We start from the raw sequence: 57,671 nt of genomic DNA on the forward strand, positions 1-57,671 counted from the left end.
GCCAAGCAGGCTGTGCAAAAAAATATCGGCTCATTAGTTAATTGGTAATACTGTTTATCACAGAACAATTGGCAAAAGTGCTACACCTTAATCAGCAATAAATAAACCCCCTTTTCAAATAAGAAAAGGGGGCTTTTGACATTAGCTTTAGTTATCTCTATCGCGTTTATCTTCACGGCGCTGCTTGCGTTTTGGACTGGTACGATACGTTAAATACCCACCAACGACCATAACAGCGATGAACGCTATAATGTACAAAAATATTGACGAACCAATAAAGGCAGACGGTTCCATAACCATAATCTCATTAAAAGTTATGAATAATTATGCAAGTGCGGCTGCCGATTGTAAAGTAAACAAGTTTAGCTCAGGTGTAAGTTCAAGTGAACGCAAACGTGCTGCTTGATCATAAACGTTCGCAGTGACAATCAATTCATCTGGCTGATATTGGGCAAGGAACTTAGCCAATTTGGGCTTGACCGTTTCAACAGAGCCAATGAATGAGATCGATAGCGCATTGTCCACCATCATTTTCTCTGCTTGACTCCAGATGCTATCCATATCGTAAGTTGGTTTTGGCATTTGACCCGTTTCACCACGGCGCAATCGTACGAAGCTCTGCTGCGCTGAGGTAAAGTGATAATGGGCAGTCGCATCGTCATCAGCCAATAGCAAGTTCGCTGCTACCATCACATATGGCTTGTCTAAATAGGCTGAAGGCTTGAACTGTTCACGATAAGTAGAGATTGCCTGACTAAGCATTTGCGGTGCAAAGTGGGAAGCGAATACGTAAGGCAGTCCTAAATGTGCCGCCAAGGTCGCCCCAAAAAGTGATGAGCCTAATATCCAAATAGGAATATTTGATTTAGCGCCAGGGAATGCTTGGACAGGACTGTTGTCAGTCGTATTGCCTAAAAAGTACATTAATTCCTGTACATCTTGTGGAAAACGATCAGCATCTTGCATTTGACGGCGTAGTGCCTGAAAAGTTGCACCATCTGTACCAGGAGCACGGCCTAAACCTAAGTCGACACGGTCGCCATAGAGCGCTTGTAACGTTCCGAATTGCTCAGCAATCACCAGTGGGGCATGGTTAGGAAGCATCACGCCGCCTGCGCCAATACGTATTCGCTTGGTTTGACTACCAATATGCGCTAGTAGTACTGAGGTCGCCGCACTCGCAATGCCAGGCATGTTGTGATGTTCTGCCATCCAATAACGGTTTAAGCCGACTTTTTCTGCAAGCTGTGCGGTCTCAACCGTCTGGGCGATACCTTCAGCAATGGTATGACCTTCAGGAACGGGGGCTAAATCTAAAAAGGATAAGGGAATGGTATTACTCATAGATCACCTGTTTTATAAAGTTAAAAGCATTCATGGTCGTTCTGACAGTCTTATATAGGCTGTTTATAGCAACCATTGAACGCTTGTCACTTCATATAATGGGGTAGTTATTATGGATATAAAGGCAGATGTAAATAAGGATAACAAAAAAGGGCATCGCTATTTGATGATAGCGATGCCTTTTCTTCTTTAAGTAAATGTCATTTTAGCTGAGCTTATGGAATTGAATTTACTGTGCTGAGCCTACTAGCTAAACTGCTTTTGGCATAATTCCATAAAAGCGCGCCCGTATTGGCGGATTTCTGCATCGTCCCTTACCGCCATCCAACTGGTAAAGCGCCCGAAATGATCTACTGGAATAGCTGTTAAGTTCTGATAATGACTTGGCTCAAAAGCCATTTCAGCAATAATACCAATCCCTAAACCAAGACCGACATAAGTGCTAATCACATCAGCATCGAGTGCTGCCAAGACAATATCAGGCTCTAAACCTGCCTCTTCAAATGTTTTATCAATCGCACCGCGCCCGGTAAAACCACCGTGATAGGTAACAATTGGATAGCTGGCGAGGGTCGGCAAATCGATAGATTCGTAACTGGCAAGCTCATGATCGCTTGGCACGATAACGCGATGCGTCCAGTCATAATAGCGATAACAGCGCAGATAGTTATTATGGAGCAACGACTCGGTTGCAATACCGATGTCAGCTTGCCCGCGTATCACCATTTGGGCGATGGTCTCAGGATCCGCCTGTTGCAAGATTAGATTCACTTTAGGAAAGCGTTCTTTAAACTCTTTGACCACTTGCGGCAACACGTAACGCGCCTGCGTATGGGTGGTGGCAATGGTTAAGGTACCAACATTGGGGTTATTAAAATCGAGGCTCAAGTTCTCAATCGTACGAATTTCAGCAAAGATGGACTCGATATGCGGCATGAGCGCTGTGCCCATGGTCGTCAGACCGGTCAAGCGCTTGCCTTGACGCACGAACACCTCAGTTTTTAGTTGGTTTTCAAGCGCTGCGATATGCTTGGATAAGCTTGACTGACTGGTGTGCAGTACCGTTGCCGCTTGACTTAAGTTATAGCCATTGATCACCGTATGCCACACCGTCTCCAACTGCTTAAGTTGAATTTGCAAGTGCCGCTGATTGACCACTACGTCGATTGCCATAACTGAATCCTATTGTATAAATATACAAATCCTGTCTGTATATAGAAATAAAAACGAACAAATATGCCGTAAGCGACCAGTGTAAATCAAATCTATTATTCTTGTATATAATAAATAGCTATGAATTAATAATAATTAGGAATATAGAAGTTATAATCTAGTTGCTACAGTCAGTGAAAAGTAATATCAATACATCACGCACTGCTGATATCAATTTTTCTTGCTTGCTGTGCCTGTGCCGACAGAGGCTACAAAAAATTAATATCAGCAGTATCGTAGCGTTTTTGGGATATTTTGACTATGACTAGTTTTGAAATTGCAATAAAAGCGCATTATTCAACAAAAAAACAGCCACCTTTGTAAAAGATAGCTGTTTGTAGAGCTTAAATTTAATTCGTACCGTCAACCCTAATAAATAGCATCAGACTAAGTAAAAAAGGCTAGTCAGCGATATCAAAACGATCGGCATTCATAACCTTATTCCAAGCGCGGACGAAGTCACGAACGAATTTCTCTAAGTTGTCATCCTGTGCATACAGTTCAGCATAAGCACGCAAGATAGAGTTTGAGCCAAAGACTAGATCCACACGGCTGGCTTGCCATTTGATCTTGCCAGTACTGCGTTCGCGTATTTCATAGTTACCGGCAGTATCATCACCTGTTTTTACAGGGTGCCACGTGTGGTTCATGTCTGTTAAGTTGACAAAGAAGTCGTTGGTAAGCACGCCAGCACGGTCAGTAAAGACGCCATGTTGGCTTTGACCATGATTGGTATCGAGAACTCGCATACCACCAACCAATACCACCATTTCAGGCGCGGTCAAGCCCATTAGTTGAGTGCGATCAAGCAGCATCTCTTCAGGCGATACCGCATAGTCTCGCTTGACCCAATTACGATAACCATCGTGTAAAGGCTCCAAATCTGCAAAAGATTCAGCGTCGGTCATGTCACCATCAGCATCACCGCGGCCTGCTTTGAACGGTACAGTAACGTCTACGCCTGCATCGTCTGCTGCTTGTTCGATAGCGGCGTTACCAGCCAACACAATAAGATCAGCCAAACTGACATCTTTGTCAAAACCAGACTGAATGCTGGTCAACGTCTCAAGCACACGTTGTAATTGCTCAGGCTCATTGCCTGTCCAGTCTTTTTGCGGGGCTAAGCGGATACGTGCACCATTTGCACCGCCGCGATAGTCCGAAGCACGGAATGTACGGGCACTGTCCCAAGCGGTAATGATTAACTCGCGACGACTAAGCTCACTATCTAATATTTGCGATTTTAGCATCGCAATATCATCAGCGGTCAATTCCGTATTGCCTGTAGGAATAGGGTCTTGCCATACAAAATCTTCGCTTGGCACGTCTGCACCTAAGTAGCGAGTTTTAGGACCTAAATCACGGTGAGTCAGCTTGAACCATGCTTTGGCAAATACTTCGTCAAAGTACGCAGGCTCTTGATGGAACTTCTCTGAAATCTCACGATAAATAGGGTCTTTGATCAATGCCATATCGGCATCAGTCATGATTGGGTTGCGGCGGACACTTGAGTCATGCGCATCTAATGGACGGTCTTCTTCTTTGATATCAGTTGGTTCCCACTGCCAAGCACCTGCTGGGCTTTTGGTCAACGCCCAGTTTTGGTTTAATAGCAACTCAAAGTAGCCATGATCCCATTGGGTAGGATTGGTCGTCCATGCACCTTCGATACCACTTGAGACGGTATCACCTGCATTGCCACGACCTTTAGGGTTGCGCCAGCCTAGACCTTGTTCTTTGACATCGGCAGCTTCTGGCTCATCCTCTAATATCGTTGCATCACCATTACCATGACATTTACCAACGGTATGTCCGCCAGCCGTCAATGCGACGGTTTCTTCATCATTCATCGACATACGAGCAAAGGTGGTACGCATATCTTGCGCTGTTTTGAGCGGGTCAGGGTTGCCATCGACCCCTTCAGGGTTCACATAGATCAAGCCCATTTGTACTGCTGCTAGTGGGTTTTCGAGTGATGCACGGTCTTCATCGCTGTCATAACGGTTTTCGGTAGCAGCGAGCCATTCACGCTCAGAGCCCCAGTAGATGTCTTTTTCTGGATGCCAGATGTCAGCACGACCACCAGCGAAACCTAGCGTTTTAAAGCCCATAGATTCATAAGCCATATTGCCTGCCAAAATCATCAAGTCAGCCCAAGACAGTTTATTGCCATATTTTTTCTTGATCGGCCATAATAGACGACGGGCTTTATCGAGGTTAACGTTGTCCGGCCAGCTGTTTAAGGGTGCAAAGCGTTGGTTACCTGTGTTAGAGCCGCCGCGACCATCAGCACCGCGATACGTACCAGCTGAATGCCATGCCATACGAATCATCAAGCCACCATAGTGACCCCAATCGGCTGGCCACCATTCTTGTGACTCAGTCATTAGGTTTTTTAAATCAGTTTTGACAGCTTCTAAATCAAGCTGCTTAAAAGCTTCAGCATAATCAAATTCTTCACCCATTGGATCAGTTTTTTTGTCTTGCTGATGCAATATGTCTAGGTTTAGGCTGTTTGGCCACCAATCAGTTGCAGCAGAGGCAGTGGTAGTATGTGCTTGATGCATAACTGGACAGCCGCCCATACTAGGTCGCTGCGGCGCATGCGTATGATCGACGTTTTCACTATGAATCGTCGGTCCCTTATCATCACCTTGATCATAGGTCGTGTTAGTTGGCGCATTATTGTCTCCGTGGTTTACGGGACAACCGGCAGTATCCTGCGCTGTGTTTTTGTCAGTTATGTTATTGGTTGAGTCGGACATGTTATAACTCCTAGGTTGTGATAATAAAAAGAAAAAACAGTTAATCGAGATAATCATTGTTTATACATAGAGCATAACGAAGCTCTATATATTTATAAAACTAATATATAAGGATTATAGATTTTAAATTACCAATCATAAAAAGCTTGATGTTTTGTTTATTTAAATCTTTATTAACGCTTGTGTTTATCATTGCCAGTTAAAGTTAAACCTATAGAGTACGCCCAACCAACCAACCAACCAACCAACCAACCAACCAACCAACCAAGCTTGCGTCAATTTTATTGCTACCTTTATATTACCTATAAATGAAGGCATTGTCAGACATCTTTCACGAGAGGAAATAGTAAGAAAAATAAGGGTTAATTTAACCATAGGGAAATATTATTATAATCTGTGTTACTACCGTGAAATACATGCCACCGTGCAAGCGCCACAATCAATAAGTTAATGCAAAAATATCTAGTCAAGGTAGAGGTTCTCAAGTACCATAACTGGATTTTGTTGTAATGATTATATTGGTACAACGTAGAGCAATTTTTATCGATCCCTTTATCGATAATCGATTCTAAAGATTGATAAAAATTGTGCGCAGTTGTGTTCTTTGTCTTAAGTATTGGTGAGTTATTATGTCTGCCGTCAAATCTGTGCCACCCCATCAAACCGCTGTCAAAAAATCATGGGGTGAAGCTGCAAAAGCCTATCTAGATCCTCGCGTTATCATTATGTTGTTCTTGGGTTTTTCGGCAGGTATTCCCATCTTACTTATCTTCTCAAGTCTGTCATTATGGCTTCGAGAAGCAGGCATCGACCGAAATGTTGTGACTATGTTTAGTTGGGCAGCATTGGGTTATTCGTTCAAGTTTATTTGGGCGCCATTGATTGATGCGCTCCCTGTGCCGTTTTTGACCAAATGGCTTGGGCGTCGCCGCAGTTGGATGGTCGTGTCGCAGCTACTCATTGTGTTGGCAATCATTTTGATGGCAAAAGTTAACCCTGTCAGTGAGGATGTACTGGTCTATATGGCAGGCGCTGCCGTGCTGCTTGGTTTCTCTTCTGCGACACAAGATATCGTGATTGACGCTTATCGTATTGAGCTGGCACCGCCATCTATGCAGTCTATTTTGTCTTCTATCTATGTGTCAGGCTATCGTATCGGTATGATCGTGGCTGGGGCGGGCGCATTGTATTTGGCGGATTATTTTGGCTCGAATGAGACTTTTTATAGTTATGAGGCATGGCGTAATACTTACTACATCATGGCAGGAGTCATGACCTTAGGGGTGCTAACGACGTTTGCCAGCTATGAGCCAACCGCTGAGACGGTACAAACCCAAAAGCAAAAAAGCAATTTAAAAATATTCCTTGTGTACTCTGGTTTACTGCTCGTACCGGGTTTGCTGTTTGGTGTTATTTACCTAATCAATATTTTGATTAATACAGTGTTTGATAGCACGGTGGCGTTGATACCACTAATGCTGATGCCAGCTATTAAGTTTTACTTTTTGGCATTGGTCGCGTGCGCACCGTTGTTGCTACTTTACTTCATTATTAACCAGCCCAAAATCATTAATAAAGCGCCATTGGTCGCTGAAACTCGTGAAGACTACGTCAGATTAGTAGCATTGTTTGTGTTTTCAGTGATTGCGTTTATCGCTGCTTATATAGTAATGGGACAAGTCCTGCCAGAGTTTGAAGGGGCGTTTGTCAGCTTCTTTGTAGAAACCTTGCATCTGCTAGTGAGCTTAGGTGTGGCAATGGCGGCAGGCTATGTGTTGGTACAAGTGGGTCTGGTCAAAAAAGAAGTGGCCATGGCCACTTGGATTGAGCCAATTTTAGATTTCTTTCGACGCTATGGCAAAAAAGCGCTATTATTATTGTTGTTGATTGGTCTATACCGTATCTCAGATATCGTGGCAGGGGTTATCTCAAACGTCTTTTATCAAGATATGGGCTTTAGCAAAACGGATATCGCTAATGCCGTAAAACTGGTCGGTGTGATCATGGCGATTGCAGGTGGTTTCTTAGGCGGGCTATTGGCTCAGCGTTTCCGTATTATGCAAGCCATGATGATTGGCGCTATTTTAGCCTGTGCGACCAACTTACTGTTTGTGCTCCTGACATACAATCCAGGCAGTTTGCCATTCATGTATTTGGCGGTGATTTTTGATAACTTGGCAGCAGGCCTTGCAAGCGCTGTATTTATTGCCTTTTTATCGGCATTGACATCCATTCGTTTTACCGCGGTACAGTATGCTATTTTTTCCTCACTGATGACGCTGATACCCAAAGTGATGGGTGGTTATTCTGGTGCCATCGTTGATAATATGGGCTACCCATTTTTCTTTATCTTTACCTTTGCCATTGGTATTCCAATTTTGGCACTGATTTACTTTGTCGATAAACACATTGTCATTGGTGATAACGATGATATTTATGGCGATGACAACAATGATGGAAGCGGCGGTAATGGTATAGGTGACAAGCTAAGCAAGACCAATCCTAACCTGACCGACACCAAAGAACCACCGCGCGCATCAGAGTAGGCCAAGCAGTATTTTCACCTTTATTCATTCATCGTTTTCTAAGAGCTATCTATGACCGTATTGACCATTCGTCAAATCAAGCAGCACATACAGCAACTGACGAATGGTGATACTGATAATCAGCTACCGTCATTTTGGTTCACTGACTGGTTGCTGTATGTCATAGATAAGCCTGCGATAGCGTTGATGACTGATGAAGATTACCAGTTGTCTGATACTGAGCTTGAGCAATTTGATACTGGTGTGGCTAAAATGAAGCAGGGCACACCTTTGGCTTATTTGACTGGTCATCAGGAATTTTGGTCGCTTAATTTTACTGTTAATGAGCACACGCTGATACCTAGGCCTGATACCGAAGTATTGGTCGAGCAGGTATTAAATTGGATAAATGCGCAGCCAACATGTTTTAGCAATAAACTTTTACTAGATTTGGGGACAGGTTCAGGTTGTATTGCGATCAGTCTCGCTCATGAATTAAAGCATGCTAACTGGCAAATCGTCGCGGTCGATTTATCGTCAGAGGCGCTTAAAGTGGCTCAGCAAAATGCGGTGAGCAATAACGTTGCCAATGTTGAATTTATTCAAAGCAGTTGGTATGACAGTCTGCCTACTGATGACAGTCAGCTATTCGATGTTATTGTGTCCAACCCTCCTTATATTGATGAGGAAGATGAGCATTTAGCCCATCTAAAAGCTGAACCGATCAGCGCCTTGAGTGCGCCCAATCAGGGTTTAGCTGATATCGAGCATATTGTCTCCCATGCCACGACATACCTATGCGCAGGTGGATTATTGGCTATCGAGCATGGCCATGATCAAGGGGATGCGGTTCGGCAGCTGTTTCTAGACAATGGGTTTGAATTAGTACATACCGTAAAAGACTACGGTGGTAATGATCGCGTCACGCTAGGACAAGCTCAGTAGACAGGTTTTTATTAGTAAACTTATTTGATTATAGGCTTTGAATGACTATGGTAGAAGCACTGGTACAGCTATCAGATGACGAGCTGCTCCGTTATGCACGGCAGGTACTATTAAACGGTTGGGATATCGATGCTCAGCTGCGATTAAAATCAGCACGCGTGGTGATGATAGGGGCAGGAGGTCTAGGTTGCCCTGCATCTGAGACTTTGGTACGTGCAGGGGTGGGTCATGTTCATCTAATCGATGATGATGAGATTGAGGCCAGTAATCTACAACGTCAGACGCTGTTTTTGCCTGACGATATCGGTAAGCCCAAAGCATTGACCGCAGCAGCCATGTTAGAGCGCATCAATCCTTTAATAAAGACTCGCGGCACAGTTGCACGGTTAGATGAAGACAATGCCTATGAATTGCTCGATATAGCCTCTGGTAAGCCGGACTTGCTCTTAGACTGTACGGATAATTTTGCCACACGCGATGTTATCAATCGTATCAGCGTGCGCTACCAGATTCCGTTATTATCCGCTTCAGCGATTGCTATGCAAGGTCAGCTCGCACTGTTTGAGCCTCATTTGAACACTGGTTGTTATCACTGCGTGTTTGGTTCAGTGGTGCTTGACGAAGCCGCTGATGAGCGTACTTGCGCCAATTCAGGGGTGCTCGCGAGTACCACTGCTGTTATGGGCAATTTGCAAGCCAATGCTGCCTTGCAGTACTTAGGATTAACCAAAAATCCACTGACAAATAAGCTGTTAATATGGGATGGTAGTCAGATGCAGCAACGGCTCATGGGCTATCGTCAAGATCCACAATGTCCCGTGTGCACCAGTCATTAGCAATGACTCGATATTTAGCTTTTGTAATCATTTATCCCCAAATATTCCTTTTATTACCATAGTTGTTTCTTATGAAAATTCATCGTCCGCATTTATTAAAGCATACTTTTAATGTTGTTAATCGTGTTCGCCAAACGGCTAGCGTGGCAGGTTTATCTGCGCTCAGAGTGGCAAAAGGTGAGAAGCCAGATGCCATGCTGCTAAAAGAAACCTTTGAGCAGTTAGGTACGACTTATATCAAAATTGGCCAGTTTATTGCCAGTACGCCGTCATTGTTTCCACGCGACTATGTCAAGGCGTTCCAAAGTTGTTTGGATCAGACGACGCCATTATCTTTTGCATATATTGAACAGGTGCTCACAGAAGAGCTGGCGATTGATGGCATGACGCTTGATGATAAGTTTGCCCATATCGACTCAAAGCCACTAGCGTCAGCCTCTATTGCCCAAGTCCATGCAGCGCGTTTGCACAATGGTGATGAGGTGGTGCTAAAGGTGCAAAAGCCGGGCGTTGAGACCATCATGCAGACGGATTTGGGCGTATTGCATGGCGTCACTAAGTTAGTTGAGCTACTCATGCCATCGATGAAGTTTGCGAGCATTGCACCTATTATCGATGAGATTCGTTTGCGAATGCTTGCTGAGACGGACTTTATCGCTGAGGCGCAAAACATCCGTGATTTTCAGCAGTTCTTAGCAGTATCAGGTAACACTCGTGTGGTCGCGCCCAAAGTATATGAAGCGCTGACCACCAAGCGCGTACTAACCATGAGCCGCTTATACGGCGTCTCTATGGTCGATGAGTCGCTCATGCGCCAATACTGCGCTGATCCTGCACAAGTCATGGCAGATACGTTAAACACATGGTTTGCCAGCCTCATGCTGTGCAATAGTTTCCATGCTGATCTGCATGCGGGCAATTTAATGCTATTGACCGACGGCCGTATTGGGTTCTTAGATTTTGGTATTGTCGGTAAGCTTAAAGCCGAAAGTTGGCGGGCTTGTATGGGCATGATGCAAGCCATGCAGGACAGTGACTATCAATCAATGGCACGCCATATGATTGATATGGAGATGACGCACGGTGGTAATAAAGTTGATGTGGTGGCATTGGGCAATGATTTGCAGCGTATGATGAAAACCATTATGGCGGAGGACAAAGCCTTTACTAGCGGTGTGCCTTTTAACAGCAAAGAGCAAGCCGATGAGATGAATAAAATGATGCTAGAAATCGTAGAAGTCGGTAAGCGTCATGGTATCCATTTTCCACGTGACTTTGCCTTATTGACCAAGCAGATGCTTTATTTTGACCGTTTTATGCGTACGCTTGCGCCTGATATGGATATGTTTAGTGATCAACGTGTGCAAATGCTGGGGCATACAGAGATAGATGCAACCATGCCACCAGCACTAAATGTATCGTAAGTTTTTATTGTATGTTTCATTATTAACTTGTCACTGCTTTTAAATGCTTTAACACAAAGGATTGTGTGCTAATGGTCGCAAAAATGGCTCTGTCATGATGACGGCTTTTAAAAACCGTATTTTCCCTACGATTACCAACGAAGCTGCCATTGCCTGTATCGGTCTCTACTGTATGGCAGTGGTTATGGGCTATGGACGTTTTCTCTTTACCGCCACCTTACCTGATATTATGGTGCAGTTATCGTTATCGACGACGATTGCAGGCTGGTTGGCTTCAATCAATTATATTGGATACTTTATCGGCGCGCTCATTGCCATGTTCGTACCTCAGCGCGCGACGTGGCAGGTCATGACGCTTTGGGTCATGGTAAGTATCGTCACAACGATGCTGCTGGTTGTGCCATCTATGTCGTTAAATTTATGGTATATCATTCGCTTGCTGGCAGGCATTGCAAGTGGCATAGCGATGATATTAAGCTCATCGTTTGTGATTCAAAACCTTAGTCCTGAGCGTCGCTCTGTACTTTCGGCAGTACATTATGCAGGTATTGGTGTTGGCATTAGCGCCTCCGCCATACTGACGTGGTGGCTGTTAATATTGGGTTATCATTTTGATGTGATTTGGCTAGTAGCAGGTCTCACTAGTCTACCGCTTTTGTGGCTGCTCTATACTATAAAACCAAGACAGTCACAGCATACTGAATCTCAGCACATTCGCGCTAAACAGCACATATCAGTGCATCAAGCCTATTTAAATTTTAAGCATTCCTTATACGAAGCCGTGGCTGGTCACCATAAAGCACTTGCTTTACTTTCTGTAAGCTATGTACTGGCAGGGTTTGGTTATATCAGTTCGGCAACTTTTCTGCCAGTCATGGCAGCACAGCGCTTAACGACGCAGACGTATGCTGGGTTGATGATTTGGTTGGTGGTTGGTATTTTTGCCATGTTGTCGAATCCACTATGGGGTGCGCTTGCCAAACGTATCGGTGAGATAAAAACCTTGATGGGTCTTACGGTACTGCAAGCATTTGGTATGTGCTTGCCTATATGGTTTGATGGTGCGATTGGGCTATATGGTAATGCTGCTATTTTAGGGCTGACATTCGTAGGTATGGTGTCGATGACACTCACTTTGTTCAAAAATATCAATCCTGCCTATTCTAATTTGCTAATCGCATTGGCAACATTGGCCTATGCGCTAGGGCAGTTCTTGGGTCCTTTAGTCACAGTTGCGCTGGCAGGGCAGGACGACAATTTCAATGCAGGGTTGCTCGTTGCTGCTATCGGACTTATTATTGGATTAATATTGCTGATATTGTTCCACCGACAGTCACCCACAAGTGCTTAAACCTTTTACACCACGCTGCGGCTAAATACTTCTCGTAGCTCAAAACTGGTATGCACTTGAGCCACGCCTTCGATACGATTGAGCCGGTGTAATAAAAACTCCTCGTAATGCGCCATATCGCGCACTCTCACTTTAATAAGATAGTCTTCTGTGCGTCCTGTGACGATGCTACAGCTGATAACTTCCTCAAAACTCTGGACCTTGCGCTCAAACTGCTCGAAACGCTCAGCCGTATGACGATCCATACTGACTGCGATAAATACGGCGAGCGGGTAGCCAAGTTTTTGTGCATCTGTTTTGGTATGGTAGCCAGTAATGACGCCGGTATCTTCTAAGCGTTTGATACGGCGGGCACAAGGGGTCGCAGATAAATTGACACGTTCGGCAAGCTCGGTGATACTCATTCGGGCTTCAGTCTGTAATAAACATAATAAACGTCTATCGGTCTCGTCAATATCAGTCAATATGGGACTATCAGAATGACTACTAGGCATGGGATAGTTACTCGCTAGTGAAATAATCTAATTATATCTACAAAAACGCTTTATTTCACTAAATAAACTCTAATTATGGTGTAATAAAGCGGGTTTCTCTCTCATAAACTTTGCTATTATTAGAGTATAAGTTTTAGTTATCTCGTATGCTCAATACTGATCTAATCAGCAGCCTTATTCGCTAAAATATAAATTTCATATTATCTAAGGATTGATTATGTCTGACCAAGCCACACGCACTGTAGCCACGCCGACTGCCAAAAAGACACCAAAAAGCGCCGCTTTTGACTATCAAAAATATCGTCCATTTGCGTTTGCGCCCTCATTGCCAGATCGCACATGGCCAAGCAAAACGATTGAGAAATCACCAATATGGGCAAGTGTCGATCTGCGTGATGGTAATCAGGCTTTGATCGATCCGATGACTATTGAACAAAAAATGCGCTTTTTTGAGACTTTAGTCGATGTGGGTTTTAAAGAAATCGAGATTGGTTTCCCATCAGCGGCGCAAGTTGAGTTTGATTTTGCCCGTAAACTCATTGAAGAAAACCACGTGCCTAATGATGTGACGTTGCAGGTTTTGGTACAGGCACGTGAACATTTAATTGCTCGTACGTTTGAATCATTAAAAGGCGCAAAACGTGCTGTCGTCCATGTCTATAATTCAACCAGCCGTGTCCAACGTGAAAAAGTCTATGGCAAAGACAAAGCTGAGATTAAAGAAATTGCTATCGTAGGTGCCAAGCTATTGAAAGAATATGCGGCAAAATACCCTGAGACAGAATGGGTGTTTCAATACTCGCCTGAAAGCTTTAGCCAGACAGAGACTGAGTATGCTGTAGAAGTCTGCGATGCAGTTTGTGAGGTTTGGCAGCCGCAGAATGGTCAAGAAGTAATTTTTAATTTACCGGCAACCGTTGAAGCGTCTATGCCCAATGTCTTTGCCGATCAAGTTGAGTATTTCTGTCGCCATCTTGCCATGCGCGAGCATGTGATAGTCAGTCTGCATACGCACAACGACCGTGGTTGTGCCGTTGCCGCTGCTGAACTAGGGGTGCTTGCGGGTGCAGATCGTATTGAAGGAACGTTGCTTGGTAATGGCGAGCGTACCGGTAATATGGATATTATGGTCATGGCGATGAACTTATTTAGCCAAGGTATTGATCCTGAGCTTGATTTTAGCAATATGAGTGAAATCGTCCAAGTGGTTAGCGAATGCAATAATTTACCGCTGCATCCCCGTCATCCTTATGTTGGTGAATTGGTCTTTACTGCCTTTAGTGGCTCGCATCAAGATGCCATCAAAAAATCTCTCGATTATAATGAGCAACATACCGACCAAACCGATAACATTTGGGATGTGGCGTATTTACCTATTGATCCGGCACACATCGGTCGCAGTTACCAAGATGTGGTACGTATCAATAGCCAGTCTGGCAAAGGTGGGGTCGCTTATATCTTGCAACGCAATTATGGCTTTAACTTGCCACGTTGGATGCAAATTGACTTTAGCCGCGTGGTTCAGCAACAGGCCGAAACAGTGGCGCGCGAATTACAAAATGATGAAATCTTACAGACCTTTGAAAACACTTACTTGCGTCAAGGTAGCTTTGAGCTACTAGACTACAGCGTGAATAATAAAGGCGGGCAAGTTTATTTTAACGGTCAAGTACAGATGAATGGCGATACCATTACTATTGATGGCACGGGTAATGGTCCATTGTCCTCATTTATCAACGGTCTTGCGCAGCATACTGGCAAGTCGCTGCATATCATTAATTATGCTGAACACGCGATCAATCCGCAGCACAATAGCGGTAATGGCATCGATGATGATAATAATCGTGATAACAAAACCAATGCCAATGCTGCCGCTTACATTCAATTGAATGTTGATGGCGAAGTTTACTCTGGTATTGGCACGTGTAGCAGCACGGTCTCAGCGATGTTAAAAGGAGCATTATCCGCCTTTGCTCAAGCACTAAACACTACGGCTGCTTAATAGCTTAACAGTAGTACATAGCGTGCTAGTAGCGTTAATCCTGCCCACTCATAACGTCATGGTTCTTTACGATTCGTCAGTGAGAACCATGGCGTTATTGTTTGAGTGGTTAAAACAGACACGGGTGATAAAATAATTAATAGGTCATTGGATTCCGTGTGTCATAAATTCATAAACCCAATAGCATAATGTTACTTGTGTTTTTGGTGTCTAAGACTTACGCTAATGTACGTATTGCTCAATTATTATAAATAAAAAGGTTAATTATGGAACCGATATCATTTGCTTCATTTACATTGGCCTCTATTCTGGCTTCCTTGCCAGTGAATGGCGAAGTAGTTAGTAAGCCGACGATTACGACGCATATTAGTCCTGCCATTGCTGGACAATGGGAAATAGACTTAGACAGTAGTATGACCATGACTAAAGAGGCTGAGGCTAGGCAAGCGGCATTGGTAGAAACGCCAGCAAGCAAAGGTGATGAGCCAAAAATAAATGCTGGCACAGACGGTGGGATTCTTACACAAAGCGAAGAGCGTGTTCTCAATATTCAGCCGAACACCCGCAATAATTTGATGGCGTCAGCGTTGGCTTCCAATCAATGCCGCGAGTTATATAACTTTGGTGCCGACAATGAAATGTGGGCTGTCAGTGGTGAAGAATGGACGTACGGTCGCTATCTGGTCACTCATCGCGAAGAAGGCTTACCCGTTATTGCCATTCGAACGGTATATGACAATAATGAAGTAGACTGCTCTGGTAATAAGATTGATCAAACTGATGAAGCGCTGATAGCGTTTTTGAACCATGATGGCAACCAAATGCAGTGGTGCGCTGACCCTGATGGCAAAGAATGCTTTATGAACTTCAACAGAGTATTGCCATAATGTTTGATACATTCTATTGATATTATTGTCTATAAAGAAAATTCAATTTTATGTGAGCCCATTAAAAAACCCGCTATCTTAATAGATAGCGGGTTTTTTTATTCTATTTATCAACGCTAAATGATGATTTTACTCATTATCGTTATATAAAAATAAAGTGGCAAACTAAGACGCTGATTTGGCTTTGTGTGCTGTTAATAATTCTCTTTCTAGATAGTGAATGTTTTGTGCTTCTTGTACAAAACTATCATCCGCTAATATCACGTCACGATGTAAAGGAATATTGGTTTTGATGCCCTCAATCACCAATTCATCAAGCGCGTGTAGTGTCTTAGAGATGGCTTGCTGGCGAGTTTGACCATGACAGATCAGTTTGCCTATCAACGAGTCATAATAGGTTGGTATCTCGTAGCCGGGATAGAGATGAGAGTCAAAACGAACACCAGCACCACTTGGCGCAAACAACTGATTGACGGTACCCGGACAAGGCATAAAGGTCGCTGGATCTTCAGCATTTATACGGCACTCAATCGCGTGACCTTGAATTTCGATCTCGCTTTGACGGTAAGACAAACCATAACCTGCCGCAATCTTTAGCTGCTCAACGACGACATCAATACCCGTAATCATCTCGGTAACTGGATGCTCTACCTGTACCCGAGTGTTCATCTCAATAAAGAAAAACTCGTTATTTTCAAACAAAAACTCAAACGTACCAGCACCGCGATACTTAACAAGCTCGCAAGCTTTGACACACGCTCTTAAGATAGGTTCACGCACATCATCAGGAATATCAGGGGCAGGGGCTTCTTCTAATACTTTTTGGTGACGACGTTGTAATGAACAATCACGGTCATATAGATGGATTGCATTACCATTACCATCGCCCAGTACTTGTACTTCGACGTGGCGCGGATTTTGTAGGTAGCGTTCCATATAGACGGTATCATCACCAAACCATAGTTCAGCTTCTTGCTTTGCCGCCTGTACTTGACCGATAATATCTTCAAAGCGTTCAACCACTCGCATACCACGACCACCACCACCAGAGGCCGCCTTGATCAACAGTGGAAAACCGATATTACGTGCTTGCTCTTCAGCATTATGTAACGTCACTGCTCCAACAGAGCCAGGTACGGTAGGGACGCCTGCTTTTTTCATGGCATTAATAGCAGAGACTTTGTTACCCATCAGGCGAATATGATCCGCATTAGGACCGACGAAGGTTAAGCCTGCCTCTTCAACACGCTCTGCAAATTCAGCGTTCTCAGACAAAAAACCATAGCCGGGATGGATAGCATCAGCACCAGAGATTTCTGCTGCTGTCAAAATAGTATTAATATCAAGATAGCTTTGATTGGCATTGGGTTTGCCGATACAGATGGCTTCATCAACGAAACGCAGGTGCATTAAGTTAGCATCAGCTGTTGAATAAACGCCTACAGTTTCGATTCCTAGCGCTTTACAGGCACGAACAATACGTAGAGCGATTTCACCTCTATTGGCGATGAGCAGTTTTTTTATCATGGGGTCATCCTTGTCGAAGCGGCAGTTAATGATGCAGTCGCTATATCAGTCATCGATGGGCATCATCAAATGCAATGATGGGGTGCGATGACTAATAGCGCAATGTCAATCATAACGATGTAAAGTATGGCGAATATTATTACGCTTTATAGCGAATGATAGGCTGACCAAACTGTACGACTTCAGAGTTATCTACCAAGATTTCGTCAACGACACCACTTTGAGTCGCTTCAAGGGGATTCATGATTTTCATGGCTTCGATAATACCAAGCGTATCGCCCGCTTGCACTTTTTGTCCGACCTTCACAAACGGCGGATCATTCGGGCTAGGGGCTGAATAATAAACACCGACCATTGGCGACGTCTCAACGCTACCAGCTTTTACCGCCGGTTTAGCGTCAGCTGCGATAGGTGCTACTCCAGCAGCAGGCGCAGCCATCATGGTTGGCGCTGGCGTATCGTAGTGCCGCGTTAGGCTAATATGCTCATCATCTGAACTGATTTCTAAATTGACCAGTTCACTTTCTTCCATGAGGGCGATTAGGGTACGTATTTTTTCAATATCCATAATTTTTATAATGCCTTGTACTAAATTCGAGAAATAGTGTAACGAAATATTGTCTAAGTAATTGCTAATGATACCTAGATTCGCGGCAATGAGCAATCAATGTACAGTTGTTAACTGAGAAATTTTACATATTTTGACGTAAGCTTTTCTTGTGAGTAAGAAATGCTAATGATTTATCATAGTCTATGTGACGAGGTAGCGCCAGTACTGGTTACTAGACGCTACTTACTAAAGACTAAAATTAGATAAAAATGATATAGTCAATCCTATATAAGTTGGATATGGTGTCAGCCTTGCTTAGTCTACTAATTGTAGTACTTTCGCTCGGCTTCCTTGTATCTAAATTATATTGAACCGACTATAGCAACTTTAAGCCCAAAGTATCCTGAGGCGCTTTTGTTGATAGCGTAGACGCAGGGTGAGCAGAATCGAAGATAAGAAAAGACCAGTGATTAAGGCCATCCAAAACCCTTGCGCGCCCACATCGGTGAAACGCACCAAATAGATGCCAAGGGGCAAGGCAACCAACCAATAGCAAAATAGCGTGACCCACATCGGTATCGTGGTGTCTTGCATACCGCGCAGTATCCCGGCAATGTTGACCTGCCAGCCATCAAATAGTTGGTAAGCAAGGGCAAAGATGAGAAGGTGCATGGCTTGTGCTCTGACTTCTACATTGTCCGTGAACGCGGCTGCTAATTGTGGGCGGAATAGCCAAATTCCAAGCATACAAACGATGGCAATCAGGACAGTCCAGATAAGTCCGGTCGCTTGTACATGGCGCAGCGCCAGCAGGTTTTTTTCACCAAAGCGATTGGATATCATAATGGTCAGTGCCATGGCAACCGAGATGGGTATCATAAACAGCTGCGATGTCACCGCCAGCGCCACTTGATGCGAGGCAGTTGCCAGCTCACCCAATGGGCTGATGACCAGTGCGCCCAAGCTAAATAGACTGGCCTCAAAGAAGATTGAGATGCCAATCGGGATGCCAAGCTTGAGCAGTTTTTTTATCTGGGTGCGATTGGGTCTGGCAAAACCATAAAAGAAGCGCGTGCTGGCAAATTGCTGACGCTTAGTAAAGCTGGTATAAGCGACGAGCAATAAGACGTTTATCCATAATACTAATGCCGTTGCAACCCCGCAGCCAGCGCCGCCCATTTCTGGCATGCCAAACAGACCATGGATAAAGATATAGTTGAGCGGGATATCTGCGATCAGGCCAATGATACTAATCACTGTCACCGGCTCAGGTCGCCCAAGCGCCTCGCAATAACTGCGTAGGACGGCATAGACCGCCAGTGCAGGAAAACCAAACGACACCCCATGTAAATACTGTGACGCTATCGGTTGGATGTTTTCGGGGACGCCCATGACACCAAGGACATTGGGTGCAAGATTGACAATAATAAACCCAAGAATCCCAATCACACCTGCTGTCCATAAGGATTGCTGAGTGATATGTGGTACTTGGTTGTGTTTATTCTGTCCTATAGCTTCCCCAATGAGAGGGGTGGTGGCGATTAAAATACCCGTGGCTAATAAGAACAGTGGCAGCCAAATACCAGAGCCAACAGCGACCGCTGCCAAGTCGAGGGCAGAAACTTGACCTGCCATGATAGCATCGACGACACCCAGTGCTGCTTGGCAAAACTGAGTAATCAAGATGGGTAAGGCGAGCACGCCCAAACGTAAACTGTAGCTTTTGAAATCGGTAAAGGATATTGGCAAAGCCATAATTAGCAACTTTTCATAATTCGCGGTGGTTAGTGTTGATAGACAAATACTGTCATCGACCACTCAATAGCGAGACAGCAACAGTGGCGTTGTACTGACAATAAATAAGACAAGCAATTCGATAAGTAAAGACACTTAAATAAAAATAACCCGTCAATCCAAGTGATAGATTGACAGGTCATAAGTAGATAAGATGGTAAAGAAGCCAGACTGGGATGTCAACGTTTTAGAAAGGTTTTATGGTGCTTAGTAATATCCATCACGTGGGTTAAACCTAGGGCGTGTCTTCAATTCACTCGATAGTCATCTGAATGGGCTAAAAATGGCTAAATCTTGCCAAACATCGTCAAATAGCTGGTTAATATCCCGATATTATCTGCACTATTTTTCTTGTTTGACGGCAATTTATCTCATTTTTATCACCATTTTTGAAATGAAGATACGCCCTAGGCTTCTACAAGAAAGTCTATTATATGGCCAAAATCTATCGGGATTCTGGCAAATCTTGTACCACTGCTTGATAGCCGATCAAGTTGTTATTAGCATCGAACGCTTGCACTACGATGGCGTAGTTGGTCGAGCTGTTTGGAATCAACGGTGTAAACTGTGTCTCAAGGTTGCTCAACACGAGGTTTTGGACGTAACCATTGGCGCCAGACTCGGCTTTATTAACATCAATTTGACTGACCAATACATGCTGAGTATCGATCGGATTCTGCCAAGTAACGGTTTTTTGGCTACCATTGCCCGTTACATCGAGGTTCATCTTGCCAAGGTCGTAATCGAGCGCGTAAGTGGTAAAGTTAGAGCGATCGCTTAGGGTATAAGTCACCTTGCAGTTGTCTTCACCGCTGGACAGTTTTTGCCCGCCTAAGCCGTCTAGGTATTCAAAACTGCCTTTCCACGGTGAGCCAGCTTGTTTTTCCTCAAAGCTCCCTGCAAAAGTGGTGAGCAAGTTTGGCGTCTCTAACCCTAAGTCACTGACATATTTGACATCCAAAAACTCTAACGTATCGAGGCTACCCGTGACTTTCCCAGCGATATAGTTATCGATTTTGAGCGCTGAGTTTATGCCCAAAGCATTGTTTTCTTGGCAAGCTTGCTGCTGATAACTAAAGCTACCATCGACGCTACCCGCACCTTGATTACTGATGTCGAAGTAGACCGCACCGATATCGATGTCATTACTATCACCGTCGTTTAGCTCGACGAAGTGTCCGACATATAGACCACCGCGTCCGCCTTCTGGAGTGAGCTTGTCTAAGAAGTTGTCAAATGATTCCTCTGGTAAAAATACAGATTCTAAAATCTCTGCCATACTCTTTTCGTCATCGGTCAGCTTATCTTCGGCCTCTTTATACTTTTCTTTGACCTTGTCTTCTATACGATCGTATTCATCTTTAACCTGATCTTCTACACGGTCATACTCTTCTTTGATCTTATCGCTATCACTGCCGCAAGCACTCAGCGTTAGGCCGAGCATACTAACGGTTAATAAAGACAATACTAGTTTGGGTGCGCTCATAAACGAGTCCTGATGATTAAAATATGACGGTTACAAAAAGGTAGAATATTGCTGTTGGGTATATAGTTTTTTATTTGGGCTGATAAATATAGCAAAATTTAAAAGGCAAACGCATGAATAAGTGTTAATTGATGTCATAGAAAACATACGCAATGGTTACAGTGCAAGATTGTTATTGGCGGATATCAAATCAAGCGTTTCTGCCATATCGATGATAGCCTGCCAGTGTTTGGGTTCTAGAGGAATAACGGTTAACTGCTGACAGCCTTTCCTAAGCAGCAATGAGTCCTCAAGTGCGGGCAAAAACTTGAGCTCTAATAATGGTAAGACCTCTATAAATGCCTGCTCAAAGGTGACATCTACCATGTACCATCGTGGCTCATCTTCGGTGGCGATAGGGTCGTAGTGACGATGTTCGGGATGAAACTGGGTGGGGTCGGGATAGCCTGCTTGACTGACGGTCATAATGCCAGCAACGCCAGAGGGTTTGGCGCTAGAGTGATAAAAGAATACCTTGTCACCGACTTGCATGTGATCGCGCATAAAATTACGGGCACGATAGTTGCGCACGCCATCCCAACCTTCTGTGCCTAAACGCTGCAAGTCCTGAATACTAAAAAACTTTGGGTTTGATTTCATAAGCCAATAGGCCATATCTGGTATTCCTTTATTGGTATAGTCAGTTCAGAATAAAATCGATATATTGCCAGTTAGGTGTGACTGGTATAAATTTTCCTTGCTTGCTGCTATTACAGAGGCGACGAAAAATTCATCCCAGTCACACTGTCTCTTTTTTAAAGTGAATCTACTATAGCGGTGGTTTATTAACGACCAATTTCTGTGAGTAATGGCTATATTGCCTGTCAGATGCCAGTATTAACATAGATTTTGTGAGTGGTTTTGTGAGTTATTTTGTTGTCACGATGCTTTTCATTGAGGCCTCTAACCGTTATCCTAGCGATACTTTTTATAGCTATAGTCAATCCTACATACTAAATAAGACTAATGCCTTCGATTTTACCAATAGCGATGCTCATATGACTGATATAAACGTGATGAATATTCCGTTAGCACTCTACATTCACATTCCATGGTGTGTGAAGAAGTGCCCTTATTGCGACTTTAATTCGCATGAGCTGCCAGTAGACAGTCAGCTATCGATGTATGACGAATACGTCGATGCTTTGTTATTGGATGCTCAAATGCAGCAGTCGTTGACTCAAGGGCGTGAAATTGGCTCGATATTTATTGGCGGTGGGACACCATCACTACTGCCGATTGCGCAGTATCAGCGTTTATTTGCGGGCTTGCGTGCGTGTTTTATATTCGCAGATGACATTGAGGTTACGATGGAGGCCAATCCGGGTACGCTTGAACACGCGCCATTTGCTCAATATCTGGATGTCGGTATCAATCGCTTGTCAATTGGTGTGCAAAGCTTCGCTGCGGATAAGCTCAAAACCCTCGGGCGCATACACGATCCCAAGCAAGCATTATCAGCGATTAAGGCGGCACGGAGTGCTGGGTTTGAGCGCGTCAATGTCGACTTGATGCATGGCTTGCCGCAGCAAAGCTTGACTGAAGCACTTAGTGATATTCAAACCGCGCATAATGCTGGCGCGACCCATATCTCTTGGTATCAGCTAACGATTGAGCCTAACACGGTGTTTTATCGCAGTCAGCCCATTTTGCCAGATGAGGATAGCCTCGCTGATATTGAGCAAGCCGGTCAGGCATTGCTACAGCAATTGGGCTATGACAATTATGAAGTGTCGGCATGGTCTGGTGCTTCCGATAAGCCGTGCCGCCACAATGTCAATTACTGGCAGTTTGGTGATTATTTGGCGATTGGCGCGGGTGCTCACGGCAAGGTGACTGTAAAAAAACATGAAGGTCAAGGTAGTGAGTTAGTAGCAAAATCAGGTATTTATCGTTTTAGTAAGTCACGTTTACCCAAGGATTATGTCGACTATCAAGATATAACTGAGACATCTCATGACAGCCAACATTTCCCAAAAATGATTGGTTGGCAACAGATTGCTAGTGACGAATTGGTGAGCGAGTTTATGCTAAATGCACTACGTCTGCACGATGGTGTGTCGTGGGCACTGTTTGAGGATCGAACAGGACTTTGCTATGACAGTGTCGCTGGGCAAGTAGATAAGCTAGTCAAGCAGGGGTTACTCGTAGATGATCGTCAGCAGCTAAAGCCAACAGTATTAGGCAGCAGGTATCTAAACCAAATATTAAGAGCGTTCTTATAACAGGACTTTGCTCGTTTTAAAGATGCTGCAAAATGATTGCTCAACAAGATAAAATATGGAAACAAAAAAAGGCTTACCAAATAAATGGTAAGCCTTTTAAAAACAAGTCTAATGAATTAATAATTAGATTTTGTTTTGAACTTCTTGAGCACTACCAGTTACAGCATCACCGGCGCCAGATACGTCTTGACCTAGACCTTTAAAAGTGTTGCAACCAGTCAATACAAACATAGCCGTCAAAGATGCAATGATTAATTTTTTCATAATAATTCCTCAAAATAAATGGGTAGTTATAAGTAACAGCAGCGACGCTAAGCAAATTGCTTAAGCCTAACTGAAGGATTACAGGATACGATAACAATGTGTATATATTATCTCGCAATCCAGTAGAGCCATCATAAAGAAAGTTAAAATATATGCCCAGTATCAAAATGTAATTTTTGCCAGTAAACTGTAACTTTTAATTACGCTTGATATATATCTTCTATTCAAGATTATTTTCATATGAAGACAACGAGCGAAGCTACTAACAATAGTAGACTAAGCCAGCCTGACACCAAGTTCTATTTATATAAAATTTGCTAGAGAATTAAAATAATGATATTCAGACAATTGATGGAGTGATAATGACTATTCATATCGTGCTGGTAGCACCAAAAATGCCCAGTAATACTGGCAATATCATTCGTTTATGTGCCAATAGTGGGGCGCAGTTACATTTGGTGAAGCCTTTAGGGTTTGAGCTTGACGACAAGAAGCTACGCCGTGCAGGATTGGATTACCATGAGTATGCCCACCTGCAGGTACATGACGATTGGGCAGCTGCTAGGCAAGCGCTCATAGCATCGGACTGTCATGTCATCACAGCATTGACTACCAAGCTGAGCAAGCCATTTTATGGTTATAATTTTAGTGGGCAGGTCACTGGTGATGATGGTGAAAAAAATGCGCTGACATCGCCACCTAACATCGCCCTAGTCTTCGGCTCTGAGACAGCAGGGCTGGCAGATGACATTCGTGAAAGTATTGGTGCCGATCATTGGTTACGCTTGCCCATGCTGGCAGATTCACGCAGTTTGAATCTGTCCAATAGTGTGGCGATATGCTTATATGAGATATGGCGTCAGCAGGGTTTTGTGGGTGATGAAGGTCGCAGTGTTGGTTATGACACTCTGACAGTATACGACCCTAAATAGCGGTTAATATACTTATTGATTCTGATTGGAAGTCATGTTTTAAACCTCCAAATTCGGATAGCAATCAGTGTGACTCTATAAACAGTTAGGCGGTTTGGGCAATCCAGCGAGACGATTGACGTGACGCGCGACCAATCCAGTATTAAATAATTGCTGCAATTTTTGATTGCTTATATCCTGCTCAGGCAGGGTTTTCTGTAACCATTTAATAAGTGGACGCGTGGCAGGTGCGTGATTGAATTTGACAAAAAAGGCGCGCACCTGTTGTAGAATCTCTAGATGTTCAGCAATCAAGTTGATATCCAACGTATTTGCCAGCTGCTGCGCAATCGCAGGCGACCAAATAGTGTGATCACATAAATGACCGTCTTGATCTAAGGCGATATCAGTTGTCGCCATCGTAGTAGGCATAGTCATAATGCAGTGGTCACCACTTTATCAAATTGGCTGTCTTGAGTCAGCTCGACCCATTCTTCATCCGTTAAAATACGGGTCAATTTGCTCTCTAAATTTAGCTTACCAGTGGTGTTTTCCGTTAACTGCGCTATATCATCTGCTAATGCATAAATACCCGCAATGCCATCTATCTCACTGTCATTCAAATAAGCATTGAGCCAGTCAATAAAAGCGACAGTTGTGCCTAGTAGTAGAATACTGTCACCTGTGTGCCAAGTGCGTGATATCTCTTCTGTGCTGCGTCTGAGCTTGTCCATGCTGCTATGTAATTGATATAAAGTTGCCATAAAAGTATCCGATTACGTGCTTTGTTATTTTATAAGTCTAAATTCTGTAGCGATTTAAAAGGCCAGTATCTGATCAAAGTCTTGTGAGTTGATGACCTCTGGCACTAGTGTAAGCTGTGATGCCAAATCAGTCGGCAACATACCAGTGACCCAGCCACTGAATACATCCTCAGGTAGCCAAGCGGCTGGCATGTCATAAAGCTCAAGTGATTGAATCATGCCATGCAGCCGCGAGTCAGATTGCATCAATAAGCCAAAAACAGGGGCATCTAAGTACAGCTGGACGTCGTGTCCAAACGTTGCCAAGGTTAAAGCGAGGGCACAACCTTCATAACTTGCCATTTCTGTTGGTGTACGCAGCTGAATCAATAATTTCATGGTTTATTCCAAAAGTTGTTTGTCACAAGCAGTCGTCGTCAAAGCAGTCGCTGTTAATAATGCGCTGCTAGAATTGTATGAGGCGACAGTTGCTTTGCATCATCATTGCCAGCTCACTGAGTCCCACTAACGTAAACCCTTTCACAAGATTGTCACCGTCAAGCCGATGGCGAGTACCGTTTTCGCTATCACTAATTCCACGACTGAGCGCAGTACTGACGCAGACGGGTAATGGCAATTGATATTGCTTAGCCAGATTTTTCCATTCTTGGGTCAGGTCAATTTGCTCAGCTGACTGCCAGCGCAATCGATTGGCTATATGAGCTGAGTCCCCATAAAAAAAGACATTGAGCAGTGGTTGTTCAGTGGTAGCATTATCGCTGCTGCCTGTACTATTAGTGTCATTGTCTTCAATATCATGACTATTGGCTGCGCTCTTTAGGTAAGCGCGTGCGTAACGTAACGCCAAGTGTGCCAATGGATGACTAGGGTCAGCAGTAATCAGTAATAGTGGGGTAGTGGTCGTCATAAGGCGCAGTATCACATATTATAAATAAGAGTTTAAAAAGTACGGCCAAGTTGCTATAAATGTTTTTTATAAATTAATTTGAATGACATTATTATAGCGTCTGCGTGCAAATTTGCGTGACAGAAAACAGAGTTTATACTGATAATGCGACATACAGCGGATCATACTGTCACATCTAGGGCGTGTCATCATTTAGATTGTGCGGCTTAAAATGAGGAAAATTGCAGCCAAACAAGGAATAAATTGCCGTAAATATGAACATATTGACAAGATTTCTGACGATGTTTGGCTAAATTTAGCCATTTTAAGACCACTAAATGTATCCATGTGCTAATTGATGACATGCCCTAATATCGTTATATCATAAAAGAGAGGTGAGTCGTCTCTATCAAAGATGTTTATGCTAACATAAAGCGCCGCAAACCAAATAGAGTCACTGTTATTTAACGTGGTTTTATCTCAAGTGTAGGCACATTGAGTATTATTATTTGATGCTGTGACTGCCTCGTAAGAAAAAACAATAAACTTATGAGCTAGGTTCACGTAGTCTTACCATTCTATGTAAGGAGTTTTCGTCACTATGTTACCTGCTATGCCCTCACGTGTGAACAATGGTACAGATTATCAGCCTACCGTAGAACAACTGCAAGTCCTGCAGACAGCGAGCGAATTTGCTTATCAGATTTGGGAAAGTCGGACCGTTTCATGTCAGACGTTTTTGCGCAGTTATCCTCTTGATCATACCTTAACACGCCAGCAAATTGATGACCTGATCCAAGATTACACGCTAGATGAAAATTACCAACTTGCTGATGAAGCCAAGGTCATGAGCGGCCTCCGAAACTTACGGATGCTGTTGATGATGCGCTGGATTTGGCAAGATGCTCTAGGCATGATTGCCCTTGAGCAATTAACCGATGAGTTATCTGAGTTTGCGGATGGTTGTATTTCATTTGCCAAGGAATATACCTATCAGCACTTAGTTGCTAAATATGGTGAACCAACCTTTGTCAATGAGCTAGGCAATGTGCAGATCGATGACATGGCAATCATGGCCATGGGTAAGCTTGGTGCTCATGAGTTGAATCTATCGAGCGATATTGACTTAATATTTGTGCATCAAGCGCGCGGTGAGACCAATGGTGACAAAGCGAAGGGCACTCGTAGTATAGACAACAAGCGTTTTATGACTCGGCTTGGTCAAGGGATTATTAAACTGCTGGATAATAAAACGGCAGATGGTTTTGTATTTCGGGTAGATATGCGCTTGCGCCCATGGGGTGATGGAAGTGATTTGGCCATCCATCTCTCAGCCTTACAGAAGTATTTTGCCTTGCATGGACGTGCTTGGGAGCGTTTTGCTTGGCTAAAAGCACGTGTGGTTGGACAGATAGAGCCGCCATTTTATGATGAGATTCAGTCACTGATTAAGCCGTTTGTCTTTCGTTATTATGTTGACTACAGTGCTTTTTCAGCACTCAGAGAAATGAAATCTCTGATTCAAAATCAAGTTGCACAGCGTGAAGACTTAGATAATATTAAGCTTGGCGCGGGCGGTATCAGAGACATTGAGTTTATTGTACAAGCTTTTCAGCTGATTTATGGTGGTCGGCATCCGCAATTACAGATCAAGCCTTGTCTACAAGCAATGCAAGTGTTGTGCGAACTTGGATATCTAGAGCAGTCAACGTACGCGCAGCTGCAAATGGCTTATCGGTTTTTGCGTCGGCTTGAGCATGCTATTCAGGCGATTAACGATCAGCAGACTCAGCGTCTACCACATGACCCTTATTGGCAGCACAACCTAGCAGTCACGTTAGAGTTTGACGACTGGGAAGCCTTACTCACCCAGCTCAATCATCATCGAGACAATGTCAATGTGCCATTTGAACGTATGGTCACTGAGCGCCAAGTACCTGATAATGACGATACCGATTTAGAGCCAGAACATCTAGAAGAGCAGATTGCGCGCTTAGACGAAGTATTAACAAAAGGCAATCGTGAGTTATTACAGAAATTTTGGCAGTCAAAAATGGTCGCTAACTTGAGTGATGAGGCCAGAGAGCGCTTGGATGATGCTTATCCTGTGATTGTCCATGCGTTACTCGCTCATCAAGAACAGCAGCAGCTGGCCAATACTGCTTTGCCACGCTTGATTGCATTGCTAGAGGCCATTTGCCGCCGGTCTATCTACTTGGTGATGATTGCAGAAAACCCCAATGCAACGATCGAGCTGATTCCAATGCTATCAGCCAGCCCGTGGATCGCTAAAGAGCTGGCGCAGTATCCTGTGTTGTTGGATACCTTTTTGCAGCAGCGCTATCGCCATTTGCCAGATAAGCGTGAGTTGCGCGATATCCTGCGCCAACAGTTGCTGCGCGTCGAGCCTAACGATGAAGAAGAGCTACTAAGCGTTTTGCGACTGTTCAAAAAGAACCAAGTATTGGCTGTCGCGGCTAGCGATGTATTGGCTGAACGTCCGATAATGAAAGTGTCGGACTCATTGACATATATTGCTGAAGTAGTACTAGAAGCAGCGTTAGAGCGCGCCTTTGCTGAGATTGTTAACCGTTATGGGTATCCGATTGGCCAAGATGGTGATCCGGTCACTGAAGCGGACTGCGGCTTTGCCATTATCGGTTATGGCAAGCTTGGCGGGTTAGAATTGTCGTATTCTTCAGATTTGGACTTGGTCTTTTTGCATAAGATAAAAGAGCAGGGTATGACCACTGGCGAGAAGTCAGTCAGTGGTATGAAGTTTGCCGCTCGTCTGGTACAAAAGCTAATGAATTATCTCAATACTCAAACCCGTGATGGCCGCGCTTATGAGATTGATATGCGCCTGCGACCTTCGGGGAATGCTGGCATGATGGTGGTATCTTGTCATGCGTTTGAAACCTATCAAATCGATAAAGCGTGGTCATGGGAGCATCAGGCGCTGGTACGTGCTCGCGCGATTTGTGGAGACAGACGAGTCACTGCACGCTTTTGTGATATTCGCCGAGATGTGTTGTCACTGCCACGGACATTGGATCAAGTACGTAATGAAGTCACCAGTATGCGTATCAAAATGCAAAAGCATCTAGGTACCAGTCAATGGCAACAGCAAGCAGGCAAGTTTCATCTCAAGCAGGATGCAGGCGGTATTGTAGATATTGAGTTTTTAGCACAGTTTGCTGTACTGGCTTATTCGCATGAATATTCAAGCTTGACCAAATGGAGTGACAATGTGCGTATTTTTGCAGAAGTTGCTTTGCTTGGCATTTGGCAAGAGCAAGTCTGTCAGGAGTTGACCGATGCCTATCTGAGAATACGCGCTGCCACCCATCAGTTAGCATTATCAGAGCAGTCATTACTCGTTGATGAGTCGCTATGGCAAGAGACGCGAGCGTTAGTACAAGCGCAGTGGCAACACCTTATGGGTGTAGAATCAGCAGAGCAAAAATAATAGTAACTTCTTTACTTATCGTCTGCTCATAATAAGGCAATGTGCTCAAACTCAATATTTTAATATAAACAAGAGCCACCTAAGCACAAACTAAAACCTTGCATTTGCCAGCATGGCCAATGATATAATCGGTCGCACATTATCATAACACTGTCAGTCGTTCGTCATAATAATGCTGTGTTTTAAGCAATAAAAATTGACGCTGTAGTGTTATCATACGATGTTGATCGATACTGTTAGGGTCTGTTGAACATTCAAATATTAGGACTGCTGATCGCTAAAATCGTCCCAAACTAGGCGTAAACCGACGATAATGTCGAGACCTTAGCTAGGTTTACAACAACGTTTGGGGTGATTTTAGCATCAGCCTTTCAGGGCAAGGCTATTTTTTGCCAATACATGGCGAAATTGTCTACCCTAGAATGACTAGGCATCAAAAATTTCACTGCGTATTGTCTAAAAAGTAGCCACTGCCAGTTCCACATTTGAATGTTCAATAGACCCTAAATAAAACCTACCTAAAAAAAGTTAGACGTCAGTGCTAGCATAAGGACAATAAAATGAATATGGCAACACAAGATGGTAAGCTTTGGATGAATGGCACGATGATCGAACAGCCAGATGCTAAAGTTCATGTGCTTACGCATAGCTTGCATTATGGCATGGCGGTGTTTGAAGGCGTACGTGCTTACCAGACAGCTGACAATCGCACGGCTATTTTTCGCCTAAAAGAACATACCGAGCGTCTACTGGGCTCAGCGAAAATCTTTCAAATGGATGTGCCATTTGATGCTGCAACCCTAGAGCAAGCGCACAAAGACGTGGTCAAACAAAACAACTTAGCAGAAGCCTATATTCGTCCCCTCATTTGGGTAGGCGCAGAAAAACTTGGCTTGTCATCACGCGATAACAGCATCAACGCGATGGTTGCTGCATGGCACTGGGGCGCTTATCTGGGCGAAGAAGGTATCAAAAACGGTATCCGTGTAAAAACGTCATCATATACGCATCACATGCCAAACGTGACTATGTGTAAGGCTAAAGCCTCTAGTAACTATCCTGTGTCTATTATGGCAAACCAAGAAGTGACGCGTAATGGCTATGACGAAGCTATTTTGATGGATCCACAAGGATTTGTATGTCAGGGCGCAGGCGAGAACTTATTCTTGGTAAAAAATGGTGAGCTACATACGCCAGACCTATCAGGTGGAGCATTAGACGGTATTACCCGTCGTACTATTTTGCAGTTTGCGGCTGACCTAGGTATCAATGTTATCGAACGCCGTATCACTCGTGATGAGTTTTACTTGGCTGACGAGATATTTATGACAGGTACTGCTGCTGAAGTTACGCCTATTCGTGAATATGATGATCGCATCATCGGTAATGGTGGCCGCGGTGAGTTGACTGAAAAACTACAAACCCTATACTTTGATGTAGTTCATGGTCGTAATGAGAAATATATGGACTGGTTGAGCTTTATTGATTAATAATGACGTTACTTTAAAGATCAAAAAGGCTGAACATAATTGTTCAGTCTTTTTTTTATGCTAATATAGCCATCATATTTATTCATACGATTAAAGTGAGCAGTCAATGCCAATAGATTCTAGTACAGCCGATAATAATAATATCAAACAAATTATTTGTATTAAATGGGGTACAAAGTACGGTGCTGATTACGCCAATAAACTATATGGTATGGTATCTCGTAATATCACCCCGCCGTTTCGTTTTGTGTGTTTTACGGATGATACGACTGATGTACGTCCAGAAATCGAATGTCAAGAACTGCCACCATTAGATGTCACTATGCCAACGAATACGTTAGGAAAGTGGCCTAAATCTCGTTTGTGGGGCGAAAAACTTGGCGATTTAACAGGGACAGTATTATTTGTAGACTTGGATGTGATTATCGTCGATAGCCTCGATCCTTTCTTTGAGTATGGCGAGCCAGATGATGTTATCTTGTCTTACAACCCGAGTAATCCATTAGAGCGCTTAGGACAGACTTCTTGTTTTAGATTTCAGATAGGGTCACTTGTTTCACTCCAAGAGAAGTTCAAAGCTGATCCACAAGGTATCGCTGATGAATATCGTTTTGAGCAGCGCTTTGTCACCCGCAATGCACCAGGTGGTGTAAAACTATTTCCAAAAGCTTGGGTGGCACACTTTAGACGTAAATGTCGCCAACCATTTCCGCTTAACTACATCAAAGAACCGAAGATTCCTAAAGGCGCTCGTATTGTCATTTTCCCAGGTGATTTGTATCCTACGCATGCTATTGAAGGCAGATACAATAAAAACGCCGCCAATAATGCTAAAGACCATCTAAAAAGACTTACTGAGCCTAAAAACTTGAAACGCCCATTGCGCCATTTGCGTCATTTTATCTTACCAGTAGGGTGGATTGAAAAGTACTGGAAAGAATAGATTTAACTTTATAGTTATTACCATATTAGCAAACGTTAGTATTGATGCTTTCTATCTTTATATTCGTGAAGATAGAAGCATGACCCAGTGAATGGATAGAATTATGAAAACAAATGATACCATCAGAGTCTTTGTTGGCTGTGACCCAAATAACTGTGATTTAGAGCAGATGATGGTTCTAGATTATAGTATTCATAAACATACTAGTATGCCAGTGGAAATAGTATGGATGCAGTTATCGCGCGATCCGGATAGCTACTGGTATTCAAATCCTGAGACTGGTAAGGGCTGGGATACTACTAAGTGGTCAACGCCTTTTTCTGGTTTTAGATGGGCGATTCCAGAGTATTGCAATTACTCTGGACGTGCGATCTATATGGACGCTGATGTTGTTATTTTAGACGATCTAGCAAAGCTATGGCAGCATCCTATCAAAGGACAGTCTATAGTAGCCGCTAAAGCAAATGCCGATATGACTCGTCTATGTACCTGTGTTTGGGATTGCGATGCTGCAAAAAATGTGGTTTTGCCTATTGAGAAACTTAAAAAAGATCCCAAAAGTCACAAAGAAATGATGGCTTTGTTTAAGAAAAATACGCAACTGATTGAGCCTTATCAAAATAGTTATAACTGTATCGATGGTGAAGACTTAGCAATAGAACAAATCAAAATTTTGCATTATTCGGATATGGGCACACAATTCAGCCATAAGTACTCCTTACCTAGAGTGAGTGAGGAAGGGATTGAGCATTGGTTTGATGGTGAAGTATTACCACATCCAAGACAGGATTTGGTCGATCTTTTCGATACCTACTATAATGAAGCGCTTACTGCTGGATATGATTTAGAAAGTTATCGAATTGAGCCATTTGGTAGTTTTCCAAAAAAATCACAACAAGGATATATAGGCAATAAAGTGACTCGACCAAAGGCTTCTAAATCACTATTTGCAAAATTATTTAAACGTTGATTCATTTAATATAATAATATTTCACACATTAAATGAATAGAAATTCATCCATAGGTTGTCGTTTATGAAGCAGGATAAAAAAGTAGCGTTGCTCGCTATTAATTGTTTACAAGGTGGAGGGGCAGAGCGAGTCGTTCTTACTTTGGGGCAGGGGTTTTACGAATTAGGATACGAAGTACATATTTTAAGATTCAAACCACGGGTTGAATATGATCTTAATCCAAACCTTATTTATCATGTGCTCAAATTCAAACCCTACAAGATGATACCAGGAACACAGCGTCGCGATAAATTTTTCGCTCATGCGGTAGATCGTTATGTCAAAAAAAATATCGGACAGCCTGATATCATTTTGTCTAATCTTGATCGTTCAGACAGTATTTTTAGCTACAGTAGCCTGCCGAACATCATTTACGTGATTCATAATACTTTGTCATTACTGTATAAGTTTGCAAAAACAGATGTTGGTCATCAGAGAAAAGAAAACTTTACGAGAATTTATTCCAAAAATCCTTGTGCCTGTGTCAGTAACGGAGTAGAAAAGGATTTTGTAGAAAACTTTGGTCATGTTACCTCAACTACAGCAATACATAATCCTATTGATAGAGATGGTATTCAAAAGTTAGCTGATGCTTTCATTCCAGAATATCAAAATTATATTATTCACGTTGGCAGTTTTAAAGAAGCAAAGCGTCATGATGTGCTATTGAGAGCTTACGCGAAGACAGATCAGTCTTTGCCGTTGCTTCTTTTGGGTAAAGGGAAGCTTCAAAGCAATACAGAGGCGCTGGTAGCAGAGCTCAATCTAGAAGATAAAGTTGTCTTTTTAGGTTTCCATGAAAACCCTTTTCCGTATATAAAGCATGCGAAATTTAAAGTATTGACTTCTGATTGGGAAGGTTTTGCTTTAGTGATTGCAGAGTCTTTAGTTTTAGGAACACCAGTTATCAGTACTGACTGCCAATCTGGGCCAAGTGAGTTGTTACCTCAAAAAAACCTAATGCCTATGAGAGACATAGATGCTATTGCAGCTAAGTTAAGCCTAGCCATGAAAGATCCAGAGCAATTTCACTCTGAATTTAGCGAAGCACTCCTTCCTGTCACAATAGCCAAGAAGTATATCGAATTTGCATCGAATGTTAATAATACAGATAAAAGGTCTTAATCTAACCACCATTTGGACCAATCATCTCTATGCAATTGCCGTAGAGTAGCGAAAGCACTTTGGTTATTCTGTAGTTTTTCAAATACAGCGAGGAGTATAGCTGTAGCTAACTTATCGACTTTCTGAAATTTATTATAGCGTTTACGCATATTTCTTAAGCTATCGTCGGTACCAATACGGAAATAAGTAAGTCCATCGTATAGAGGCAAATCGCCGGCATACAGTATGTCGGTTTTTTCGTCTAATAACGGCTTAGGTTCAGCATTAGCGCTTAGTTGTAAAAAGTTTTTGGTCTCATGAACTCTTAAGGTATTCATTAGAGTGATGACGTTCATTAAAATAGCAGCTCTAAGACTGTTGTTTGAGTGATCAATGAAAGTATCGCAGGCTGAGACAATCCAGCGCAGCGAAAGATGCTCTAATAAATAATCGCTTTCTGACTCCCAAAGCTTTTCAAATTCAGCAAAAGTTTTATCTATTTTGTATTTGCGGCGCATCAATATAATAAGCGTATTGTGATAAAAGCAGAGCTCAGACTCTCCTAAAGATTGATACTTTAAGTTATTTAAGTGGATTTCTAAGTCTGTACTTTTACGCTCATCTGTCAGTGCTTCAATATCACACGATGACTCAGTGATTATTGTCGTTTTCATCTCATTAAAGCTTTTACCATCATAGTTTTTGACAATCTTACCCGCATTCAATCTTTTTTCACTTAGAAATATCAATAGCAGTTTTCTTTGCCAGTTTGAAGGTGTAGTCATGTCACTAAAATCCTTTGAACAAGTATGATGCAATTAGAGCTTAAAGGTCTGTCGAAAAAATTGATACCAAAGTGGTTTATAAAATACTTTTGTTTAAACTGAATAGTATTGCTTGTACCATTCGACAAATTTTGTGATGCCATCTTCGATACTGGTATCAGGTTTGAAATCAATATCATCTACTAGCTCGTCTATATCCGCATAAGTAATAGGCACATCACCTGCTTGCATCGGCAATAAATTCTCTTGCGCTTTTTTGCCACAAGCGTTTTCGATGGCAGTGATAAAACGGCGTAAAGTTACTGGTTGATTATTGCCAATGTTATATATTTTATAAGGGGCGGTCGCTGTAGTGATAGTAGAGTATTGAGGAGAGGGGGCTTTATCCATTATCCGAATGATACCTTTTACAATATCATCAATGTAGGTAAAGTCACGCTGCATATCACCATTATTGAAGACATTGATTGGCTCACCAGCTAGAATTTTTTTGGTGAAAGAAAAATATGCCATATCAGGTCGACCATAAGGACCGTAAACGGTAAAAAACCTTAATCCTGTCGTAGGGATATTATATAAATGGCTGTAGCTATGAGCCATGAGCTCGTTTGATTTTTTCGTGGCTGCATATAAGCTGATAGGAAAATCAACACAATCAGCAGTGGTAAATGGCTGCTTTATGTTCATACCGTAGACCGAGCTGGAGCTGGCATAGATTAAATGCTTAATATCATGATGGCGACAGCCTTCAAGTATATTAACAAAGCCAACCACATTTGAATCAATATAAGCATTCGGGTTTTCGATAGAGTAGCGGACACCTGCTTGTGCACCTAAATTAATGACAATATCGAATTGATAGGTAGAAAAAAGATCAGACATGGCTTCGCGATCAGCAAGGTCTAGCTTAATGAAAGTAAAGTATTCTGGTTCCGATATTTCGTTTAGTAGTTTTAAGCGATCTTCTTTTAAGCTCACGTCATAGTAGTCGTTGATGTTATCAATACCAACGATGCAATTATTGCTATTAGGCAGCTCTATTTCTAGTAGAGCTTTGATTAAATGAAAACCAATAAAGCCTGCAGCACCCGTGACTAAAACTTTCATCAGTCGCTCCCGAATAGGTCTCTTGTGAATACTTTATCAGAGACGTCTTGTATGTCAGCAGATAGGCGGTTTGCCACGATGATATCACTCATCGATTTGAATGCTTCTAAATCTTGAATAACTCGCGAATTAAAAAATTCACTCTCTTGCAGTGCAGGCTCATAAACAACAACTTCGATACCTTTTGCCTTGATGCGCTTCATAATACCTTGTATCGCAGAAGCTCTAAAATTGTCTGATCCACTTTTCATGACCAGTCGATGTATGCCCACAATTTTTGGCCGTTTTTCGATAATTTTGTCAGCAATAAAGTCTTTGCGAGTTCTATTAGAATCGACAATAGCCTTTATAAGGTTGCTTGGCACCTCATCATAATTTGCCAATAGCTGCTTAGTATCTTTGGGTAGGCAGTAGCCGCCATAGCCAAATGACGGATTGTTATAATGGTTACCTATACGTGGGTCTAAGCCAATACCTTCTATGATTTGTTTGGTGTCAAGCCCAAAGGTTTGTGCGTAAGTATCGAGCTCATTGAAATAGGCCACGCGCATGGCTAGGTAGGTATTGGAAAATAATTTAATGGCTTCAGCTTCAGTTGATTCTACAAATAGTAGCGGTACTTCTTTTTTGATAGCGCCTTCAAGCAATAACTCAGCAAACTGCTGTGCCTGTTCAGACTGTGCGCCCACAATAATGCGAGAAGGGTAAAGATTGTCGTGCAGTGCTTTGCCTTCTCGCAAAAACTCAGGCGAGAAAATAATGCGATCCGTTTCATATCGCTCTCTGATACTTGCTGTATATCCTACTGGCACTGTAGATTTTATAATAATAGTCGCTTGCTGATTGACTAGAAGTACTTGCTCAATCACTGCTTCTACCGTTGATGTATTGAAATAATTGGTCTTGGTATCATAATCGGTTGGCGTTGCGACGATAATAAAATCAGCCCCTTCATAGGCCGTCGCAGCATCAAGTGTCGCAGAAAAGTTGAGATTTTTATGCGATAGAAAGTCTTCAATATCTTCATCTTCAATTGGAGACTGTTTTGCATTTAATAGGTCAATTTTTTCAGGAACAATATCGACAGCGACGACTTCATTGTGCTGTGCCAATAGCATTGCATTTGATAAGCCTACATAGCCTGTACCTACTACTGCTATTTTCATAATATATCCAAAGTTGTCTTTTGTTTATTATTTTAAGTTTATTGCTATTTATTGCCATTTAATAATAATGATGATGGTAAATAGGCTGAGAATTTTTGCACCATAGCAGTGGTGATTTTTTGATAGGAGTTCGCTTCAAGTAAATCCAGACTTTGTATGCACCCATATTTAATAGATTCTTTGTGCAAATCGGTTATAAAGTCCTCGACACCCTTCTCATTTTTTAGATAGTTGATAGACGTATCGGGTTTCAACTCGGCTTGGCTTTTTTGGATTTTTAAATGATTCATCAGTGTTATGGGGTTTACTTGCGCAACATTTCTGAATTTGTACTTTATTTGCTCTGTCAATAATTGAGGATTATCCAACAAATGGGCTTTTAAAATATTTTTATCGACAATATGAGGATAGTGATGAATCTCAAAAAATTTATCCATATCAAGTATTTTAGCACTTAACATTTGCGCTATCGTGTGCCTCGGTTGTATCGGTGTTCCAAACAGTTTGAAGCGAGATTTTCGAAAATTAAGCTTGGCATTTAATGCAGCACTTTTACGCCACTGCCCATGAATGATAATTTTTTCACCGTCCAAAAAGTCATTGATCCTCACGGGCTGATTAAAAAAGAAATCGTCATTCATATAGATGAAATAGTCAGACAGTTCCTTAATATTCCATATCATCGTCTCAATCGATCGGGTATTGAAAGTGGGTAAAAACTGCTCGTAACCAACGAACATCTCTTTATGATCCACAATACGTATTTTATCTGCTGAACAGATATTTTGCTTGGCAAAATCATCGATGAATGCTGGTCGTTGTTGGTCGGTGACAATATATATATGACGACAAAAAGGCACGTATTTAATGATAGACGCTATATTATAGTATATCTCGTCGTCACTAGCGAAACGCGTGGCCGTTATCGCATCTGAAGCGACTGCTTTGCCTGATTTATAACCTTCTCTTTTTTGTTTGAGCATGGGATCTGCACCATCCACCCAGGCGATGACAACATCTAATGTTTTCTCGTCAGGTTGCTTCATGACTGATCCTATTTTTTGTAAACATGTTCTATCAACACGCTGATGTTTGTATTAGCTACATCAATCCAGCGATGATATTTGTTGATATGAGTATTGACAAGGTTTAGTGGGTATATACAATAAAAATTGATGATTATTTTTCTATGCTATGGTTTGTTATGCTATGGGAAGTCAGACAAGCCATGACTATCCTTCAAGCAATAAAAGCAAAGGTCTAAAGGTAGATGAGACTAGCATATAAAGTCAGAACGCTGCAATAATTATGACTATTGATACACTCATTTGGCTGATCCTCCCTACTTATACTTCAATAAAATTGTGAGCTGAGACCCTGATGCCACCTATTATTCTATTAATACTAAAGGCGCTGGAAGGTCGCGGCGCTGAGCGCATGGTCACGACTCTGGCACGTGCTTATGCTGATTTAACCTATGACATTCATGTGCTTTGTCTCGAATATACTCAAGATATGCCATTAGATTCACGTGTTCAATATCATGTAGTGCCATATGACGAGGTGTTTTCTGAGCAAAATATCGAGCCAAAATCTAACCAAGCACAGGCCTATGAAGCAGTCGCTAGGCATATCGATGATTATGTATTGAGTCAAATAGGAACACCAGATTTGATATTGGCTAACATCTATAAAATAAACTGGATCATGGCATATAGTCAATTACCAAATATCGTGAATGTACTACATACGGCGCTATCTAAGCAGTTTCAGAATCCATTATTAGATGCGCCGGTACAGACTATAAATCATCTAAAAATGGTCTATGGCGCCCATCCGTGTAGCTGTGTCAGCGATGGGGCGCGTCAGGATTTATTGGCATTGATAGGCAATGTGAATAAGACGACGACCATCTATAATCCTTGCGCTGTCGATGACATACAAAAAGCCGCCAAGCAATCGTTAGCTCTCAGCCAATTCGGTATAACCTATAAAGGCTATATGATTCAAGTTGCCTCGTTCGATAGCATGAAAGGTCATCACGACTTACTGCATGCCTATGCCAAAACAGCACGGCGCTATCCTTTGGTGTTGGTGGGTAAGGGAAGGCTGGAGAGTGAGATTAAACAGTTAGCTACGGCGCTTGGCATTGACGATTGTGTGAAGTTTCTTGGATTTCAAGCCAATCCTTATCCATTAATTGCCTCAGCAGCCTTGCTGTTGCTGACCTCTAAGTTTGAGGGTTTTGGGTATACCATCGTTGAGGCGCAAGCGTTAGACGTACCTGTAATAAGTACTGATTGCCCGTTTGGTCCAAGGGAGCTGTTACCTGCTAAGAGCTTAGTACCAGTAGGTGACATCGATGGGTTGGCTATACTCATCGATCAGGCAATAGACAATCTCACACACTATATAGTACCGCTAAATCAGCAACTACTGCCGAATCACATCGCCCGGCAATACCTAGCGTTTGGTTCAGTGTTGAATTCATGAGGTAATAAGTATTAGAGATCATCGAATAGTGTTTTGGAGACAGGGGAGTGATTAATAACAGAGACACCATGCGACTTATAAGTTCTACTTAGCAAGTTAAACGAAGGTACAATGCGCTCGCTCATGACCTTACTAAGCATACTTGGGGCGCTGTTGTTCTTGTTTTCGTAGAAGCGTGGCTGCTCACTGTTGAGTAAATCGATGCCGTATAAGTGGATAGTAGCCGCATGACGTGAGAAAGCCAACTGCGTGGCCACATAAGCGACAGTTCCTGCCTCTACAAAGCCATGCGTAATATTTAGAGATACGCCGATATTAACTGCTCTATAGCTGTCATCAATAATAAAATCTGGATGGTTTGTAAAGTATGATAACGGCATTTTCTTGTTCAGTAGCTTTTTCTTAAAAATCAGCTTACTAAATGATAGCTTATTTGATTTGACGCCCCAGGGTCTGTCTACTGGATACAACACACGCATGACGTGATGGTAAGTCCGCATGATATTGGGAAGGGCTGTTGCCATCGCTTCAAACACAGCTAGCGTTGCATACAGAGGTTGACCAGTATAATACTGCTGTAAAATCTCAGGTTGATGGTGGATAAAGCGTGCATCGCTAATGACATAGCCGACGATATCGGTGAAGCAATGTTTCTCAGTTAGACTAATACTACCATTGACAAAGATAGTAGGCGTGTCCAACAGCTCTGATAATGGTAGCTGCTGTATAGAGGGGCCTGAGGCGATAATATTAACGTTTTTCTTGTGCAGGCTTTGCTCTGGCTCATTGGCATTAAAAGCATCGATAACGATGAGCTCATTATCAATATTAAACCTAGCCGTAGCAGGTAACCTCAAGTATAGCGCCATACTATTTCCCAGTAGTTGACTTCTTCCCAGTAGTTGATTTCAAATATCGTTATTATTTAAACGATCATTGCCAGTGATTCTTTAACCATGGGCTTGGTTTTACATGTCGATACCATTTACCACCGCCGCCAGTAATGGCGTCTGGTGGATTGATCTCACCATGAAAAATAACGATTTTTGCATCATCAGGCAAAGTAGGTTTACGCACTAGGTTAAAGGGAATGGGCGCGATACATTGGTATTTGAAGCTAACGCACCATGTCTTATCCCAATACTCTAAGTGGTGATATTCATGTAAGTAGTTGGATAGATAGGCTTGCTCGTGACGAACTTGGGTACGAATGGTCTCAAAGTTACGTTCAAAGTTTGCCAGCAAGTCGGGATAGGTATTCATACCAATATTAAAGCGATAGACCGAGCTGTTACCAATCATCCGCCATGGTTTTTTCCAGTCACGGATAATGACGACGCTATCATTATATTTGGCTTTATAAGTAAAAAAACTATCAATATTATCAACGATAACGATATCGATATCTAAAAATAGCGCTACCCCTTTTAGATCATATAAATTTGGCTTAAAGGTCGTCAGTTTTTTCCAGCCACGTTCAGGACCATCTGGTAAATCCATTTCAGGTATAGGATAACAGGCAATAGCAGTGTCGATGCCTGTACTGTCATCGGTTAGGCAGATCATCTGAAAATCTAACGTTAAATGGCGATTGACCATGTTATACAGACGATTGACGTATTCAGGGCCGTACTTATCGCCCCATTTCATACAAATAATATACCGCTGTCCAGCACGCGTGGTGTCTTTTTGCGGGCGATTTGTCGATAAATTTTCGGCTACGTCAGTTACCATAGTGCACTCGTATTGATGTGAATGAAAAAATGTTACTCTCAAAAGCAAAAGGCATAAAAGTATGAGTCAATGTTAGCACAGCTATCATTGACGATATGTTTAAACGTTCAAAAATTTGTATGGTTATTACTGCTGATTCTCGTTTAGTACGTTTTTGTGATTAGCTTCACTATCAGGAGGTAATGATTTGATAGCTAACGAGGCAGCAGACAAAGATAAATGATCTCGATTGGCACGAATGAAATCTGCCAATACCGTTTCATTAGCACGGTAGGGATTGCCTAAAGTTGGGATGCGCTTAAAACGTCGATAGCCCCACATATAGTGGCTACAGTTGTCTTTAATCATGTGCTCCATAGACTGATTGAGCGCATGAGCTGCTGTTTCGGTATTACGGTCATATAAGGCTGGATTATCGAGTTTATAACAATAAATATCAAAACCACGACCATCGTCACGGCGGATACAAGATAAGCCGACCAACGCACATTTGGTCTTGCTAGCGAGTTTGGAGGCGAGAGTACTGGTTAACGTTTTAACACCAAAGAACGGTACGACAACACCGCCTGAAGGGTCAGGGACATGATCGGGCAATACAATGCTAAAACCCCCTTGTTTGAGGGTTTTGAATATGGCTTTGACACCGCTACCATCAGTGGGTACTAGCGTTGCATTGAGGCGTGATCGACCTTGCAGTATAAAGTCATCAGTCATATTACCCTTAACGGGCTTGTACATGATGGTTGGTGAGCCAAATTGATTGAGCCAAGCATTCATCATCTCCCACGTACCCAAATGCGGTACGATGGCGAGCATACCATTCGGGCTAGCCAGTCCTTCTAAAAGAATGTCTTTGTTATGCACATCTTGTATTTGAGCGATACTCCACTCAGGTGGCATTGCCCAGCTTTTGATAGACTCAATACTGGTCATACATTGGTGGTAAATAATATCTTTGACTAAGGATCGTTTTTCATTGTCTGGTAACTCGTGGCGGGTCAGTGCTATATTAATATTGACGGTACGCATGATACTCAGACTGGGTATTTTTATAATCACCCACGCAACAAAACGTGCCAGTATCTGCAAGACAGGTAATGGCACGAATTTGAAAATATGATACGGATTCATGACCATTCGCATGGTGATGAATCATGTAACAAACAATGTAAAACAGATCTGAGCATCATGAGACCAATTATTGAGCAGGTTATTTGGCATCAGCCTGAGCTTTTTCGCGCACACGAATACCAAGATCACGTAACTGCTTGCTATCAACTTCAGCAGGGGCTTGGGTTAATGGGCACTCAGCAGTTTTAGTTTTTGGGAAGGCAATCACGTCACGAATAGACTCAGCGCCTACCATGAGCATAATTAAGCGATCCAAACCGAAGGCTAAACCGCCATGCGGTGGCGCACCAAATTTCAATGCATCAAGTAAGAAACCAAACTTATCTTCAGCTTCTTGCTCGCCGATACCTAAAGCTTCAAGTACGGCTTGCTGCATATCAAAGGTATTGATACGTAAGCTACCACCACCAACTTCAGTACCGTTTAATACCATATCATATGCGATAGATAGGGCCGATTCTGGGTTGTTTTTCAACTCTTCAACTGAGCCTTTAGGCTTGGTGAACGGATGATGCATTGACGTCCAACGACCATCGTCAGTCTCTTCAAACATTGGGAAATCAGTGACCCAAAGTGGTGCCCATTCACAAGTCGTCATCTCAAGGTCTAGACCAATTTTTTGACGTAGAGCGCCGATTGCGTCATTGACGACACTGGCTTTATCCGCACCAAAAAAGATAATATCGCCGTCTTCTGCACCAGTACGCTCAATCAAGCTTACCAATACATCATCGGTCATGTTTTTGATGATAGGAGATTGTAGACCAGATTCTTGGTCAACGCCATTGTTGACGCTGCTAGCGTCATTGACTTTGATATAAGCTAAACCACGTGCGCCATAAATACCGACAAACTTGGTATAGGCATCGATTTGCTTACGGCTAATCGAAGCGCCACCAGGGATACGTAGAGCAGCAACACGACCTTTAGGATCGTTAGCAGGACCTGCGAACACTTTAAAGTCAACATCTTTCATCAAATCTGCAACGTCGACCAGTTTTAGTGGAATACGTAAATCAGGTTTGTCTGAAGCATAATCACGCATTGCTTCTGCGTAAGTCATGCGAGGGAACTGCTCAAACTCAACGTCCATCATAGTCTTGAACAAATGCTTGATCAGACCTTCGTTGATGTTCATGATTTCTTCTTCATTTAAGAAAGAAGTCTCAATATCCACCTGAGTAAATTCAGGCTGACGATCGGCACGTAAATCTTCATCACGGAAGCATTTAGCGATTTGATAATAACGGTCAAAACCTGACACCATTAACAGTTGCTTAAACAGCTGTGGCGACTGTGGTAATGCAAAGAAGTTACCTGGGCGTGTACGTGAAGGCACAAGATAGTCACGAGCACCTTCTGGCGTCGCACGAGTCAAAATAGGGGTTTCAACATCCAAGAAACCATGATCATCTAAATAACGACGAATCGTTGAGGTGGCTTTGGCGCGGAAGACCATACGCTCTTGCATTTGCGGACGGCGCATATCAAGATAACGATACTTTAGACGCAAGTCTTCTGAAACTGTGGTTTTTTCGTCATTCAATGGGAATGGCGGTGTTTCAGATTTCGCCAACACTTCAATTTCTTTAGCCAATAGCTCAATTTGACCACTGGTCATGCTATTGTTTTCAGTACCTTCATAACGGCGACGTACACGGCCAGTAATTTTTAGCACATATTCAGGACGTACGGCATCAGCAATCGCAAAAGCTTCTGGGGTATCAGGGTCAATGACGACCTGCAAGATGCCCGCGCGGTCACGCATGTCTAAGAAAATTACGCCACCGTGATCGCGACGACGATGTACCCAGCCTACGATATTAATGGTTTGCTCAAGTAAGCTTTCGGTTACGGCTCCGCAATATTCGTCTCGGTATTCGCTATGCGTCATAATATAATTATCCAGTTGTCAGCCCAATTCGAAATACAATAATGCAGCCATTGTTGCACGATTCAAGCGATGCGCAAAAAAAAGCACAAACAACGCGATTAAGACAAATGGTCATCACGTTGGCTGCAGAAAATATGATATAAACGCATATTATGCCTAATCTGCCCTTGTTATACAACCAGCTGAGTCCAATCAAAACGCAGGAATGCTTCGGTATCGAGGGTATTTATCCCGTAACATCTGCATTGGGTTAAATATTGTCATTTTGCTTGAAAACATGAGCCGCTGTGCACATATCAAGCTCACTTATAAAATCCTATTGATCCTATTAAATTTATCTCAATAAAGTTATCTTAATAATGTAAGGAATACTGCTCATGCTTTTTCATCCTGCCAAAAACCCTGTTGAATTACGGGTTATTCATTTGAATAAAAACCAAGAACAACGCCGTGAAGACTTGATGGAAGCCACGCAAGGTAAAGCGGCTCTTAAGCAGTTCAGAAAAACGATGGCTAAAACAGCCAAACAGGCATTAAAAGCAAAAACCAAAAATAAGAAAAAAAATGCCGATGATAAGTCACAAGTTTTTGTTCTCGACTTTGATGGTGATATCAAAGCAACCGCAGTTAAGCATCTGCGCGAAGAAATTAGCACGTTAATCAGTGCGGCTAACAAAGGCGATGAGGTAGTGGTGCGCCTTGAATCCGGCGGTGGTTTGGTGCATGGTTATGGGTTAGCGGCAGCGCAATTGGTTCGCTTAAAAGACGCTGGTCTAAAGCTAACTGTCTGTGTCGATAAAGTCGCAGCGAGCGGTGGCTATATGATGGCGTGCGTCGCGGATAAGGTAGTGGCGGCACCATTTGCCATTATTGGCTCAATCGGTGTGGTATCACAATTGCCAAACTTCCATAAATGGCTAAAAAACCATGATGTCGATTATGAGATGTTTACCGCTGGTGATTATAAGCGCACAGTCACTGTCTTTGGCGAAAACGATGCTGAAGATCGTGCCAAATATCAAGAAGAGCTGGAGCAGACGCACGAGCTATTCAAACACTTTGTGAATAACTATCGTCCAACACTGGATGTCGCAAAAGTGGCCACTGGAGAGCATTGGTATGGCGAAGATGCATTAAAACTTAATTTGATCGATAGCTTGCAAACCTCAGACAGCTATATTTTAGGGCGTATGGAAGACAATGAAGTATACGCACTGCATTCACGCCAAAAACCAACCCTCGCTGAAAAGTTAGGACTGGCCCAAGCGGCAGAAGCGACCGTAAGCTTGGCAATTAATAAGCTGCCGGATGCGTTAGCACGTTTTGATTTTAACAGTCGTTTAAATATCCTAAAATAGCGTTAGATATCATTGTATTAATGAATATATAGTGTTTTAGGGTTTTGATTCTTATTGATGTATTGTTTGTGTTTTGTAAAAGGCGTGTCCTAGCTGGTCGCGCCTTTTTGCTGTTTAATAATAATCGCTGTGTTATAAATGATGCATACAGAAGACAGTATACGTACGTACACTATAAAGATTCCATCAACTTTTTAATCGAAGGTTGATGAAAATAATCAACAAAGAAAAGGATGTCACCTATGTCTGATAATACATTGATGTTTACGGCAACAGAACATGGTCAAGCCATGCACGCCAAAGTCAAAGCATTTATCGAAACCCAAATCGAGCCGATCGAAGCGCAGTTTTGGCAAGAATGCCATGCGCAAAATCCGGATGGCAATTGGAAAAACTGGCAGTGGCCAGAAAAGTACGAAAGCCTGCGTAAACAAGCACGCGAAGCGGGTTTGTGGAATCTATTCTTACCCGATGATACTTTAGGTGCTGGGCTTTCAGTGACCGATTACGCACCCATTGCAGAGTTGACCGGTCGCAGTTTACTTGCGCCTTATGTATTTAACTGTAATGCTCCTGATAGCGGCAATATGGAATTGTTGTGGCGCTATGGCTCGCAAGAGCAGCAAGATAAATGGATGATGCCAATTTTAGAGGGTAAAACCCGTTCGGTTTTTTGTATGACAGAACCTGATGTTGCTTCAAGCGATGCGACCAATATGCAAGCCACAGCCGTAGTTGATGGTGATGAGATTATTATCAATGGCAGCAAATGGTGGTCATCTGGTCTTGGCGATCCTGCGGTCGATGTGCTGATTGTGATGGCTTACACCCCTGATGAGAGCAAAGGTCGTCATCAGCAGCATTCTATGGTATTGGTGCCAGCGAAAACAGCGGGTGTCAATATCGAGCGTATGCTCAAAGTATTTGGCGATTATGATGCACCGCATGGTCATGGCGAAGTCAGCTTTAATGATGTACGCGTGCCGGTCAGTCACTTTATCGGTGGACCCGGTATGGGCTTTGAGATTGCGCAGGGTCGTCTAGGGCCAGGTCGTATTCATCATTGCATGCGTTGTATTGGCGCTGCTGAAAAATCTCTAGAGTTGGCAGTTAAGCGTGGCATGTCACGTACGGCCTTTGGCAAACCATTATTACAGTTGGGTGGTAATTTTGAGCGTATCGCTGAAGCGCGTATCAAGATTGACCAAGCACGTCTGCTGACTTTGTATGCCGCGCAAAAAATGGACGCGCAAGGTACAAAAGCCGCATTGACTGAAATTTCTGCTATTAAAGTGGTTGCGCCGACTGTGTTGCAAGAAGTGGTTGATATGGCGATTCAAATTCATGGTGGAATGGGCGTTTGCCAAGATACGATGCTGCCAAGTTTCTATGCGCAAGCACGTGTATTACGTTTAGCGGATGGTCCTGATGAAGTGCACAAAACCATGATCGCTAAGTTAGAGCTCAAGCGTCAAGGTTTTAGCCGTCCGTCTAAACCTGCCAAAGCATAATTGTGCTTGCTAACCAGCGTAGTCATCGACTTCAATAGCCATTCGTTTAATAATAGGCCTGACGTAAAACCCAATGAAAAATTCACTATCAATATTTGATAGTGAATTTTTCATCACTCATATATGTTATAAAAACAAAAGACCACATGATAAGGAATGTCTCATGGCAACTGATAACCATGTCAACAATACTGGCATGACAAACAGCGCAACTAATAATAAAGTACTTGATAAAGGCGGTGATGTCCGCGAGGGCGAAGAGCTTGACGCCCAAGCAGTCAGCAACTGGCTACGTGAGCAAGGTGTCGATATAAAAGGCGAGCCAACGGTCACGCAATTTTCAGGCGGCGCGTCAAACTGGACGTATCGTTTGCAATATGAGGGTGAAGGCGAGAGCCAAGATTTAATCTTGCGTCGTCCACCAAAAGGCACTAAAGCCAAGTCAGCGCACGATATGGTACGCGAATATACCGTACAAAAAGCATTAAAAGATGCTTATCCCTATGTACCCAAGATGATTGCCTTATGTACCGATGAAACTGTCATTGGTGCCGATTTTTATGTCATGGAGCGCATGGAAGGCATCATTCCTCGTGCTAATTTGCCAAAAGGCATTGATTTAGACGAAGCGCAGACCCGTACATTATGTACCAATGTCGTCGACGCTTTGGTTGAATTACATCAAGTGGATTATACCGAACATCCTGATTTGGTCACGCTGGGTCGTGGTGACGGTTATTGTGAGCGCCAAGTCACGGGCTGGGATAAACGTTATGTCAAAGCAAAAACACCTAACGTACCAAGCTTTGCACTGGTACGACAATGGCTTGGCAAGCACACGCCTGCTGATAGCAAAACTTGCGTTATTCACAACGATTGGCGCTTTGATAATGTGATCTTGGCAGCTGATGACCCGACCAAAGTGATTGGCGTACTCGATTGGGAAATGGCAACCCTTGGCGATCCTTTGATGGATTTAGGCAGCGCTTTGGCTTACTGGATTGAAGCAGATGACAACATCGTCATGCAGCAGTCACGCCGTCAGCCAACACATTTAAAAGGCATGATGACCCGTGATGAAGTGGTCGACTATTATCTTGAAAAAACGGGCTTAGAGATAGCCAACTGGACCTTTTATGAAGTGTTTGGTCTATTCCGTCTGGCGGGCATTGTCCAGCAAATTTACTATCGCTACTATAATAAACAAACGACCAATCCAGCTTTTAAGAATTTTTGGCTTATCGTCCATGTATTGCACGCTAAATGTCTAAAGCTGATAGCGCAGTATGAAGGTGAGATGCTGTTCAATACTCATGTACAGCCGCATCTAAAAGACATGGGTGTCGACGCACAAACGATTGAACAGCTACCAAGCCCAGTACAAAAAGTAGTCAAAGGTATTTTACCAAAAGGCTATTTTGCTAAAAGTACGGATGCCTCTGACAATTAATTTTCTCAAAAGTAGCCATTTAGTGAATACAATCAAAAGGGATTATTTATGACAACCATACTTTTGGCACGTCATGGTCAAGCATCATTTGGACAAGAAAATTATGATCAGCTCTCAGAGCTAGGCAGTATTCAAGCGCAAATGCTCGGTCAGCATTATGCGACGACTCAGCGCAGAATCGACGCTATTTTTAGTGGCAGCTTAGTACGGCAACAAGACTCGGCACGACATTTTTGGGAGAGCTACCAGTCCTCTATGGATAACAGCAACGAGGCACCCATTTTAGCCGCACTCGATATAAATGAGCCTGACAGCTACATCATTCCGCAGTTTAATGAGTTTAATCACAAAGATGTATTGGTCAAATCCAATCCTGCTTTTGCTAGTAAAGCAGCCATTGCGATTGAACTTGCAAAGGCAGACGTTCCAGCGACGCGTCTAGCTGAGCTGTTCGATCGAGCGATGCAGCGCTGGCATGCGGGTGATGATGACCATGACTATCTTGAGAGTTGGTCACAGTTCAGCAGCCGTGCCCAACAAGCAGTTGAGCAAATACGTATGCAAGTGGCGAGCTTAAGCTTAGATCACCATAGTACAGTATTGGTCTTTACCTCAGGCGGCGTGATCGCTGCCATTACCGCGCAGCTATTGCAGCAAGGTAGCCAGACTGCTTATCAGCTCAATAAAAGCTTGGTCAATACAGGGGTGACGTCTATTACGCTAAAAGATCAGAGTACACGCCTAATGTCTCTTAATGAATATAGTCACTTGTTTGCTGACGGAAAACGCTTTGTCACTTGGCGATAGACGAAAAAACTGTTATTTTGGCGACATACAAGGCGCTGAATACATGACCGCGATTTAGTGGTTAGGGCGTGTGAAAGCTATTTCGTTATCGATATACAAAGGATTGTTTATGAAAAACCAATTAATGAGCTTAGTCACAAAAGGTACTAAGCAAAGTCAGCAACAGGTATTGAGTGCGATTCAACCGTCACGCTATCTTAAAGGCTTAAATAAGCAGCAAGTAGGACGTGATAAAACCATTTTAATCACTGGTGCTAGCTCAGGCTTAGGCGAGGGCATGGCTCGACTGTTTGCCAAGCTTGGCTACAACCTCGCTATCTGTGCCCGTCGTACTGAGCGTTTAGAGAGCTTGAAGTCAGAATTGTTGGCAGCTTATTCCAATATTCGCGTTGAATATCGAGTATTAGACGTCAGTGATTACGATGCAGTTTTTGAGGTTTTCGATGCTTTTGCCGCTGACTTTGGTAGTATTGACCGTGTTGTGGTCAATGCTGGTGTCGGTGAGAGTCGCCGTATCGGTAAAGGGCGTTTTGAGACCAATCGCCGCACTGCTGAGATTAACTTTATTTCAGCGCTGGCACAGTGTGAAGCCGCCATGGGTATTTTTCGAGCACAGAATAGTGGTCATTTGGTGGTGATATCGAGTATGTCAGCGATGCGCGGTCTACCTAGGCATCTGACCACCTACGGTGCGACTAAAGCGGGGCTGGCTCATTTGGCAGAAGGCATTCGAGCTGATATGCTGTTGACCAAGTTGCCGATTAACGTTTCTACTATTTATCCAGGCTATATTCGTACTGAAATCAACGAAAATGCCAAGCCGTTACCGTTCGAAGTAGATGTTGATACGGGCACCAAAGCAATGGTTGCTGCAATCGAAGCAGGGGTTCAAGAAGCTTGCGTGCCTAGCTTGCCTTGGTCTATGGTCAGTCATGCAATGAAACATTTACCATTACAAGTACTCAATAAACTGAGTTAATGGTGTTTAGATTGACATAAATTCAGACAATAAAAAGCCCTTTACAGATGATGTAGAGGGCTTTTTTTACTGCGGATTTATTACTGATGCATCCATTTAGCGATACATCAATAATAAATCTTATGGTAAGGCTTTGTCTTCATTATGAGAAGGTTTGTGGATTGTCTAGCATATGCTGCTCACGTAGCTTTTGACGCAGTACTTTACCCACATTACTCTTAGGCAGCTCACTCACAAATTCAATATGACGCGGACATTTATAGCCAGTCAAATTATCTAGCGCAAATTCTTTGATATCGCTTTTGCTAACATTATTGTCGACAGGAACGATATAAATTTTAACCGCTTCGCCTTGATTTTCATCAGGAATACCAATCACTGCACAATCAATAATGCCATTAAAATCGAGCATGACAGATTCAATTTCATTCGGAAAGACATTAAAGCCTGAGACCAAAATCATGTCTTTTTTGCGATCTAATAAGGTAATGTAGCCTTTTTCATCCATGCTAATGATATCGCCAGTACGGAAATAACCATCGCTAGTAAAGTCATCGCTGTTGTCTTTATTAAAGTAACCTGACGTGACATTTGGTCCTTTGATGCACATCTCACCCGCTTGATGTAGTCCCAAACGTTCACCATTGTCGTCCACAACGATGATGTCGACGCTAGGGACTGGTATACCGATCGTACCGTTGAACTTACGGTCAGTGATGACGTTGGCAGTACCTGCAGCCACACCTTCGGTCATGCCCCAACCTTCAACCATTGGACAGCCAGTCACTTCTAACCAGCGTTTAGCCGTTTGCTCGGTAGCAGCCATACCACCAGCTTGCGAAATACGCAACGAGCTAAAATTGAGATCTTTGAAGTTTGGTTGATCGAGCAGGCCTTTAAATAGTGTATTAACCGCAGGAAAAATATGGAAGGGTTGTTTTGACAGTGTTTTGACAAAGCCTGGCATATCACGCGGATTTGGTACTAAAATAAAGGTATATCCTGAACGCATACCCAATAGGCTAAGCATAAAAGCAAAAATATGATAGAGCGGCAGGGCCATAACCATATTGATATAAACTTCATTGATTTCTGAAGTCACAGGGCGATACCACGCCTCTGACTGTAGCGCTGCTGCTACTACGTTACGCTGCGACAGCACAGCGCCTTTAGACAGCCCTGTGGTACCACCAGTGTACTGTAAAATAGCCTTTTGCTCTAAAGAGGTCTTTTGTGCTTGAAACGGTAAGTTTCTGCCTTTTTTGAGAACGTCAGGGAATTTGGTTACCTCGTGTTTAGGGTCGTCAAGCTTGTACTTGGGTACAAGGCGTTTTACTTGACGAATAACCGTATTGACCAAGATACCTTTAAGACCCATCATATCGCCCATTTTTGAGAGGACAATACGTTTGATGGCTGTCTCATCGATGACTTGCTCAAGTGCTTGGGCAAAGTTATCGACCACAAATATAATCTGAGCGCCCGAATCATTCAGTTGATGACGCAGCTCACGACCAGTGTAGAGCGGATTGATAGGTGTGCAAATATAACCTGCGCGCAAAATACCAATCATCGTTGGCAAGTACTGCGGCACGTTTGGCATCATGAGGGCGACCACGCTGCCTTTGGGAATACCTTGGGCTTGCAACCATGCAGCAACCGCTAGTGAGGCTTTATCAACGTCTCCATAAGTGTGTGTCACACCCATACAGATAGACATTGGATGCAGACGGAAGCGATCAAAGCATTCCTCATAGAGTTCTATCAGGTTTTCGTACTGATCAGGATCGATTGTCTTGGGTACGCTTGCAGGATATTGAGCAAGCCAAGGTTTATTCACGGTCATATTTAGCGTCCTTAAATATTAATATAAGTTAAGGTCTTATAAGAAAGTAGTCACATCCTTGTCAACAACATAAATCATTGCATGGTAAGCAATGCAGTGCTGAGTGCTATCCTAACTATTAACTGACTGCTAACATACGGTGGCCTTTATACAGTTTTGTCCAATCACAAAGAATGATCTGCCTTGTAGATTAAACGGTAAATAAGTACATTTGATGATTAAAATGTCACTTAAAAAATATCGTCATGCCTCAATAACCCTTGTAAGTCACTTTCAATAAAAACCTTATCAATTAAAACTTTAGAACATTGACTGACATATTTTGGCAACACACTAACACAACTACAACTGAATTCGATATTATGATAAGCGTACTTCACAGTCCATATATAAATTTGATAAATGAAGTCATATGTGTTGTAAATAAAAAAGGATGAGTGGTAGATAAGTTGGGATAAGCTGTTCTATATCGCAGAAAAAATAACTAAGTCTTATTTCTTTATGTCTTGTGCCGTTCTAAACGGCAGCGCTCAAGGAGTATGCTTTGAAGTTACTGTTACAATCCGTTGATGTTTTTTCCGAACAGAATCATATCTTGGTGGTTAGGATAATTTGCTCATTAGAAAAAGTAAGATGTTCAGCAGACTCTAAGTTTAGGGTATGTCCTCATTTTGAATAGCTGAGAAAAAAAGCGCTTCACAATTTATGTGAAGCGCTTTTTATGTCTAGATTTATGTGACTGCTATATGTAAATCTATTCAGCTTGTTTATGACTGAGGATGATCTGCATCATGCCTTTCACGCAATTTTTGACGCAATACTTTACCGACGTTACTCTTTGGTAGTTCGCTGACAAATTCGATATGACGTGGACATTTATAGCCGGTCAAATTATCCAGTGCAAACTCTTTGATGACACTTTTGGTGACGTTGTTATCCTCTGGCACGATATAAATTTTAACCGCTTCGCCCTGATGTTCGTCAGGAATACCAATGACTGCACAATCAATAATACCGTCACACTCGAGCATCACAGACTCAATCTCATTCGGATATACGTTAAAGCCTGAGACCAAAATCATATCCTTTTTACGATCTAATAAGGTGATATAGCCTTTTTCATCCATGCTGACGATATCACCAGTACGGAAATAACCATCGCTAGTAAAGTCATCACTACTGTCTCTGTTGAGATAACCTGATGTTGTGTTAGGACCTTTGACACACATCTCGCCAGCTTGGTTCAGACCCACACGATTGCCATCGTCATCGATCATAATGACATCGACACTCGGAAGTGGTAAGCCGATAGTGCCGTTAAAATTGCGGTCAGTTACTAAGTTATTAGTACCTACTGCCACACCTTCAGTCATACCCCAGCCTTCAATCATTGGACAACCCGTGACCTCCAACCAACGTGCGGCTGTTTGCGGAGTGGCTGCCATACCACCTGCCTGTGAGAGGTGCAGGGTGCTAAAATCTAAATTTTTAAAGTTTGGATTATCAAGCAATCCTTTAAATAAAGTATTAACGGCAGGGAATATATGGAACGGCTGTTTTGATAAGGTTTTGATAAAACCTGGTATATCTCGCGGGTTAGGTATCAAGATAAAAGTGTGGCCCGAGCGCATGCCTAACATACTAAGCATAGAGGCAAAAATATGATATAGCGGTAAAGCCATAACCAGATTGATGTATACCTCGTTAATTTCTGAGGTAATAGGGCGGAACCACGCTTCAGACTGCATAGCAGCGGCTACAATATTACGCTGAGTTAAAATGGTTCCCTTAGACAGACCCGTTGTACCACCGGTATATTGTAAAAAGGCCGTTTTATCCAAAGACAGTTTCGGCTTTTGGAATGGCAGGTTTCTACCTTTTTTAAGGACGTCAGGAAACTTGGTTATCTCATGCTTAGGATCATCAAGCTTGTATTTAGGTACGAGACGTTTTACCTGACGAATGATGGTATTCACTAAGATACCTTTGAGACCCATCATATCGCCCATTTTTGAGAGGACAATACGCTTAATATTGGTCTCGTCGATGACTTGCTCAAGCGCTTGGGCAAAGTTATCAACCACAAAAATAACCTTAGCGCCTGAGTCATTTAATTGATGGCGCAGCTCACGACCCGTATAGAGTGGATTGACAGGCGTACAGGCGTAACCGGCACGCAAGATACCAATCATCGTCGGCAAATATTGCGGGACGTTTGGCATCATCAGTGCAACCACCGTGCCTTGAGGTAAGTCCTGAGCTTGTAACCATGCAGCAACGGCTAGTGACGCCTTATCAATGTCATCGTACGTATGAGTAACGCCCATACAGATACTCATTGGATGCATGCGGAAGCGATCAAAGCATTCTTCGTATAGCTCTACTATGCTGTTATATTTATCTGGGTCGATCGACTTCGGTACGCCTGCCGGATATTGGGCAAGCCAAGGTTTATTTAACGTCATAGTCAGCGTCCTTGCGAGTTAATATAGGTTAAAGTTTAGTGAGAAAGCAGTCATATCCGCATCAACAAAATAAATCAGTGCTGACGTGGACTGGTGTCCGCTAAGAGCGATAACATCCTTATTTATCAACTGGTTGGTAAAATTTTTCGCTATTATATGGTTCTACTTAATTATTTTTAGGGTAAATAATTAACTGAGATGAAAAAATGGCTGAGTAACAAAAACAGTATTTATTCCGAATATTTTTAATCTGTTATTTACAACCAAAGTATCAAAAGAACGATATATTTAAACAATACATTAGCATGAATATGGTTTAAAACAATACCAGTATGTGATACTGAGTAGTACATAAAATATACTAAGAGATACAGTTGATATGTGATGTAGGAGAAACAAGTCTAATTATGATGAGGTTGATAATCTATCAAAGCGCTATTTCAAAACTATAGCCGACTTTCAATAAAATAGATACGTCAATAAACATGTGTCACTAAAATTGAGGCTATGAAAATTTGTCACAGTCCACTGTATCAATTCTAAAGTCAGCCGCTTGTATTACGGTGAAAGGAACTGCTCATTTTTATTAAAAAAACGCCGATAAATAAGCAACGCGCTAATAGTGCATCCTAAAGTGCTGCTAACACAGATTAAAAACATCGTGACAATTTGATAGCGTACCGCTTGAGTAGGATCTGCACCCGCCAGTATTTGCCCTGTCATCATCCCTGGTAAGCTGACAATACCAACTACCAGCATAGAGTTCAGCGTTGGGGTCATACCATTGATGATGGCCGCTCGTATCTGCTCATGCACGGCTTCAAAGGGCCTGGCAGAGAGGCTGAGCATCATTTCAATACGTCCTTGCTGCTCATGAAAAGCTTCAATCAACTGATTGCTGGTCAATGAGATGGCGGTTAAAGAGTTGCCTAGTATTAAGCCCAATATAGGGATGACAAATTGCGGCGTATACCACGGCTGCACTCTTAATATCACAAAGATGGCGATACTGGTGACCAATACGGCTGATAGGCTGACAGCGAGGAGGGTATCGATGAATAAACCTTTGTAGCTGCGTTTGACACGATTTTTGGCTGCACCTCCTGCAATCAAGGTCATGATAGTCAGTATGAGGAGGACTTCATACCATTGCTCACGAGCAAAAATCCATGCCAGAATCAAACCGATAAAGCTCAGCTGAACTATAGTACGAACAGCCGCCGTTAATAGTGTTTTGGTTAATGTTAAGCGTAGTCGCCATGACAGGATAAGGACGATAATAATTAAGCTGCTGGCAAGCGCAATATCACCGTAAGTGAGGAATATTTGCATATCATCCGTACTGCTCATAGCTGCTCATTATTAATGTCGTTAAGGTGAGGGAAATAAGTATTAGGGGCAGTCACGATTAAAAGTCGATTATGAGATTAGCGCATTTTGGTTAATACGCCTGCCTGCATGTGCCAATGCCTGTCGGCTAATGGCATGATATCTTGTGTATCATGAGTCACCCATAATATGGTGCGCTGTGCATCGCTGCGCAACCAGTTAACCAGTAGATTCACTAGCTGGGTTGAGGTATCGATGTCTAAAGCCGCTGTAGGCTCATCTAATAACAATACCTGTGGGTTTAGTTGCAAAAGACGTAAAGTATTGACCAGTTGGCGCTCGCCACCAGAGAGATGACTTGCCTCTTGTTGTAAAAACTCAGCACTGCGCTCTAGCTGAACAAGCTGAGCGATATGCCAGTCGATATCAAATTCAAGATGTTGATGCGCTTGTAGGCGATAGGGCATCTGTAAGTTTTCAAGCACACGGCCTTCTAGCAGCTGTGGGTTTTGAGCCAGTAGGGCGATGCGTGTGCGCCACTGGGTCGGCGGCGTATTATGAATGCTTTTATAAATATCGCTATTTGATGCATCGTGACTGCGCAAACAAATCTCACCGCTGCTCATCGGTAATAATCCTGCAAGCACACGTAGCAGTAAAGACTTGCCACTGCCAGAAGCGCCTGTCAAAACGGTTATTTGCCCTGCTAACAGTGTACCGCTAATGTCATTTATCAACACCTTTTTATGCGTCGGCAACCTCTGATCGGGGGTCGAGATTTTTTTAAACTTGGTCGTCCATTTATCGTAGATGGCAGACACGCTATGGATTTGCGTTTTAACTGTACGTCGTTGATCACTAGTGTTGATTGGCGGGATACGTTTGCTATGTACCCAGAGGTGTTCAAATTCAACGATAGGCGTGTCAGTATCAAGGCTCATAGGTCAGAATCATTGTGCATTTATAGGCTGATTAATCGCTTCTTGTAAAGCATCACGTAGCTTTTTTGGGACACGAATCGGTCGCATGGGCGAGGCGCTAGCCACGGTAGTATCCGACTCATCATGAGACACAGGCTCTGTCCTGACTTGATTTTGCACACAAGCGATGACGATTTTGGTGCTACTCAATAAACTGTTTTTAGCGTTGATATTGTCATTCGTATGATCGGTAGAGGAGCTGTCTGAGACATGACGATGAATGCTCTGGTAAAAAATAATGCTGGCAGGTTTTAATTCGACTTTATCGATACGTACATTGATGATTTCGTCTAAAAGAATGGCTCTTTTGTATTGCAAGTCTGCTTGACTCACGACAAAATGCTGTACTTGACCGTCATCGGTCTGTAAGAAATACCCATTTAAACCCA

The 57,671-nt window shown here is 42.8% G+C and carries 50 protein-coding genes (2 of these 50 cut by a window edge); 21 read left to right on the top strand and 29 right to left on the bottom strand.

The window, feature by feature from the left end:
• A protein-coding gene (locus IE130_RS09205; RefSeq protein ID WP_189584900.1) for an ornithine cyclodeaminase family protein crosses the window boundary here: on the top strand, nt 1-48 show its end. The gene continues 984 nt to the left of window position 1, outside the view; only the last 48 of its 1,032 coding nucleotides appear in the window; the start codon falls outside the window, past its left edge; it ends in the stop codon at nt 46-48.
• 99 nt (nt 49-147) lie between these two features.
• On the opposite strand, the gene IE130_RS09210 is transcribed toward IE130_RS09205, so the two are convergent.
• From IE130_RS09210 to IE130_RS14445, 5 genes are all read right to left on the bottom strand, one after another.
• The gene (locus IE130_RS09210; protein WP_189584903.1) at nt 148-294 is read right to left on the bottom strand and encodes a hypothetical protein; all 147 of its coding nucleotides are present in this window, start codon (nt 292-294) and stop codon (nt 148-150) included.
• Between the two features lie 30 nt (nt 295-324).
• The gene (locus IE130_RS09215; protein WP_189584906.1) at nt 325-1,344 is read right to left on the bottom strand and encodes an LLM class flavin-dependent oxidoreductase; all 1,020 of its coding nucleotides are present in this window, start codon (nt 1,342-1,344) and stop codon (nt 325-327) included.
• 246 nt (nt 1,345-1,590) lie between these two features.
• On the bottom strand, nt 1,591-2,517 hold the full coding sequence (locus tag IE130_RS09220; RefSeq protein WP_189584909.1) for a LysR substrate-binding domain-containing protein: 927 nt from the start codon (nt 2,515-2,517) through the stop codon (nt 1,591-1,593).
• A 440-nt stretch (nt 2,518-2,957) separates the two neighbouring features.
• A complete protein-coding gene (gene katG, locus IE130_RS09225) occupies nt 2,958-5,141 on the bottom strand; it encodes a catalase/peroxidase HPI (protein ID WP_189585289.1) in 2,184 nt (727 codons plus the stop codon).
• A gap of 369 nt (nt 5,142-5,510) precedes the next feature.
• Nucleotides 5,511-5,639, bottom strand: a complete 129-nt coding sequence (locus IE130_RS14445; protein WP_264997267.1) for a hypothetical protein — start codon at nt 5,637-5,639, stop codon at nt 5,511-5,513.
• 311 nt (nt 5,640-5,950) lie between these two features.
• Here IE130_RS14445 and IE130_RS09235 point away from each other — a divergent pair, with 311 nt between their 5' ends.
• The 5 genes from IE130_RS09235 (at nt 5,951) to IE130_RS09255 (ending at nt 12,402) form a co-directional block, all read left to right on the top strand.
• Entirely contained in the window at nt 5,951-7,867 is a 1,917-nt protein-coding gene (locus IE130_RS09235; protein ID WP_189584912.1) for an AmpG family muropeptide MFS transporter, read from the top strand.
• Nucleotides 7,868-7,918: 51 nt separating this feature from the next.
• Nucleotides 7,919-8,791 carry a peptide chain release factor N(5)-glutamine methyltransferase gene (gene prmC / locus IE130_RS09240; RefSeq protein ID WP_189584915.1) on the top strand — a complete coding sequence of 291 codons (873 nt, stop codon included), beginning with the start codon at nt 7,919-7,921 and terminating at the stop codon, nt 8,789-8,791.
• A gap of 47 nt (nt 8,792-8,838) precedes the next feature.
• On the top strand, nt 8,839-9,627 hold the full coding sequence (locus tag IE130_RS09245; protein WP_373299664.1) for a HesA/MoeB/ThiF family protein: 789 nt from the start codon (nt 8,839-8,841) through the stop codon (nt 9,625-9,627).
• 71 nt (nt 9,628-9,698) lie between these two features.
• The gene (locus IE130_RS09250) at nt 9,699-11,051 is read left to right on the top strand and encodes an ABC1 kinase family protein (RefSeq protein WP_189584921.1); all 1,353 of its coding nucleotides are present in this window, start codon (nt 9,699-9,701) and stop codon (nt 11,049-11,051) included.
• 94 nt (nt 11,052-11,145) lie between these two features.
• A complete protein-coding gene (locus IE130_RS09255; RefSeq protein WP_189584924.1) occupies nt 11,146-12,402 on the top strand; it encodes a YbfB/YjiJ family MFS transporter in 1,257 nt (418 codons plus the stop codon).
• Between the two features lie 5 nt (nt 12,403-12,407).
• Here the strand turns inward: IE130_RS09255 and IE130_RS09260 are convergent, their stop codons facing one another.
• Entirely contained in the window at nt 12,408-12,896 is a 489-nt protein-coding gene (locus IE130_RS09260; RefSeq protein WP_189584927.1) for an Lrp/AsnC family transcriptional regulator, read from the bottom strand.
• Between the two features lie 217 nt (nt 12,897-13,113).
• Between IE130_RS09260 and leuA the strand changes: the two genes are divergently transcribed.
• A complete protein-coding gene (leuA, locus tag IE130_RS09265) occupies nt 13,114-14,898 on the top strand; it encodes a 2-isopropylmalate synthase (RefSeq protein WP_189584930.1) in 1,785 nt (594 codons plus the stop codon).
• 266 nt (nt 14,899-15,164) lie between these two features.
• The gene (locus IE130_RS09270) at nt 15,165-15,785 is read left to right on the top strand and encodes a hypothetical protein (protein ID WP_189584933.1); all 621 of its coding nucleotides are present in this window, start codon (nt 15,165-15,167) and stop codon (nt 15,783-15,785) included.
• A gap of 165 nt (nt 15,786-15,950) precedes the next feature.
• Here IE130_RS09270 and accC read toward each other — a convergent pair whose 3' ends face one another.
• The 5 genes from accC to IE130_RS09295 all read right to left on the bottom strand — a co-directional run bounded on the left by accC (nt 15,951) and on the right by IE130_RS09295 (nt 21,796).
• Entirely contained in the window at nt 15,951-17,312 is a 1,362-nt protein-coding gene (accC, locus tag IE130_RS09275; protein ID WP_189584935.1) for an acetyl-CoA carboxylase biotin carboxylase subunit, read from the bottom strand.
• Between the two features lie 139 nt (nt 17,313-17,451).
• A complete protein-coding gene (gene accB / locus IE130_RS09280; RefSeq protein WP_025652782.1) occupies nt 17,452-17,880 on the bottom strand; it encodes an acetyl-CoA carboxylase biotin carboxyl carrier protein in 429 nt (142 codons plus the stop codon).
• Nucleotides 17,881-18,249: 369 nt separating this feature from the next.
• Entirely contained in the window at nt 18,250-19,617 is a 1,368-nt protein-coding gene (locus tag IE130_RS09285) for an MATE family efflux transporter (protein WP_189584938.1), read from the bottom strand.
• A 484-nt stretch (nt 19,618-20,101) separates the two neighbouring features.
• Nucleotides 20,102-21,142, bottom strand: a complete 1,041-nt coding sequence (locus IE130_RS09290) for a hypothetical protein (RefSeq protein ID WP_189584941.1) — start codon at nt 21,140-21,142, stop codon at nt 20,102-20,104.
• 156 nt (nt 21,143-21,298) lie between these two features.
• A complete protein-coding gene (locus IE130_RS09295) occupies nt 21,299-21,796 on the bottom strand; it encodes an EVE domain-containing protein (protein WP_189584944.1) in 498 nt (165 codons plus the stop codon).
• A gap of 383 nt (nt 21,797-22,179) precedes the next feature.
• Between IE130_RS09295 and hemW the strand changes: the two genes are divergently transcribed.
• Nucleotides 22,180-23,406 (top strand): radical SAM family heme chaperone HemW, encoded by a 1,227-nt coding sequence (hemW, locus tag IE130_RS09300; RefSeq protein ID WP_189584955.1) that lies wholly within the window; start codon nt 22,180-22,182, stop codon nt 23,404-23,406.
• Nucleotides 23,407-23,529: 123 nt separating this feature from the next.
• Here hemW and IE130_RS09305 read toward each other — a convergent pair whose 3' ends face one another.
• On the bottom strand, nt 23,530-23,670 hold the full coding sequence (locus tag IE130_RS09305) for an entericidin A/B family lipoprotein (RefSeq protein WP_189584958.1): 141 nt from the start codon (nt 23,668-23,670) through the stop codon (nt 23,530-23,532).
• A gap of 362 nt (nt 23,671-24,032) precedes the next feature.
• Here IE130_RS09305 and IE130_RS09310 point away from each other — a divergent pair, with 362 nt between their 5' ends.
• A complete protein-coding gene (locus tag IE130_RS09310) occupies nt 24,033-24,602 on the top strand; it encodes a tRNA (cytidine(34)-2'-O)-methyltransferase (protein ID WP_189584961.1) in 570 nt (189 codons plus the stop codon).
• Nucleotides 24,603-24,677: 75 nt separating this feature from the next.
• On the opposite strand, the gene IE130_RS09315 is transcribed toward IE130_RS09310, so the two are convergent.
• The 4 genes from IE130_RS09315 to tusD form a co-directional block, all read right to left on the bottom strand.
• Nucleotides 24,678-25,019 (bottom strand): TusE/DsrC/DsvC family sulfur relay protein, encoded by a 342-nt coding sequence (locus tag IE130_RS09315; RefSeq protein WP_189584964.1) that lies wholly within the window; start codon nt 25,017-25,019, stop codon nt 24,678-24,680.
• Nucleotides 25,016-25,345, bottom strand: a complete 330-nt coding sequence (locus IE130_RS09320; protein WP_189584967.1) for a hypothetical protein — start codon at nt 25,343-25,345, stop codon at nt 25,016-25,018. The genes IE130_RS09315 and IE130_RS09320 overlap by 4 nt, the downstream gene beginning before the upstream one ends.
• 54 nt (nt 25,346-25,399) lie before the next feature.
• Nucleotides 25,400-25,723: a hypothetical protein gene (locus tag IE130_RS09325; RefSeq protein ID WP_189584970.1), complete on the bottom strand. Its 324-nt coding sequence runs from the start codon at nt 25,721-25,723 to the stop codon at nt 25,400-25,402.
• A gap of 67 nt (nt 25,724-25,790) precedes the next feature.
• Nucleotides 25,791-26,252, bottom strand: a complete 462-nt coding sequence (tusD, locus tag IE130_RS09330; protein WP_189584973.1) for a sulfurtransferase complex subunit TusD — start codon at nt 26,250-26,252, stop codon at nt 25,791-25,793.
• A 580-nt stretch (nt 26,253-26,832) separates the two neighbouring features.
• Here tusD and glnE point away from each other — a divergent pair.
• The 5 genes from glnE (at nt 26,833) to IE130_RS09355 (ending at nt 34,268) form a co-directional block, all read left to right on the top strand.
• Complete coding sequence (gene glnE / locus IE130_RS09335) at nt 26,833-29,700, top strand: bifunctional [glutamate--ammonia ligase]-adenylyl-L-tyrosine phosphorylase/[glutamate--ammonia-ligase] adenylyltransferase (RefSeq protein WP_189584976.1); 2,868 nt, start codon at nt 26,833-26,835, stop codon at nt 29,698-29,700.
• Nucleotides 29,701-30,260: 560 nt separating this feature from the next.
• Entirely contained in the window at nt 30,261-31,190 is a 930-nt protein-coding gene (locus IE130_RS09340; protein WP_101204426.1) for a branched-chain amino acid transaminase, read from the top strand.
• A 106-nt stretch (nt 31,191-31,296) separates the two neighbouring features.
• Nucleotides 31,297-32,133 carry a glycosyl transferase gene (locus IE130_RS09345; RefSeq protein ID WP_189584980.1) on the top strand — a complete coding sequence of 279 codons (837 nt, stop codon included), beginning with the start codon at nt 31,297-31,299 and terminating at the stop codon, nt 32,131-32,133.
• Between the two features lie 103 nt (nt 32,134-32,236).
• Nucleotides 32,237-33,103 carry a glycosyltransferase gene (locus IE130_RS09350; RefSeq protein ID WP_102092193.1) on the top strand — a complete coding sequence of 289 codons (867 nt, stop codon included), beginning with the start codon at nt 32,237-32,239 and terminating at the stop codon, nt 33,101-33,103.
• 64 nt (nt 33,104-33,167) lie between these two features.
• Nucleotides 33,168-34,268, top strand: coding sequence for a glycosyltransferase (locus tag IE130_RS09355; RefSeq protein ID WP_189584982.1), 1,101 nt, complete (start codon nt 33,168-33,170; stop codon nt 34,266-34,268).
• Here the strand turns inward: IE130_RS09355 and IE130_RS09360 are convergent.
• The 4 genes from IE130_RS09360 to IE130_RS09375 all read right to left on the bottom strand — a co-directional run bounded on the left by IE130_RS09360 (nt 34,265) and on the right by IE130_RS09375 (nt 38,351).
• Entirely contained in the window at nt 34,265-35,032 is a 768-nt protein-coding gene (locus IE130_RS09360; RefSeq protein WP_189584985.1) for a hypothetical protein, read from the bottom strand. The two genes, IE130_RS09355 and IE130_RS09360, sit on opposite strands and share 4 nt — an antisense overlap.
• 93 nt (nt 35,033-35,125) lie before the next feature.
• Nucleotides 35,126-36,139 (bottom strand): NAD-dependent epimerase, encoded by a 1,014-nt coding sequence (locus IE130_RS09365; protein WP_189584988.1) that lies wholly within the window; start codon nt 36,137-36,139, stop codon nt 35,126-35,128.
• Nucleotides 36,139-37,305: a nucleotide sugar dehydrogenase gene (locus tag IE130_RS09370; RefSeq protein WP_189584991.1), complete on the bottom strand. Its 1,167-nt coding sequence runs from the start codon at nt 37,303-37,305 to the stop codon at nt 36,139-36,141. The genes IE130_RS09365 and IE130_RS09370 overlap by 1 nt, the downstream gene beginning before the upstream one ends.
• Nucleotides 37,306-37,349: 44 nt before the next feature.
• Nucleotides 37,350-38,351 (bottom strand): stealth family protein, encoded by a 1,002-nt coding sequence (locus IE130_RS09375; RefSeq protein ID WP_189584993.1) that lies wholly within the window; start codon nt 38,349-38,351, stop codon nt 37,350-37,352.
• Between the two features lie 334 nt (nt 38,352-38,685).
• Here IE130_RS09375 and IE130_RS09380 point away from each other — a divergent pair, with 334 nt between their 5' ends.
• Complete coding sequence (locus IE130_RS09380) at nt 38,686-39,798, top strand: glycosyltransferase (RefSeq protein WP_189584996.1); 1,113 nt, start codon at nt 38,686-38,688, stop codon at nt 39,796-39,798.
• Nucleotides 39,799-39,809: 11 nt separating this feature from the next.
• Here IE130_RS09380 and IE130_RS09385 read toward each other — a convergent pair whose 3' ends face one another.
• From IE130_RS09385 to aspS, 4 genes are all read right to left on the bottom strand, one after another.
• The gene (locus tag IE130_RS09385) at nt 39,810-40,667 is read right to left on the bottom strand and encodes a WaaZ-like lipopolysaccharide core biosynthesis protein (protein ID WP_189584999.1); all 858 of its coding nucleotides are present in this window, start codon (nt 40,665-40,667) and stop codon (nt 39,810-39,812) included.
• A 64-nt stretch (nt 40,668-40,731) separates the two neighbouring features.
• Nucleotides 40,732-41,448 (bottom strand): glycosyltransferase, encoded by a 717-nt coding sequence (locus IE130_RS09390; RefSeq protein WP_201574493.1) that lies wholly within the window; start codon nt 41,446-41,448, stop codon nt 40,732-40,734.
• Between the two features lie 210 nt (nt 41,449-41,658).
• On the bottom strand, nt 41,659-42,663 hold the full coding sequence (locus tag IE130_RS09395) for a lysophospholipid acyltransferase family protein (RefSeq protein ID WP_227676180.1): 1,005 nt from the start codon (nt 42,661-42,663) through the stop codon (nt 41,659-41,661).
• Between the two features lie 79 nt (nt 42,664-42,742).
• A complete protein-coding gene (gene aspS, locus IE130_RS09400) occupies nt 42,743-44,557 on the bottom strand; it encodes an aspartate--tRNA ligase (RefSeq protein WP_189585008.1) in 1,815 nt (604 codons plus the stop codon).
• A gap of 377 nt (nt 44,558-44,934) precedes the next feature.
• Between aspS and sohB the strand changes: the two genes are divergently transcribed.
• From sohB to IE130_RS09425, 5 genes are all read left to right on the top strand, one after another.
• The gene (gene sohB / locus IE130_RS09405) at nt 44,935-45,915 is read left to right on the top strand and encodes a protease SohB (protein ID WP_189585011.1); all 981 of its coding nucleotides are present in this window, start codon (nt 44,935-44,937) and stop codon (nt 45,913-45,915) included.
• A gap of 260 nt (nt 45,916-46,175) precedes the next feature.
• Nucleotides 46,176-47,426: an acyl-CoA dehydrogenase family protein gene (locus IE130_RS09410; RefSeq protein WP_227676190.1), complete on the top strand. Its 1,251-nt coding sequence runs from the start codon at nt 46,176-46,178 to the stop codon at nt 47,424-47,426.
• Between the two features lie 163 nt (nt 47,427-47,589).
• Nucleotides 47,590-48,876 (top strand): phosphotransferase family protein, encoded by a 1,287-nt coding sequence (locus tag IE130_RS09415; protein WP_189585017.1) that lies wholly within the window; start codon nt 47,590-47,592, stop codon nt 48,874-48,876.
• Between the two features lie 48 nt (nt 48,877-48,924).
• Nucleotides 48,925-49,683, top strand: a complete 759-nt coding sequence (locus tag IE130_RS09420) for a histidine phosphatase family protein (RefSeq protein WP_189585020.1) — start codon at nt 48,925-48,927, stop codon at nt 49,681-49,683.
• A 109-nt stretch (nt 49,684-49,792) separates the two neighbouring features.
• Complete coding sequence (locus IE130_RS09425; protein ID WP_227676181.1) at nt 49,793-50,662, top strand: SDR family oxidoreductase; 870 nt, start codon at nt 49,793-49,795, stop codon at nt 50,660-50,662.
• A 142-nt stretch (nt 50,663-50,804) separates the two neighbouring features.
• Here the strand turns inward: IE130_RS09425 and IE130_RS09430 are convergent, their stop codons facing one another.
• The 5 genes from IE130_RS09430 to IE130_RS09450 all read right to left on the bottom strand — a co-directional run.
• The gene (locus IE130_RS09430) at nt 50,805-52,508 is read right to left on the bottom strand and encodes an AMP-binding protein (protein WP_189585023.1); all 1,704 of its coding nucleotides are present in this window, start codon (nt 52,506-52,508) and stop codon (nt 50,805-50,807) included.
• Between the two features lie 767 nt (nt 52,509-53,275).
• Nucleotides 53,276-54,973 (bottom strand): AMP-binding protein, encoded by a 1,698-nt coding sequence (locus tag IE130_RS09435; RefSeq protein WP_189585026.1) that lies wholly within the window; start codon nt 54,971-54,973, stop codon nt 53,276-53,278.
• A 558-nt stretch (nt 54,974-55,531) separates the two neighbouring features.
• Nucleotides 55,532-56,323: an ABC transporter permease gene (locus IE130_RS09440; RefSeq protein ID WP_189585029.1), complete on the bottom strand. Its 792-nt coding sequence runs from the start codon at nt 56,321-56,323 to the stop codon at nt 55,532-55,534.
• A 77-nt stretch (nt 56,324-56,400) separates the two neighbouring features.
• The gene (locus IE130_RS09445; protein WP_189585032.1) at nt 56,401-57,243 is read right to left on the bottom strand and encodes an ABC transporter ATP-binding protein; all 843 of its coding nucleotides are present in this window, start codon (nt 57,241-57,243) and stop codon (nt 56,401-56,403) included.
• A 9-nt stretch (nt 57,244-57,252) separates the two neighbouring features.
• Nucleotides 57,253-57,671, bottom strand: the 3' portion of a protein-coding gene (locus tag IE130_RS09450) for a hotdog family protein (RefSeq protein ID WP_189585035.1). 178 nt of this gene lie beyond the right edge of the window; 419 of the gene's 597 nt are visible here — the last part of the coding sequence; the start codon falls outside the window, past its right edge — the gene reads right to left on this strand; the stop codon is at nt 57,253-57,255.

The organism is Psychrobacter glaciei, assembly GCF_014652895.1.
Lineage (GTDB): Bacteria > Pseudomonadota > Gammaproteobacteria > Pseudomonadales > Moraxellaceae > Psychrobacter > Psychrobacter glaciei.

Coding starts and splice junctions, on each gene's coding strand:
- IE130_RS09255 (WP_189584924.1), top strand. CDS start 11,146: ATGATGACGGCTTTTAAAAACCGTATTTTCCCTACGATTACCAACGAA.
- IE130_RS09305 (WP_189584958.1), bottom strand. CDS start 23,670: ATGAAAAAATTAATCATTGCATCTTTGACGGCTATGTTTGTATTGACT.
- IE130_RS09395 (WP_227676180.1), bottom strand. CDS start 42,663: ATGAATCCGTATCATATTTTCAAATTCGTGCCATTACCTGTCTTGCAG.
- IE130_RS09340 (WP_101204426.1), top strand. CDS start 30,261: ATGAATATGGCAACACAAGATGGTAAGCTTTGGATGAATGGCACGATG.
- leuA (WP_189584930.1), top strand. CDS start 13,114: ATGTCTGACCAAGCCACACGCACTGTAGCCACGCCGACTGCCAAAAAG.
- tusD (WP_189584973.1), bottom strand. CDS start 26,252: ATGACGACCACTACCCCACTATTACTGATTACTGCTGACCCTAGTCAT.
- IE130_RS09220 (WP_189584909.1), bottom strand. CDS start 2,517: ATGGCAATCGACGTAGTGGTCAATCAGCGGCACTTGCAAATTCAACTT.
- hemW (WP_189584955.1), top strand. CDS start 22,180: ATGACTGATATAAACGTGATGAATATTCCGTTAGCACTCTACATTCAC.
- IE130_RS09420 (WP_189585020.1), top strand. CDS start 48,925: ATGACAACCATACTTTTGGCACGTCATGGTCAAGCATCATTTGGACAA.
- IE130_RS09440 (WP_189585029.1), bottom strand. CDS start 56,323: ATGAGCAGTACGGATGATATGCAAATATTCCTCACTTACGGTGATATT.
- IE130_RS09210 (WP_189584903.1), bottom strand. CDS start 294: ATGGAACCGTCTGCCTTTATTGGTTCGTCAATATTTTTGTACATTATA.
- glnE (WP_189584976.1), top strand. CDS start 26,833: ATGTTACCTGCTATGCCCTCACGTGTGAACAATGGTACAGATTATCAG.
- IE130_RS09430 (WP_189585023.1), bottom strand. CDS start 52,508: ATGACCGTGAATAAACCTTGGCTTGCTCAATATCCTGCAAGCGTACCC.
- IE130_RS14445 (WP_264997267.1), bottom strand. CDS start 5,639: ATGCCTTCATTTATAGGTAATATAAAGGTAGCAATAAAATTGACGCAA.
- IE130_RS09385 (WP_189584999.1), bottom strand. CDS start 40,667: ATGGCGCTATACTTGAGGTTACCTGCTACGGCTAGGTTTAATATTGAT.
- katG (WP_189585289.1), bottom strand. CDS start 5,141: ATGGGCGGCTGTCCAGTTATGCATCAAGCACATACTACCACTGCCTCT.
- IE130_RS09250 (WP_189584921.1), top strand. CDS start 9,699: ATGAAAATTCATCGTCCGCATTTATTAAAGCATACTTTTAATGTTGTT.
- accC (WP_189584935.1), bottom strand. CDS start 17,312: ATGATAAAAAAACTGCTCATCGCCAATAGAGGTGAAATCGCTCTACGT.
- IE130_RS09320 (WP_189584967.1), bottom strand. CDS start 25,345: ATGGCAACTTTATATCAATTACATAGCAGCATGGACAAGCTCAGACGC.
- IE130_RS09325 (WP_189584970.1), bottom strand. CDS start 25,723: ATGAAATTATTGATTCAGCTGCGTACACCAACAGAAATGGCAAGTTAT.
- IE130_RS09415 (WP_189585017.1), top strand. CDS start 47,590: ATGGCAACTGATAACCATGTCAACAATACTGGCATGACAAACAGCGCA.
- IE130_RS09355 (WP_189584982.1), top strand. CDS start 33,168: ATGAAGCAGGATAAAAAAGTAGCGTTGCTCGCTATTAATTGTTTACAA.
- sohB (WP_189585011.1), top strand. CDS start 44,935: ATGCTTTTTCATCCTGCCAAAAACCCTGTTGAATTACGGGTTATTCAT.
- IE130_RS09360 (WP_189584985.1), bottom strand. CDS start 35,032: ATGACTACACCTTCAAACTGGCAAAGAAAACTGCTATTGATATTTCTA.
- IE130_RS09235 (WP_189584912.1), top strand. CDS start 5,951: ATGTCTGCCGTCAAATCTGTGCCACCCCATCAAACCGCTGTCAAAAAA.
- IE130_RS09435 (WP_189585026.1), bottom strand. CDS start 54,973: ATGACGTTAAATAAACCTTGGCTTGCCCAATATCCGGCAGGCGTACCG.
- IE130_RS09270 (WP_189584933.1), top strand. CDS start 15,165: ATGGAACCGATATCATTTGCTTCATTTACATTGGCCTCTATTCTGGCT.
- IE130_RS09290 (WP_189584941.1), bottom strand. CDS start 21,142: ATGAGCGCACCCAAACTAGTATTGTCTTTATTAACCGTTAGTATGCTC.
- IE130_RS09375 (WP_189584993.1), bottom strand. CDS start 38,351: ATGAAGCAACCTGACGAGAAAACATTAGATGTTGTCATCGCCTGGGTG.
- IE130_RS09260 (WP_189584927.1), bottom strand. CDS start 12,896: ATGCCTAGTAGTCATTCTGATAGTCCCATATTGACTGATATTGACGAG.
- IE130_RS09425 (WP_227676181.1), top strand. CDS start 49,793: ATGAAAAACCAATTAATGAGCTTAGTCACAAAAGGTACTAAGCAAAGT.
- IE130_RS09215 (WP_189584906.1), bottom strand. CDS start 1,344: ATGAGTAATACCATTCCCTTATCCTTTTTAGATTTAGCCCCCGTTCCT.
- IE130_RS09370 (WP_189584991.1), bottom strand. CDS start 37,305: ATGAAAATAGCAGTAGTAGGTACAGGCTATGTAGGCTTATCAAATGCA.
- IE130_RS09445 (WP_189585032.1), bottom strand. CDS start 57,243: ATGAGCCTTGATACTGACACGCCTATCGTTGAATTTGAACACCTCTGG.
- accB (WP_025652782.1), bottom strand. CDS start 17,880: ATGGATATTGAAAAAATACGTACCCTAATCGCCCTCATGGAAGAAAGT.
- IE130_RS09345 (WP_189584980.1), top strand. CDS start 31,297: ATGCCAATAGATTCTAGTACAGCCGATAATAATAATATCAAACAAATT.
- IE130_RS09365 (WP_189584988.1), bottom strand. CDS start 36,139: ATGAAAGTTTTAGTCACGGGTGCTGCAGGCTTTATTGGTTTTCATTTA.
- prmC (WP_189584915.1), top strand. CDS start 7,919: ATGACCGTATTGACCATTCGTCAAATCAAGCAGCACATACAGCAACTG.
- aspS (WP_189585008.1), bottom strand. CDS start 44,557: ATGACGCATAGCGAATACCGAGACGAATATTGCGGAGCCGTAACCGAA.
- IE130_RS09315 (WP_189584964.1), bottom strand. CDS start 25,019: ATGACTATGCCTACTACGATGGCGACAACTGATATCGCCTTAGATCAA.
- IE130_RS09380 (WP_189584996.1), top strand. CDS start 38,686: ATGCCACCTATTATTCTATTAATACTAAAGGCGCTGGAAGGTCGCGGC.
- IE130_RS09245 (WP_373299664.1), top strand. CDS start 8,839: ATGGTAGAAGCACTGGTACAGCTATCAGATGACGAGCTGCTCCGTTAT.
- IE130_RS09350 (WP_102092193.1), top strand. CDS start 32,237: ATGAAAACAAATGATACCATCAGAGTCTTTGTTGGCTGTGACCCAAAT.
- IE130_RS09285 (WP_189584938.1), bottom strand. CDS start 19,617: ATGGCTTTGCCAATATCCTTTACCGATTTCAAAAGCTACAGTTTACGT.
- IE130_RS09390 (WP_201574493.1), bottom strand. CDS start 41,448: ATGAAATGGGGCGATAAGTACGGCCCTGAATACGTCAATCGTCTGTAT.
- IE130_RS09310 (WP_189584961.1), top strand. CDS start 24,033: ATGACTATTCATATCGTGCTGGTAGCACCAAAAATGCCCAGTAATACT.
- IE130_RS09295 (WP_189584944.1), bottom strand. CDS start 21,796: ATGGCCTATTGGCTTATGAAATCAAACCCAAAGTTTTTTAGTATTCAG.
- IE130_RS09410 (WP_227676190.1), top strand. CDS start 46,176: ATGTTTACGGCAACAGAACATGGTCAAGCCATGCACGCCAAAGTCAAA.